Annotated in this window: 50 protein-coding genes and 2 pseudogenes (1 of these 52 cut by a window edge); 34 read left to right on the forward strand and 18 right to left on the reverse strand. The window is 57.6% G+C overall.

Annotated elements, in window-relative coordinates; genetic code table 11:
- The 7 genes from AFK24_RS25350 to AFK24_RS25380 form a co-directional block, all read left to right on the forward strand.
- Window positions 1–155: the 3' end of a bifunctional 3-(3-hydroxy-phenyl)propionate/3-hydroxycinnamic acid hydroxylase gene (locus AFK24_RS25350; RefSeq protein ID WP_065835837.1), read on the forward strand. The gene continues 1492 nt to the left of window position 1, outside the view; the window shows 155 of its 1647 coding nt (coding positions 1493–1647); its start codon lies beyond the left edge, outside the window; it ends in the stop codon at window positions 153–155.
- A 24-nt stretch (window positions 156–179) separates the two neighbouring features.
- Window positions 180–1028, forward strand: a complete 849-nt coding sequence (locus AFK24_RS25355; protein ID WP_065835838.1) for a VOC family protein — start codon at window positions 180–182, stop codon at window positions 1026–1028.
- Between the two features lie 74 nt (window positions 1029–1102).
- The gene (locus tag AFK24_RS25360; protein ID WP_065835839.1) at window positions 1103–2581 is read left to right on the forward strand and encodes an aldehyde dehydrogenase family protein; all 1479 of its coding nucleotides are present in this window, start codon (window positions 1103–1105) and stop codon (window positions 2579–2581) included.
- Between the two features lie 88 nt (window positions 2582–2669).
- On the forward strand, window positions 2670–3680 hold the full coding sequence (locus AFK24_RS25365) for a helix-turn-helix domain-containing protein (RefSeq protein WP_065835840.1): 1011 nt from the start codon (window positions 2670–2672) through the stop codon (window positions 3678–3680).
- Between the two features lie 144 nt (window positions 3681–3824).
- The gene (locus AFK24_RS25370) at window positions 3825–5705 is read left to right on the forward strand and encodes an ATP-binding protein (RefSeq protein ID WP_065835841.1); all 1881 of its coding nucleotides are present in this window, start codon (window positions 3825–3827) and stop codon (window positions 5703–5705) included.
- Window positions 5706–5928: 223 nt separating this feature from the next.
- Complete coding sequence (locus AFK24_RS25375) at window positions 5929–7083, forward strand: porin (RefSeq protein ID WP_240500445.1); 1155 nt, start codon at window positions 5929–5931, stop codon at window positions 7081–7083.
- Window positions 7084–7094: 11 nt separating this feature from the next.
- Window positions 7095–7532: a substrate-binding domain-containing protein gene (locus AFK24_RS25380; protein ID WP_065835843.1), complete on the forward strand. Its 438-nt coding sequence runs from the start codon at window positions 7095–7097 to the stop codon at window positions 7530–7532.
- Here the strand turns inward: AFK24_RS25380 and AFK24_RS25385 are convergent.
- Window positions 7512–8711 (reverse strand): XylR family transcriptional regulator, encoded by a 1200-nt coding sequence (locus tag AFK24_RS25385; protein ID WP_065835844.1) that lies wholly within the window; start codon window positions 8709–8711, stop codon window positions 7512–7514. The genes AFK24_RS25380 and AFK24_RS25385 overlap by 21 nt on opposite strands.
- A gap of 153 nt (window positions 8712–8864) precedes the next feature.
- Here AFK24_RS25385 and xylA point away from each other — a divergent pair, with 153 nt between their 5' ends.
- From xylA to AFK24_RS25405, 4 genes are all read left to right on the forward strand, one after another.
- Entirely contained in the window at window positions 8865–10181 is a 1317-nt protein-coding gene (gene xylA, locus AFK24_RS25390; RefSeq protein ID WP_065835845.1) for a xylose isomerase, read from the forward strand.
- A gap of 169 nt (window positions 10182–10350) precedes the next feature.
- A complete protein-coding gene (gene xylF / locus AFK24_RS25395; protein WP_065835846.1) occupies window positions 10351–11352 on the forward strand; it encodes a D-xylose ABC transporter substrate-binding protein in 1002 nt (333 codons plus the stop codon).
- Between the two features lie 100 nt (window positions 11353–11452).
- Window positions 11453–13009: a D-xylose ABC transporter ATP-binding protein gene (gene xylG, locus AFK24_RS25400; protein ID WP_065835847.1), complete on the forward strand. Its 1557-nt coding sequence runs from the start codon at window positions 11453–11455 to the stop codon at window positions 13007–13009.
- Window positions 13010–14146: a sugar ABC transporter permease gene (locus AFK24_RS25405; RefSeq protein WP_065835848.1), complete on the forward strand. Its 1137-nt coding sequence runs from the start codon at window positions 13010–13012 to the stop codon at window positions 14144–14146. It abuts the gene before it with no gap.
- A 113-nt stretch (window positions 14147–14259) separates the two neighbouring features.
- Here the strand turns inward: AFK24_RS25405 and AFK24_RS25410 are convergent, their stop codons facing one another.
- Entirely contained in the window at window positions 14260–15162 is a 903-nt protein-coding gene (locus tag AFK24_RS25410; RefSeq protein WP_065835849.1) for a glycine betaine ABC transporter substrate-binding protein, read from the reverse strand.
- 434 nt (window positions 15163–15596) lie between these two features.
- Between AFK24_RS25410 and AFK24_RS25415 the strand changes: the two genes are divergently transcribed.
- Window positions 15597–17633, forward strand: coding sequence for an NADH:flavin oxidoreductase (locus tag AFK24_RS25415; protein ID WP_065835850.1), 2037 nt, complete (start codon window positions 15597–15599; stop codon window positions 17631–17633).
- Between the two features lie 66 nt (window positions 17634–17699).
- Here the strand turns inward: AFK24_RS25415 and AFK24_RS25420 are convergent, their stop codons facing one another.
- Window positions 17700–18485 carry a pyrroline-5-carboxylate reductase family protein gene (locus tag AFK24_RS25420; RefSeq protein WP_065835851.1) on the reverse strand — a complete coding sequence of 262 codons (786 nt, stop codon included), beginning with the start codon at window positions 18483–18485 and terminating at the stop codon, window positions 17700–17702.
- Complete coding sequence (locus AFK24_RS25425) at window positions 18475–19182, reverse strand: TetR/AcrR family transcriptional regulator (protein WP_065835999.1); 708 nt, start codon at window positions 19180–19182, stop codon at window positions 18475–18477. Before AFK24_RS25425 ends, AFK24_RS25420 begins: the two co-directional genes overlap by 11 nt.
- A gap of 115 nt (window positions 19183–19297) precedes the next feature.
- Here AFK24_RS25425 and AFK24_RS25430 point away from each other — a divergent pair, with 115 nt between their 5' ends.
- The 3 genes from AFK24_RS25430 (at window position 19298) to AFK24_RS25440 (ending at window position 22935) form a co-directional block, all read left to right on the forward strand.
- On the forward strand, window positions 19298–20218 hold the full coding sequence (locus AFK24_RS25430) for a LysR substrate-binding domain-containing protein (protein ID WP_065835852.1): 921 nt from the start codon (window positions 19298–19300) through the stop codon (window positions 20216–20218).
- Between the two features lie 308 nt (window positions 20219–20526).
- A complete protein-coding gene (locus AFK24_RS25435; RefSeq protein ID WP_065835853.1) occupies window positions 20527–21783 on the forward strand; it encodes an aromatic ring-hydroxylating oxygenase subunit alpha in 1257 nt (418 codons plus the stop codon).
- Window positions 21784–21792: 9 nt separating this feature from the next.
- The gene (locus AFK24_RS25440) at window positions 21793–22935 is read left to right on the forward strand and encodes a hybrid-cluster NAD(P)-dependent oxidoreductase (protein WP_065836000.1); all 1143 of its coding nucleotides are present in this window, start codon (window positions 21793–21795) and stop codon (window positions 22933–22935) included.
- 36 nt (window positions 22936–22971) lie between these two features.
- Here AFK24_RS25440 and AFK24_RS32140 read toward each other — a convergent pair whose 3' ends face one another.
- From AFK24_RS32140 to kdgD, 7 genes and pseudogenes are all read right to left on the reverse strand, one after another.
- Window positions 22972–23835: a methyl-accepting chemotaxis protein gene (locus tag AFK24_RS32140; RefSeq protein ID WP_430962180.1), complete on the reverse strand. Its 864-nt coding sequence runs from the start codon at window positions 23833–23835 to the stop codon at window positions 22972–22974.
- Window positions 23830–24585 (reverse strand): annotated as a pseudogene (locus AFK24_RS32145) (MCP four helix bundle domain-containing protein); the annotation flags it as partial. The pseudogene AFK24_RS32145 and the gene AFK24_RS32140, both read right to left, overlap by 6 nt.
- A gap of 279 nt (window positions 24586–24864) precedes the next feature.
- Window positions 24865–25704 (reverse strand): alpha/beta hydrolase, encoded by an 840-nt coding sequence (locus AFK24_RS25450; protein WP_065835855.1) that lies wholly within the window; start codon window positions 25702–25704, stop codon window positions 24865–24867.
- 11 nt (window positions 25705–25715) lie between these two features.
- Window positions 25716–28100 (reverse strand): TonB-dependent siderophore receptor, encoded by a 2385-nt coding sequence (locus AFK24_RS25455; RefSeq protein ID WP_240500446.1) that lies wholly within the window; start codon window positions 28098–28100, stop codon window positions 25716–25718.
- A gap of 64 nt (window positions 28101–28164) precedes the next feature.
- Entirely contained in the window at window positions 28165–29091 is a 927-nt protein-coding gene (locus tag AFK24_RS25460) for a DUF4880 domain-containing protein (RefSeq protein WP_065835857.1), read from the reverse strand.
- The gene (locus AFK24_RS25465) at window positions 29088–29606 is read right to left on the reverse strand and encodes a sigma-70 family RNA polymerase sigma factor (RefSeq protein WP_065835858.1); all 519 of its coding nucleotides are present in this window, start codon (window positions 29604–29606) and stop codon (window positions 29088–29090) included. The genes AFK24_RS25460 and AFK24_RS25465 overlap by 4 nt, the downstream gene beginning before the upstream one ends.
- A gap of 303 nt (window positions 29607–29909) precedes the next feature.
- Entirely contained in the window at window positions 29910–30821 is a 912-nt protein-coding gene (kdgD, locus tag AFK24_RS25470; protein WP_065835859.1) for a 5-dehydro-4-deoxyglucarate dehydratase, read from the reverse strand.
- Between the two features lie 380 nt (window positions 30822–31201).
- On the opposite strand from kdgD, the gene AFK24_RS25475 reads away from it, so the two are divergent.
- From AFK24_RS25475 to AFK24_RS25495, 5 genes are all read left to right on the forward strand, one after another.
- Window positions 31202–31708, forward strand: a complete 507-nt coding sequence (locus tag AFK24_RS25475) for a TRAP transporter small permease (protein WP_065835860.1) — start codon at window positions 31202–31204, stop codon at window positions 31706–31708.
- A complete protein-coding gene (locus tag AFK24_RS25480) occupies window positions 31708–32991 on the forward strand; it encodes a TRAP transporter large permease subunit (RefSeq protein WP_065835861.1) in 1284 nt (427 codons plus the stop codon). The genes AFK24_RS25475 and AFK24_RS25480 overlap by 1 nt, the downstream gene beginning before the upstream one ends.
- Before the next feature lie 26 nt (window positions 32992–33017).
- Window positions 33018–34016: a TRAP transporter substrate-binding protein gene (locus AFK24_RS25485; RefSeq protein ID WP_065835862.1), complete on the forward strand. Its 999-nt coding sequence runs from the start codon at window positions 33018–33020 to the stop codon at window positions 34014–34016.
- 81 nt (window positions 34017–34097) lie between these two features.
- Window positions 34098–34901 (forward strand): carbon-nitrogen hydrolase family protein, encoded by an 804-nt coding sequence (locus AFK24_RS25490; protein WP_065835863.1) that lies wholly within the window; start codon window positions 34098–34100, stop codon window positions 34899–34901.
- Between the two features lie 38 nt (window positions 34902–34939).
- A complete protein-coding gene (locus AFK24_RS25495) occupies window positions 34940–35737 on the forward strand; it encodes an HpcH/HpaI aldolase family protein (RefSeq protein WP_065835864.1) in 798 nt (265 codons plus the stop codon).
- Window positions 35738–35817: 80 nt separating this feature from the next.
- On the opposite strand, the gene AFK24_RS25500 is transcribed toward AFK24_RS25495, so the two are convergent.
- Window positions 35818–36717 (reverse strand): LysR family transcriptional regulator, encoded by a 900-nt coding sequence (locus tag AFK24_RS25500; RefSeq protein ID WP_065835865.1) that lies wholly within the window; start codon window positions 36715–36717, stop codon window positions 35818–35820.
- Between the two features lie 112 nt (window positions 36718–36829).
- Between AFK24_RS25500 and AFK24_RS25505 the strand changes: the two genes are divergently transcribed.
- The 4 genes from AFK24_RS25505 to AFK24_RS25520 all read left to right on the forward strand — a co-directional run bounded on the left by AFK24_RS25505 (window position 36830) and on the right by AFK24_RS25520 (window position 40615).
- Window positions 36830–37498 (forward strand): RraA family protein, encoded by a 669-nt coding sequence (locus AFK24_RS25505; protein WP_065835866.1) that lies wholly within the window; start codon window positions 36830–36832, stop codon window positions 37496–37498.
- Window positions 37499–37571: 73 nt separating this feature from the next.
- Window positions 37572–38627 (forward strand): TRAP transporter substrate-binding protein, encoded by a 1056-nt coding sequence (locus tag AFK24_RS25510; RefSeq protein ID WP_065835867.1) that lies wholly within the window; start codon window positions 37572–37574, stop codon window positions 38625–38627.
- Window positions 38628–38716: 89 nt separating this feature from the next.
- Window positions 38717–39334 carry a TRAP transporter small permease subunit gene (locus AFK24_RS25515; protein ID WP_065835868.1) on the forward strand — a complete coding sequence of 206 codons (618 nt, stop codon included), beginning with the start codon at window positions 38717–38719 and terminating at the stop codon, window positions 39332–39334.
- Window positions 39335–40615, forward strand: a complete 1281-nt coding sequence (locus tag AFK24_RS25520) for a TRAP transporter large permease (protein ID WP_065835869.1) — start codon at window positions 39335–39337, stop codon at window positions 40613–40615.
- Between the two features lie 106 nt (window positions 40616–40721).
- Here AFK24_RS25520 and AFK24_RS25525 read toward each other — a convergent pair whose 3' ends face one another.
- A complete protein-coding gene (locus AFK24_RS25525; RefSeq protein WP_065835870.1) occupies window positions 40722–41339 on the reverse strand; it encodes a substrate binding domain-containing protein in 618 nt (205 codons plus the stop codon).
- Between AFK24_RS25525 and AFK24_RS25530 the strand changes: the two genes are divergently transcribed.
- A complete protein-coding gene (locus AFK24_RS25530; protein WP_240500457.1) occupies window positions 41265–42035 on the forward strand; it encodes an NmrA family NAD(P)-binding protein in 771 nt (256 codons plus the stop codon). The two genes, AFK24_RS25525 and AFK24_RS25530, sit on opposite strands and share 75 nt — an antisense overlap.
- Before the next feature lie 38 nt (window positions 42036–42073).
- Here the strand turns inward: AFK24_RS25530 and AFK24_RS25535 are convergent, their stop codons facing one another.
- Window positions 42074–42853 carry a FadR/GntR family transcriptional regulator gene (locus AFK24_RS25535; RefSeq protein WP_240500447.1) on the reverse strand — a complete coding sequence of 260 codons (780 nt, stop codon included), beginning with the start codon at window positions 42851–42853 and terminating at the stop codon, window positions 42074–42076.
- Between the two features lie 163 nt (window positions 42854–43016).
- On the opposite strand from AFK24_RS25535, the gene AFK24_RS25540 reads away from it, so the two are divergent.
- The 5 genes and pseudogenes from AFK24_RS25540 to AFK24_RS31700 form a co-directional block, all read left to right on the forward strand.
- Window positions 43017–44327: an MFS transporter gene (locus tag AFK24_RS25540; RefSeq protein WP_065835873.1), complete on the forward strand. Its 1311-nt coding sequence runs from the start codon at window positions 43017–43019 to the stop codon at window positions 44325–44327.
- A 15-nt stretch (window positions 44328–44342) separates the two neighbouring features.
- On the forward strand, window positions 44343–45317 hold the full coding sequence (denD, locus tag AFK24_RS25545; RefSeq protein ID WP_065835874.1) for a D-erythronate dehydrogenase: 975 nt from the start codon (window positions 44343–44345) through the stop codon (window positions 45315–45317).
- Between the two features lie 19 nt (window positions 45318–45336).
- On the forward strand, window positions 45337–46623 hold the full coding sequence (gene otnK, locus AFK24_RS25550; protein WP_065835875.1) for a 3-oxo-tetronate kinase: 1287 nt from the start codon (window positions 45337–45339) through the stop codon (window positions 46621–46623).
- Window positions 46624–46625: 2 nt separating this feature from the next.
- Window positions 46626–47264 (forward strand): aldolase, encoded by a 639-nt coding sequence (locus tag AFK24_RS25555; RefSeq protein WP_065835876.1) that lies wholly within the window; start codon window positions 46626–46628, stop codon window positions 47262–47264.
- A gap of 50 nt (window positions 47265–47314) precedes the next feature.
- Window positions 47315–47392 (forward strand): annotated as a pseudogene (locus AFK24_RS31700) (hypothetical protein); the annotation flags it as partial.
- 72 nt (window positions 47393–47464) lie between these two features.
- Here the strand turns inward: AFK24_RS31700 and AFK24_RS25560 are convergent.
- Together AFK24_RS25560 and AFK24_RS25565 are read right to left on the reverse strand one after the other, a co-directional pair.
- On the reverse strand, window positions 47465–48373 hold the full coding sequence (locus tag AFK24_RS25560; RefSeq protein WP_240500448.1) for a histidine phosphatase family protein: 909 nt from the start codon (window positions 48371–48373) through the stop codon (window positions 47465–47467).
- Window positions 48374–48733: 360 nt separating this feature from the next.
- Complete coding sequence (locus AFK24_RS25565; RefSeq protein WP_065835877.1) at window positions 48734–49126, reverse strand: VOC family protein; 393 nt, start codon at window positions 49124–49126, stop codon at window positions 48734–48736.
- Between the two features lie 400 nt (window positions 49127–49526).
- On the opposite strand from AFK24_RS25565, the gene AFK24_RS25570 reads away from it, so the two are divergent.
- The 3 genes from AFK24_RS25570 (at window position 49527) to AFK24_RS25580 (ending at window position 53153) form a co-directional block, all read left to right on the forward strand.
- Complete coding sequence (locus AFK24_RS25570) at window positions 49527–49871, forward strand: helix-turn-helix domain-containing protein (RefSeq protein ID WP_065835878.1); 345 nt, start codon at window positions 49527–49529, stop codon at window positions 49869–49871.
- An 858-nt stretch (window positions 49872–50729) separates the two neighbouring features.
- Window positions 50730–51626 carry a TauD/TfdA dioxygenase family protein gene (locus AFK24_RS25575; RefSeq protein ID WP_065835879.1) on the forward strand — a complete coding sequence of 299 codons (897 nt, stop codon included), beginning with the start codon at window positions 50730–50732 and terminating at the stop codon, window positions 51624–51626.
- Between the two features lie 300 nt (window positions 51627–51926).
- Window positions 51927–53153, forward strand: coding sequence for an MFS transporter (locus AFK24_RS25580; RefSeq protein ID WP_065835880.1), 1227 nt, complete (start codon window positions 51927–51929; stop codon window positions 53151–53153).
- 264 nt (window positions 53154–53417) lie between these two features.
- Here AFK24_RS25580 and AFK24_RS25585 read toward each other — a convergent pair whose 3' ends face one another.
- A complete protein-coding gene (locus AFK24_RS25585) occupies window positions 53418–54143 on the reverse strand; it encodes an ABC transporter substrate-binding protein (RefSeq protein ID WP_065835881.1) in 726 nt (241 codons plus the stop codon).
- Window positions 54144–54440: 297 nt separating this feature from the next.
- Window positions 54441–55733 (reverse strand): two-component system response regulator, encoded by a 1293-nt coding sequence (locus tag AFK24_RS25590; RefSeq protein ID WP_240500458.1) that lies wholly within the window; start codon window positions 55731–55733, stop codon window positions 54441–54443.
- Between the two features lie 729 nt (window positions 55734–56462).
- Here AFK24_RS25590 and ssuD point away from each other — a divergent pair.
- Window positions 56463–57599 carry an FMNH2-dependent alkanesulfonate monooxygenase gene (gene ssuD / locus AFK24_RS25595; RefSeq protein ID WP_065835883.1) on the forward strand — a complete coding sequence of 379 codons (1137 nt, stop codon included), beginning with the start codon at window positions 56463–56465 and terminating at the stop codon, window positions 57597–57599.
- The last annotated feature ends 72 nt before the right edge of the window (window positions 57600–57671 follow it).

Raw genomic sequence — 57671 nt, forward strand, 5'->3', positions numbered from 1 at the left:
ACAAGTTTTTGCTGCTGCGCCCTGATCGTTACATCGCCGCCATCTTCGACAAGGCCGCAGAAGCCAAGGCAGCTGAATCCTTGCAGTTGCTGTTCGGCATCGCCATGGCGAAAAACAGCGAAATCGAGTCAGGCATCGCTCCCGTCTTTCACTGAACCTTTCAAGCCACCGAGGTGTTTATGCAAGCACTCCAGAGCTCCACACCCGCACGCCTGTGCTACCTGCACCTGGCGAGCAAAGAACCGCAACGGCAAATCGATTTCTATCGGCGGATGCTGGATATGGACGGCCTCGCGCAGGCCGATGACAGCTGGATGCTCAGAGGCCCGCAACGCGCGATGCTCATCTCTCCTGCCGACCATAATGGTCTGCTCGCAGCGGCCTTTGACCTGGGTAATCAGGCTCGACTGGCAGAGCTGCGCCTGCGCCTGCTGGAGAACAGCTGTGCCGTCGAAGATGTCGACTCGCCGTTGCTCGAACCGGGTGCCTTTCTGATTCGTGACCCTCAGGGCCGGCAAACGATATTTGGTGTATCTCGCGCCGATGACCGTGCAGACCGGCCAGGCATGCCCGGTCGCCTGCAGCACGTGGTATTCCAAACCACTGAACTGGAAGCCATGATCGATTTCTACGTCAACACGGTGGGTTTTTCCATCTCGGACAATGTCGTCGATCACCAGAACGGCCAGCTCATGACGTGTTTTCTTCGCTCGGACGATGAGCACCATACCCTGGCGTTTTTTCGCGGTTCGAAAAACGAATGGGATCACCATTGTTACGAAACCAACGAATGGAACGACATCCGTGACTGGGGTGATCGCTTCGCCAAGGAACGTATCACCATTTTCTTCGGCCCCGGACGACATGGGCCAGGCAACAATCTTTTCTTCATGGTGGTCGATGCCGATCGCAACCGCCTCGAACTCTCGGCTGAACTGGAAGTGACCGATGCCTCCCGCCAACCCGGTGTCTGGCCGCAGGAGGAACACACGCTCAATTCCTGGGGGCGAGCCTGGATCAGGACGTGAACGTATCTAAATACAGGGCTTCGCATCTTCAACTTCCTTAACCGACGCGGCCACCGGCCTCCCAAGGTAAGACTATGACGACTCAACATTTTGCCCCCTACGTCATCAATGGCGACCAATACATCAATGGCGCCTGGCGTACAGGTCGCTCGGCACGACGTCTGGATGACCGCAACCCCTTCAATGGCGAACAACTGCTGGAAATGCCCCTGGCCTCGATTGCCGATCTCGATGACGCCTACCAGGCTGCACATCGTGCACAAGCGGCGTGGGCGCAACTGCATCCAACACAGCGCAGCGCACAACTGGAAAAACTGGCGCACGTCATCCAGAACCGCAGTGACGAAATCATCGACTGGCTGATTCGTGAGTCCGGCAGCACCCGTATCAAGGCGAACATGGAATGGCAATTCACGCTGAACCTTGTTCGTGAATGCGCAACATTGCCGATGCAGGTTGAAGGTCGAATCCTGACGAGCTACAAGCCCGGCGAACAAAGTTTTGTCTTCCGTGAACCTTTGGGTGTGGTGGGCGTTATCAGCCCGTGGAACTTCCCTCTGTATCTGAGTATGCGTTCGGTGGTACCGGCGCTCGCTCTTGGCAACACGATCGTGCTCAAGCCCGCCAGCGATACGGCGGTGACCGGTGGTCTTCTGATTGCCCACTTGTTCGAAGAAGCCGGTTTTCCGAAGGGTTCGCTCAATGTCGTGGTAGGTGCAGGTTCGGAGATTGGCGATGCCTTCGTCGAACACCCGGTACCGAGCCTGATTTCATTCACCGGTTCAACCGATGTGGGACGTAATGTCGGGCGGATCGCCACGGGCGGCAAACACATCAAACGTGTCGCTCTGGAGCTGGGCGGCAACGCTCCGCTGGTCGTCCTGGATGACGCGGATGTTGAAATAGCGGCACACGCTGCGGTGGTCGGGCGCTTCCTGCATCAAGGCCAGATCTGCATGAGCGTCAACCGGGTGATCGTCGACCGCTCGCTTTATGCCGACTTCGCGGCGCTGGTCGTGGAACGAGTACGCAATCTCAAGACCGGCGACCCAGCCAATGCAGATACTGTGATTGGACCGGTGGTCAATCAGAGCCAGCTCGACGGTCTGCTGCGTAAAATCGAAGCAGCCGGGGCCGCCGGCCTCAAGCGCCTTTGTGGGGGGGCCGCTTCCGGGCTCGTATTGCCTGCCCATGTATTTGGTGAAGTGGGGGCCGATCAGGAACTCGCGCGGGATGAGACGTTCGGCCCCCTGTTGCCGCTGCTGATCGCAGAAAACGAAGCTCATGCCCTGGAATTGGCTAACGCCAGCGAGTATGGCCTGTCCAGCGCGGTGTTTACCCGGGACATGGCCCGCGGCCTGAACTTTGCTCGTGGCATAGTGGCCGGAATGACTCATATCAATGACATCACCGTCGATGATCAGCCCAATGCGCCCTTCGGTGGCGAAAAGAATTCTGGACTGGGGCGCTTCAACGGCCACTATGCTCTGGATGAGTTCACCCGTGCCCATTGGGTCACCTGGCAGCCCGGTGGTCATAACTACCCATTCTGATTATCCGCCAGTACTGATCCGACCAGGATTGGGCATGTGTTGACACCCTTCGCCCAATCACCAAAAAAATAAGAAAGAGAGGCGAAAAATGAATAATTTAGCCTGTGTGTCTACCGATCAGGTTGTTTACTCCGATCGGCTGATGAAGTGGAAAGAGTTCATGAGTGACCATCTGGGGCGCACGCCGGACTATATAAAGCGCCTGGAGTCGACCCTTATCGAGCCATTGCATAACAGCAAATTTCAGGGGCGACTGGAGTATGGAGACCTGGGTCAGCTGCGTTTCTGTCGAATGACCGCCACTGCCCATCGTTATTCACGCCATCTGAGCAAAGCCATCGACTCGCTCGACACCCCACGCATGTTGATACTGCAGATTGCTGGCGTCAGTCATTTCGAGCAGGATCAACAAAGCAGCGCATTGGCGCCTGACGAAATGCTGATGGTCGACTGCGGCAAACCGTTCAGCGTTACCAGCACCCAAGGCTGCGAGCATTTCATCCTCCTGCTCCAGGGAACGCCCGAACCGTCTTCGCAAACAGGCGATATGCATATCAATGGTCGCAACGGGCTGGGCCGCATGCTGATGCATCTGATCAGTGATGCCTACAACCAGTATCCCTTGCTCAACAACAACTCGGCCGGATTGATCGGCGGCAGCATCTCGGCGCTTCTGGATAACGCGCTGAGGAATAAACAGGAAGAAAAACAACTCGAACACGACTTCCGTTTCTTCAAGCAGAACCGCCTCAAGGCCTATATCGAGCGCCACCTGGCCGACCGCGACCTGACCATCGACCGCATCGCCAACGCCGAACAGTGCTCGGTGCGCAGCTTGCACCGAGCGTTCCAGGATGAGTTGGGTTGCAGCGTCAGCGAATACATCTGGCAGCGACGGTTGTCGCGGTGTGCCGAAGACCTGCGCAGCCGGGAACATGCCCATCGCTCGCTCACCGAGATCGCTTATGCCTGGGGCTATGGCAGCAGTTCTCACTTCAGCAGGCATTTCAAATCGACGTACGGCATGTCGCCTCGACTGTTCCGTGATACCGCGAGCGACATCAGAGTGAAATCGCCCGGAACCACGCTCACCCATTAGCCGAACAGGCGCGGTTTGTCGTGTATAGTCCTTGTCAGGTCTGAAATTATTTCCTACGAGTGATCAGGATCAACAAGGATCTCAAATCGTAACCGCGTCGATACCCGCAAGCCTTCAGTAGTGGGACAATGCAGGGAGCACGCCATGCCGATCCAGCGGCCCGATACACTGAGATCGGCCCCCGGCATAGCCAATTCCGCAAATCCCATTTCCGGTATTCCGAACAGCCTGTTTCGGCGCAGCTTCGATCAGATCAAAGAAGCCTACATTCTATTCCCGCTGTTAGCTGCTCTCCTGTTGCTGGCCATCTGGACGGCCACCTTGTACCTGATCAAGGTTGAACATGTTCGCGCGCAGCAGAGCATCGCTGCGGCAAGCCTGGAAATCGGCGCCACCTACGAAGCGCAAATGTTGCGCGCCATCCACGAGATTGACCAAACCCTCAAGCTGGTCAAATACACCGTTGAAGCTGAAGGTGAGCCCAATCCGCTTCCCCGACTCAAAGAGCGTGCTCTGTTGCCGCCGCCCCTGGTGTTTGACGTCAGTGTGGTCAATCCGGACGGAGGGCTCGTGGCGAGCACGCGGGTCCACGACTGGGAATATATCGCTGACCCGGATGAACAGCAGACATTGCGGCACAGCGATTCACTGTCAATCAGTCGCCCCTGGAAAAGCCCTGTCACCGGAGAATGGCGATTGCGCTTCAGCCGTCGGCTTGATGCAGCAGGTGGTGTGTTCTCCGGGATTGCGATGGTCGAGGTCGATGCGGCCTATTTTGTCAGCAGCTACGACGCCTCGAAACTGGGTGATCACGGCCTGCTCGGCTTGCTGGGTATCGACGGCATCTTCCGCGTCAGGCGCACCGGGGAAGAGGTGGTGGCCGGCGATGCGGTCGATTATGCCGCGGTGGTGATGCCGGACACTGAAAACACCAACGCTGTGCTTTCGGACAACGGGTGGGATGGAGTGCGGCGCTACACCAGCGCCCGCCAACTCTACGATTTCCCGCTGGCGGTGATTGTCGGTTTGTCCGAGGAGGAACAACTGACAGCGGTGACCCAGCAAGCGCACACCTATATCTGGCGCGCTGCGGGCGGCAGTTTAGTGCTGGCGTTATTGATGGGGCTGCTCGCCAGGATGAGTTGGCAACTGGGGCAAAGCCGTTTGCGCGCCGCCGAAACCCAGGCTCAGCTCGCCGCCGCCGCCCGCCAGGCCGGCATGGCGGAAATTGCCACCAACGTCCTGCATAACGTGGGCAACGTTCTCAACAGCGTGAATATTTCCGCTGAACTCGTCACCCAGAAGCTGCGCACCAGCAAGGCCCTGGGGCTCGGCAAGGCAGTGCAACTGATGAACCAGCATGCCGAAGACCTGGGTGACTTCATCTCCCGCGACGCGAAAGGCAAGCTTCTGCCCGGCTACCTGAACCAACTGGTGGATGCGCTGGCGATCGAACAGCAAAGCATGACCGACGAACTCGAACAATTGACCAAAAGCATTGACCACATCAAAGAGATCGTTGCTGCCCAGCAATCTTATGCTGGCGCATCCAGTATCTCCGAGACCGTTCAGATAAAGGAGCTGATAGAAGATGCTCTGCGCATGAACGCCGGAATACTCGCAGCGCGCCAGATAATCGTGGTGCGAGATTTTGGAGAAACACCCTCACTACAGCTGGACAAGCACCGAGTGCTGCTGATCCTGGTCAACCTGATAAAAAATGCCAGCGGAGCAATGGATGACCGGACGCTGCCATGCCCGCAGATCACGCTGCATAGCGAGCTGAAGCAAGGGCATACCTTGATTATTAAAGTCATTGACAATGGCGAAGGCATTGCACCAGAAAACCTGACTCGGATTTTTGCCCATGGGTTCACTACTCGCCAGGATGGTCATGGTTTTGGTCTACACAGCTGCGTTCTGGCGGCCATGGAGATGGGCGGCTCGCTGGAAGCACATAGCGACGGCCCGGGTAAAGGTGCGATTTTTACGCTCAAACTGGCGATTAAAGCCTCCGAACAATAGTGCGCAGTATGAGCCGACGTTAAAAGGAATAAACGAATGGCAGCAGCCCCCATGTCACCTCATTAGTAACGCCGACGCTTGCGGCTATGGAATCGTGCCTGAACCACACGTTGCTTTTTTCTGATGAGGTAGCAGTGATCCTATGGACTCCAGACTCAATTTAGTGGCCTTGGTGGCGACGCTGTATGCCTGCGCGGCCAGTGCCGACGCTGAAGAAACCTCGATGTTTTCACTGAGCAGTTTTGGCACCGTGGGGATAGTCCATTCCAGCGAGAAAAAAGCCGACTTCACCTCCAGTGTCTTCAAGCCCAACGGTGCCGGTCACTCGCGCAGCTGGAGCGCCGACGTCGACAGCCTGATTGGTGCTCAGGTGATCGCCAATTTCACACCGCAGCTCTCGGCCGTGGTGCAGGTCATCTCGGAGCAGCGTTACGACAACAGCTACCGGCCCTTCGTCGAATGGGCCAACATCAAGTATCAATTCACGCCGGATTTCAGCGCACGCATCGGGCGCACCGTGTTGCCGACTTTTTTGCTCTCCGACACCCGAAAAGTGGGATACACCCTGCCCTGGGTGCGTCCGCCGATGGAGGTTTATTCGCTGATGCCGGTCACCAACAGCGACGGTCTGGACCTGAGCTACCGATTTCACGTCGGTGAGTTCACCAATACCGTGCGGGGCAATTACGGCCAGAGCGATAGCCGAGAGGCAGACAACGCTGGCAAGGCGCTTGCGCGTGATTTGTGGGAAATCACCAATACGACCGAATACGAGGCCCTCACCACACGCATCACCTACCTGAAAGCTGATCTGACCGTGGAGTCATTCAATTCATTCTTCGATGCTTTCAGGGATTTCGATGCAGAAGGCAACGCTATTGCGGCGCGCTACGATCCCAATAACTCAGTATTCGAATTTTTCGGGATCGGAGCCAGCTATGATCCGGGCAAGTGGTTCGTGATGAGCGAATGGGGTCATTTCGATAGCCATTCGGCGATCGGCGCGAGAAGCGCCTGGTATGTCAGCGGCGGGTACCGGCTTGACGCGTTCACACCCTATGTCACTTACGCGCGAGAAAAGTCGGAATCCGCGACCTCTACCTCGGGTTTGACGGCGGCTGGTCTGCCACCGGACCTCGCCGGGACCGCCGTCGGTCTCAACAGCTCCCTCAACGGAATCCTGGGTACGAATGAAGGTCAGCAAACGCTTTCACTTGGGATGCGCTGGGATTTCACGAAAAACATGGACGCCAAATTGCAATACGACTACACGCGGCTAAAAGGCAACGCTACCGGTCCGCTGATCAATACCCAGCCGGACTTTGAGTCGGGGGGCTCGTTCAGCGTGATCAGCCTGGCTGTCGATTTCGTATTCTGATGGAGCAGGCCATGCGGTTTGTGAAATTCATCGGATTCGCTGTAGCGGGGTTCGTCATGTGCGTAGCCAGCGCTATCGTCAGGGCCGATGTGGTAGTGGTAGTCGCCACCTCCAGCCCGGTGAAAGTACTGGCGCGTAATCAGGTGGCGGATATCTTCCTGGGCAAGACCAGTCGTTTCCCGGACGGTGGGCAGGCCGTGCCGATTGATCAGACCGAAGATTCGCCGACCCGCGATGAGTTCTACTCGAAGTTCACGGGCAAGTCCGCGGCCCAGCTCAAGGCGCACTGGTCGAAAATTATCTTTACCGGCAGAGGGCAGCCTCCGCTGGCGCTTTCAAACAGCGCAGAGGTCAAGAAACGTATTGCCGCAAATCCCGATAGCATTGGCTATATCGAGGCGCGTGATGTGGACGGCAGCGTCAGAGCCCTACCGCCCTCCGCCCAATGAGTGTTCATCATTGACCTGCTGATACTCGCGTGGTGTGCAGCCGAATTCACGACGGAACACCGTGTGCAGGTATTGCGCCGATTTGAAGCCGCAATTCTGGGCGATATCGGCAATCGCCGAATCAGTGTTTTCCAATCCGCTAGCGGCCGCTGCCAGTTTGAAGCGCAGGATCTCGTCATGCACGCTACAGCCCCGCACCTTGCGAAAGTGCGACTCCAGCGATGAGCGCGACACGCCGACGTACCCCGCCACCTGTGCGGTCTTGATGCCTTGACAGGCATATTGGCGAATGAAAAGCAGCGCCTGCATGACATAGGGATTACCCAGTGGTTGATGCAGACTTGAGGTCTGCACGTTGATTGCCTCAGGCGGTATCAGAACCTGCGTGCCCGTGGACGGCATGCCGTGCAGCATCTGATGGAGCAGGTGCGCAGCGGTCCGGCCCATGGTTTCGGTGCCTTGAATCACTGAACTCAGCGGCACTCTCGTCAGGCTGCGGGTCAATGGGTCGTTGTCGATGCCGATCAACGCCACCTGCTCCGGCACCACGATCCCGGCGGTCAGGCAGGCCTGCAGCAGCTGCCGGGCACGGGCGTCACTGACGGCGATGATGCCGATGGGTTTGGGCAGACTTTGCAGCCAGGCAATCTGCTGTTCGACGGCGCTGTCCCAGAGCGGTGCGCTGGTGCCCATGCCGCGATAGACCTCGACGGGCAAGCCATCGCGCTGCAGCAGCCGGCGAAAGGCTTTTTCCCGTTCCTGCGCCCAGCGATTGGCTTGTGCTTCAGGCAGGCTGAAGCAGGCAAAACGCGTCAAGCCGGCCTGGATAAGGTGCTCGTACGCCAACTTCATCAGCGCGTAATTGTCGGTGGCGACGTAGGGAATACCTTTTGGATAGGCGCGCTCATCCTGATACGACCCGCCGACCGCAACGACTGGCAACTTGATCCCGGCCAGCGCCTCGCCGATCAGCGGGTCGTCGAAGTCGGCAATGATCCCGTCGCCCTGCCAGCGCTCGATCCCTTTCAACCGGCAGAGAAAATCCTCCTCAAGAAACAAGTCCCAGGACGCGCGGGTGCTGCTCAGGTAGTTGCCGATGCCGCTGATGATGCCGCGGTCGTAGATCTTGCTGCCGTTGAACAACAGCGCAATGCGGTGAACGGGAGGTACGGTTTTCATTGTTTTAACCTGGGCCGATCAACACAGACTAGGCGCGCAAACGACGAATCTCAATACGCAAAATCGAACTGCGCATTGGTGATTTTCATAATCAACGCCCCCAGAGCCGGCGTTAGTATCGGGACACCGCCAAGAACAACAAGGAAATTGCAAATGCCTTACTTCCCCGCTGTCGACAAGATCCGCTACGAAGGCCCCGCCAGCGACTCGCCCCTTGCCTTCCGCCATTACGACGCCAACAAGCTTGTCCTCGGCAAACCCATGCGCGAGCACCTGCGCATGGCTGCCTGCTATTGGCATACCTTCGTCTGGCCGGGGGCTGACATGTTCGGCGTCGGCGCCTTCAAGCGCCCGTGGCAACACGCCGGGGAACCGATGGAGCTGGCCATCGGCAAGGCCGACGCGGCTTTCGAGTTCTTCTCCAAACTGGGCATTAACTACTACAGCTTCCACGACACCGATGTCGCACCCGAAGGCACGTCGCTGAAAGAGTATCGCAACCACTTTGCACAGATGATCGACCACCTGGAGCGCCATCAGGAACAAACCGGGATCAAGCTGCTGTGGGGCACCGCCAACTGCTTCAGCAACCCGCGCTTTGCCGCAGGCGCCGCCAGCAATCCGGACCCGGAAGTGTTCGCCTGCGCTGCCGCCCAGGTATTCAGCGCCATGAACGCCACCCAGCGCCTCAAAGGTGCCAACTACGTGCTGTGGGGCGGACGTGAAGGCTACGAAACCCTGCTCAATACCGATCTGAAACATGAACGCGAACAATTGGGCCGCTTCATGCGCATGGTGGTCGAGCACAAGCACAAGATCGGTTTCAAAGGCGACCTGTTGATCGAACCCAAGCCGCAGGAGCCGACCAAGCACCAATATGACTACGACAGCGCCACGGTTTTCGGTTTCCTGCAACAGTTCGGTCTGGAAAACGAGATCAAGGTCAACATCGAGGCCAACCACGCAACCCTGGCCGGGCACAGCTTCCATCACGAGATCGCTACGGCCGTCTCGCTGGGGATCTTCGGCAGCATCGACGCCAACCGTGGCGATCCGCAGAACGGCTGGGACACCGACCAGTTCCCCAACAGCGTCGAGGAGATGACCCTCGCCACCTACGAAATCCTTAAAGCCGGTGGCTTCACCAATGGCGGCTTCAACTTCGATTCCAAGGTCCGGCGCCAGAGCGTAGACGAGGTCGATCTGTTCTATGGCCACGTCGCCGCCATGGACGTCCTCGCCCTGGCGCTGGAGCGCGCAGCGTCCATGGTGGAGAACGATCAGCTCCAGCAATTCAAGGATCAACGCTACGCCGGCTGGCAGCAGCCGTTTGGTCAGGCGGTGCTGGCGGGTGAGTTCAGCCTTGAATCACTGGCCGAACATGCCTTCGCCAACGAGCTGAACCCCCAGGCCGTCAGTGGTCGGCAGGAGATGCTCGAAGGTGTGGTCAACCGGTTTATCTACCCCTGACAGTAGACAAACCTTACCGCCGACGGCCGTGAGTCTGCGGCCGCAACCGAGCGGTTACATTCTCGCGACAAATCTGTGCTCGCGGCGGCCTGCGACTCTCTACAGTTCTACCGGCACCGTGTTCATCGTCAGGAAGTGTCTTCAAACAACAATAAAAGGACGCACCACAATGAAAAAAGTAAAACTCACGTTACTCGCTGGCGCCCTCGCCCTGCTTTCGCTTCCGGTCATGGCCGATCCTGCTCACCCGAAAATCGGTTTTTCCATTGATGACCTGCGTCTGGAGCGTTGGTCACGAGACCGTGACTACTTTGTCGCGGCGGCGGAAAAAATGGATGCCAAGGTCTTCGTCCAGTCAGCTGATGCCAACGAGCAAAAACAAATTTCCCAGATCGAAAACCTCATCTCCCGTGGCGTCGATGTGATCGTCATCGTGCCGTTCAACGCCACCGTGCTGACCAACGCCGTCGCCGAGGCCAAGAAGGCCGGGATCAAGGTGGTGTCCTACGATCGACTGATCCTGAACGCCGATATCGACGCCTATATTTCCTTCGACAATGAAAAAGTCGGCGAGATGCAGGCCGCCGGGGTGCTGAAAGCAGCGCCCAAAGGTAACTACTTCCTGCTCGGCGGCGCCCCCACGGACAACAACGCCAAGGTCCTGCGCGAAGGGCAAATGAAAGTGCTGCAACCGGCCATCGACAAGGGTGATATCAAGATTGTCGGCCAACAGTGGGTGAAGGAATGGAACGCCACTGAAGCGTTGAGCATTGTTGAAAATGCCCTGACTCGGAACAACAACAAGATCGACGGTATCGTCGCCTCCAACGACGCCACCGCAGGCGGTGCCATTCAGGCTCTGGCCGCGCAGAAACTGGCCGGAAAGGTGCCGATCTCAGGCCAGGACGCAGACCTGGCGGCAGTCAAGCGGGTCATCGATGGCACCCAGACAATGACCGTCTACAAGCCGCTGAAACTGATCGCGTCGGAAGCCGCCAAGCTCTCGGTGCAACTGGCGCGTAACGAGAAACCCACCTACGGCTCGCAATACGACAATGGCAGCAAGAAAGTCGACACCATCCTGCTCACCCCGATCCCGTTGACCAAGGACAACATCGATCTGCTGGAAAAAGACGGGTTCTATACCAAGGCACAGATTGCCGGGCAGTGACCTGAGCGCAACCCCGAGGGCCAGGTGAACCTGGTCCTGTCGGGCTCTCGGCAGGCCAGCCCTGCCGCCCCGCCTGTTGCTTTTCTGTGAGTGCTTCGCCATGTCTGACTACCTGCTGCAAATGAACGGTATCGTCAAAACCTTCGGCGGTGTCAAAGCCTTGAATGGCATCGACATCAAGGTCAAGCCGGGTGAATGCGTCGGCCTGTGCGGCGAGAACGGCGCCGGCAAATCCACGTTGATGAAAGTCCTGTCGGCGGTCTACCCCTACGGCACCTGGGAGGGAGACATTCTCTGGAACGGTCAACCGCTCAAGGCGCAATCCATCAGCGAAACCGAGGCCGCCGGGATCGTTATCATTCACCAGGAGCTGACGCTGGTACCGGATTTGTCAGTGGCTGAAAACATCTTCATGGGTCACGAGCTGACGCTGCCCGGCGGGCGCATGAACTACCCGGCGATGATCCACCGGGCCGAAGCCCTGATGCGTGAACTCAAAGTGCCGGACATGAACGTGTCGCTGCCGGTTTCACAGTACGGCGGTGGCTACCAGCAACTGGTGGAGATCGCCAAGGCACTGAATAAGCAAGCGCGCCTGCTGATCCTCGATGAGCCTTCATCGGCCCTGACCCGTTCGGAAATCGAGGTGCTGCTGGACATCATTCGCGACCTCAAGGCCAAGGGCGTTGCCTGCGTCTATATCTCCCACAAGCTCGATGAGGTGGCAGCCGTGTGCGACACCATTTCGGTCATCCGCGACGGCAAACACATCGCGACTACCGCCATGGCGGACATGGACATCCCGAAGATCATCACGCAGATGGTCGGACGGGAAATGAGCAATCTCTACCCCACCGAACCCCATGAGATCGGCGAGGTGATTTTCGAGGCGCGCCATGTCACCTGTTACGACGTCGACAACCCCAAGCGCAAACGGGTTGACGACATTTCATTCGTGCTCAAGCGCGGGGAAATCCTCGGTATCGCGGGGCTGGTCGGCGCCGGTCGCACGGAACTGGTGTCGGCACTGTTCGGCGCCTACCCCGGGCGTTACGAAGGTGAAGTCTGGCTGGAGGGCCAACGGATCGACACGCGCACGCCCCTCAAGTCAATTCGCGCCGGGCTGGGCATGGTCCCTGAGGATCGCAAGCGCCAGGGCATCATTCCGGACCTGGGCGTCGGCCAGAACATCACCCTGGCCATCCTGGACACCTACGCGAAAATGACCCGCATCGACGCCGAAGCCGAACTGGGCAGCATTGACAGGGAAATCTCGCGCATGCACCTCAAGACCGCGAGCCCGTTCCTGCCGATCACCAGTCTCTCCGGCGGCAACCAGCAGAAAGCCGTGTTGGCTAAGATGCTCCTGACCAAACCCCGCGTGCTGATTCTCGATGAACCCACCCGAGGCGTGGATGTCGGCGCCAAGTACGAGATCTACAAGCTGATGGGCGCGCTGGCGGCCGAAGGGGTGTCGATCATCATGGTGTCCTCGGAGCTCGCCGAAGTATTGGGGGTTTCCGACCGCGTGCTGGTGATCGGCGAAGGTCAGCTGCGTGGCGACTTCATCAACCACGAACTCAGCCAGGAACAGGTGCTCGCCGCCGCGCTCAGCCATTCCGATGAACCTGACAGCAATGATCGGAAGTCCGCGTAGATGAATCAGGTCAAACAACTTTTCAGCCGTTACAAAATGCTCGCTCTGGTGATTGCCGTGGCGGTTATCTGGCTGTTCTTCAGCTGGCAGACCGACGGCGGATTCCTGACCCCGCGCAACCTCTCCAACCTGCTGCGGCAAATGTCCATTACCGGGATCCTCGCCTGCGGCATGGTGCTGGTGATCATCAGCGGTGAAATCGATCTGTCGGTGGGCTCATTGCTTGGCCTGCTGGGCGGCCTGGCGGCGATTCTCGATGTGGTCTATCACATTCCGCTGCTGGCGAACCTGAGCCTGGTTGCCTTGTGCGGCCTGGTAATTGGTTTGGGTAACGGCTACATGACAGCCTATCTGCGCATCCCGTCATTCATTGTCGGCCTGGGAGGCATGCTGGCATTTCGCGGAATTCTACTGGGGGTTACCGGCGGCACCACCATTGCGCCTGTGTCGCCGCAGCTGGTCTATATCGGCCAGGGTTATCTGCCGCACACGGTTGGGGCCGGGCTCGGCGTACTGCTGTTCGCCTTCACGCTGTTCCTGACCTGGAAACAGCGCCGCAATCGTGCCCTCCATGGCCTGACGGCATACTCATTGGTGCGGGACGTGTTGCGCGTGGCGTTGATTGGCGTGGTGCTGGCGGGTTTCGTCTACACCCTCAACAGCTACGACGGTATCCCGGTTCCGGTGCTGCTTCTGCTGATTCTGCTTGGCGTGTTCAGCTACGTGACCAGCCAGACGGTGTTCGGCCGACGCGTCTACTCGGTGGGCAGCAACATGGAAGCCACGCGCCTGTCCGGCATCAACGTGCAGGCCGTAAAGCTGTGGATCTTCGGCATCATGGGCGTGATGTGCGCCCTCGCTGGAGTGGTCAACACCGCACGCCTGGCCGCAGGCTCGCCCTCGGCCGGCAACATGGGCGAACTCGACGCCATCGCGGCCTGCTTCATCGGCGGCACCTCCATGCGCGGCGGCTCTGGCACCGTTTACGGCGCCCTCCTCGGCGCGCTGGTCATCACCAGCCTGGACAACGGCATGTCCATGCTCGACGTGGACAGCTACTGGCAGATGATCGTCAAAGGCAGCATTCTGGTGCTGGCAGTGTGGGTGGATGTGAGCACCCGGACCGGGCGCCGCTGAGCCGAACTGGATTCAGATGGATATGCACATCGCTATCCATGGCCTGAAGCAGCGGCTGCCCTTCACCCTCAGTGAAGGACATCGCCCTGAAAATAACTACATGGATGCGATGATCACGGCTGCCCCGCCGTGGTAGCTGCAGTTTGACCGTCAAACATGGCCGCAAAACGAGGCTTGTTGGCCGCGTAATACTCTGCAACGACCTTGTCTGCCGAGCTGTCACGCGCTGCGGCCATCAACTTCTCAAGATCAGCTTGAGGAAGCTTGAAGTTGGCAAAGAACCGCGCAACGTCGGGGTGCTCGGCACTGAAGCCTTTGCGGGCGACCGCGTGGATTTGCTCGGCCCCACCGAAAACATGTTTCGGGTCATCCAGATAGCGCAGGGGCCACTTGGAGAACATCCAGTGCGGGCTCCACGCGTTAATCAACGACCATTTGTCACGTTTTAGATTGCGATCCAGTTCGCTCAGCATTCCAGACTCTGATGAAGCAACCATCTTATAGCCGTCGAGGTTGTATTCCTGAATGGCCTTTTCCGTAAGTTTGTATTGGCCGTTACCCACTTCGGAAGTCAGGATCTTGCCGCCCAGTTTCTCCCGCACCGCTGGCTTGTTGAGGTCTTCGATACTGGCAATCTCACTGACAGGAATAGAAGTGGGCACCGCCATGCCGATCCGGCCTTCATACAGCACACCGAGATCTTCAAGTTTGTCGCGGTATTTGTCATAGAACGCCTTGTGGGTACTCGGTAACCAGACCATCGGGATCAGGTCGATATTGCCGTTGGCCACCGCCTGAAACTGAATACCAATGTCCGCAAGAACCAATTTGACGGGTTGCTTGAGGCGGTCTTCCAGGGCGGCATTTGCCAGCTTTACCGCGATTTCGGTGTCCGACCAGTTTACCCAGCCGATACGGATAGGTGCCGGGTCGGCAGCATGAGCGACCAGACTGCATGAGGCCATAGTCCAGGCCGCAAACCAGCCAATAAGAGTTTTACTGGATAACGTAATCATGGTGCATCTCCGCGTACTGTATGAATAGTTATTGGCAGGGCAGTAGATGAATCAAGTTATCTCATGAACGCAAAACGACATCGCGATCACAAGGGCATTCAGGTTAGAGCTGGATGAATTATTGTTAGGCGAAATCACTGTCCATTCCGGTAGTTCGGCCCTCCTCCGCCCATGGGCGCGATCTGACGTTGCGTAGCTGACCCATGAATTCCCATGAGTTGTGGGCGTTGATCTGCATCGCACCGATCAGCCTTCCCCCACAGCGCGTTTTTGCTCGAATGAGCCAGATCAGCCCGTGTTTGCTGGATATTAATCCTGGATTTTTGCTGGCGCAAGCAAAATGTACATGTGTGTCCTACTCGTTGACACATACGTACATTCGACATACCGTTATGTCAAACCAAGCCTGATGTTCTGTTCCAGGAGCGCAATACATGTCCAGCGATCCCTTGCTGCAACCCTATAAAATCAAAAACCTGACGCTCAGAAATCGCATCATGACCACCTCGCATGAACCGGCTTATCCGGTCGATGGCATGCCCAAGGAGCTGTATCGGGCCTATCACGTCGAGCGTGCCAAGGCTGGCGTGGCATTGACCATGACTGCAGGTTCCGCCGCGGTGTCGCGCGACAGCCCGCCGGTGTTCAACAACATCCTGGCTTACAAGGACGAAGTGGTCGGCTGGATGAAGGACTTGACGGACGAGTGCCACGAGCACGGCGCGGCCGTGATGATTCAGCTGACCCACCTGGGGCGTCGCACTCGTTGGGACAAAGCCGATTGGCTGCCTGTTGTTTCGCCGTCGCACCGCCGCGAAGCGTCGCACCGCTCCTTCCCCAAGAAGATGGAAGAGTGGGATATCGATCGGATCATCAAGGATTACGTCGATGCCGCCGAGCGCATGAAAGCGGCGGGCCTCGACGGCCTTGAGCTGCAGGCCTACGGGCATTTGATGGATCAGTTCTGGTCTCCGCTGACCAACGACCTCGACGGCCCTTACGGCGGTTCCCTGGAAAATCGTTTACGTTTTACCTTCGATATCTTGCGAGGCATCCGCAAGCAATGCGGTGAGGATTTTCTGCTGGGTGTGCGTTACACCGGTGATGAGGATCTGGCTGGTGGCTTCGGGGCGCGGGAAGGCATCGCTATTTCGCACATGCTCAAGGACAGCGGCCTGGTTGATTTTCTCAACGTGGTGCGCGGGCACATCGACACCGATGCCGGCCTGACCGATGTGATTCCAATTCAGGGAATGCGCAACTCTCCGCACCTGGATTTCGCCGGCGAAATTCGCGCGGCGACCGGTTTCCCGACATTCCACGCCGCCAAGATCCCCGACGTCGCCACCGCCCGGCATGCCATCGCCTCCGGCAAAATCGACATGGTGGGCATGACCCGCGCGCACATGACCGATCCGCACATTGTGCGCAAGATCATCGAAAAGCGTGAGGAAGAGATCCGCCCCTGTGTGGGGGCGAACTATTGCCTGGATCGCATCTATCAAGGTGGCGCGGCGTATTGCATCCACAACGCCGCGACCGGCCGCGAAACCACCATGCCCCACGAGATCCCCAAAGCACCTGCCAGACGCAAGGTGGTAGTGATTGGAACCGGCCCGGCCGGTCTGGAAGCCGCCCGCGTGGCCGGCGAGCGTGGCCACGACGTCACGGTGTTCGAAGCCGCCGATCAGCCGGGCGGGCAGATTCGCCTGACCTCGCTCAGCGAGCGGCGTCGCGAGATGATCAGCATCATCGACTGGCGCATGGCGCAATGCGAACGCCTCGGTGTGAGATTCCACTTCAATACCTGGGCCGAAGCCGACACGGTGCTGGCTGAAGAGCCAGACGTAGTGATTGTCGCCACTGGCGGCATGCCGGATACCGAGGTGCTGAAACAGGGCAATGAACTGGTAGTGTCCACCTGGGACATCATTTCCGGTGACGTCAAGCCCGGCAAGAACGTGCTGATCTTCGACGACGCTGGCGACCATGCGGCGTTGCAGGCTGCGGAAGTCATCGCCAACAGTGGCGCAACGCTGGAGATCGTCACACCGGACCGGTCGTTCGCGCCGGAAGTAATGGCGATGAACCTGGTGCCTTACATGCGCAGCCTGCAAGACCTGGACGTGACTTTTACGGTGACCTATCGGGTTGAATCCGTAGAGAAGCAGGACGGCAAATTGTTAGCCCGCTTTGGCAGCGATTATGGCCAGGTACACAAGCAGCGAGTGGTCGATCAGGTGGTAATCAATCACGGCACCCTTCCTCTGGACGATTTGTACTTCGATCTGCGCCCCCTTTCGAGCAACGGCGGCGCGGTCGAACAGCACAATCTGATCGCGGGGAAAACCCAGAACATCATCACCAACCCGGAAGGCCGCTTCCAACTGTTCCGAATCGGCGATGCGGTCTCGGCGCGTAATACCCATGCCGCCATCTACGATGCTTTGCGGCTGGTTAAAGACATCTGACGGCATGCCCTTGACTTCAACCATCAGGGGCAATTCAATGCCCAGACCGGGATGAGGCTTGATTGATCAGGATTGAAGCCCTTTGCGGGCCACCGCAGCCCCTTCCTGCAACGCTCTGCCGATTAGCGCCTCAAAATGACCGTGAGTCATTGCCTGCAAAGCGGCGGCCGTCACGCCTCGGTAAGCCACCAAGGCATCAATCATCTCCTGTGCATCACGACAGGCCAGCAGCTGACTGCTATTGATCACGACATTTTTCGCCGCAAGTAGCGCTATATCAGCAGGTATACCGGCAACAATTGCCTGGGTGCTCAGTGCCGTCATCAGCAAGGCGGGAAAGGCAGGCCCCGTACCCGAGAGCGCTGTAAGGTAATCAATGAAGCCCTCCTCCTGAACTTCAGCCGCAGTGCCGACGCATTCGAACAGGCGCTGCACGAGGTTTTTCGTCGAAGCATCGATCGCCCCAAAACAATACCAGGGCGTAAAAGACTGCTCGATTTCTACCGCTGCGTTGGGCATCGCCCGCACGACTGCCGAAGCCGATGTCTGCGCGGCTATAGTCCGCGCGCTAATTCCAGCCATCAAAGAGATGATTACTTTGCCAGCCGCGTTGATGTTCAGGCTGGCGAAATGTTCAGGACGAACGGCAATGATCACCAGATCGCTGCGAATCACCAGCTCCTGGTTATCGGTAGCCAGACTGGCGCCCTGATGTGCCAACTGGTGGGTTCCCGATCGGTTTGAAACGACCAGCTTGCCAGCCGGGAACACTGCCTTTGCCAGCACTGCCTTTGCGATTGATCCACCCAACCAGCCCGTTCCGCCAATGATACCCAGCGTCTCATTGGTCATCGGCAGCCGTCTCCTCGAAGGTGTCTGCTAATGGGACGAAGATCCCGGGTTCCTTTTCGGCATAGCCGAATTTGCCGTAGAAACGATCCAGCTCGCGCTGCTTGGGTACCTTCCCGGTGAAAATGCTCACGTAATGGGGAATACGCTGGAAACGCACGGTAATCAGCTCATTGGTGTTCATGGTGATATAGCCGATTTGCGTCAGATAAATCGTGCGAGCCCGCGCGTCAGCACCCTGGCTGTCGTAGCCGAAGCGCTTGAACATGCTCGCCAGCGCGTTTATTCGTTGCTCGTCTATGGTTGCGACTTCTGCGGCAACTTCATTTGATTGCAGCGCCCAGCTACGGACCGCAAACTCGAACTGCGAGTCGAATAACTGGGGATTGAGCCAGCATTCGAAGACATTCAGGATTGCTTCGGAAATGCTTTCTGCATAGCTTTCGCACTGCCGGATCAACCCACCGGTATTGGTGTCGCGCCAGCGCGTGAGCAAGGCGGCCAATAACTGCTCGCGGTCCTCAAAAAACCAATAGAAGCTGGTTCGAGACAAACCGAGACGCTTGGCCAGCGGCATGACCCGAACGGCATCGATGCCCGACTCTTTGAGCGCATCATAGGCGGCTTCAAGCCATCCCTCCGGCGACCCGCGCCACCCGGTATCCTGGGCCTTGCCACGTGCCTTCCCTAACTGGGACATCTGAGCAACCTTCTTCAAAAACGTGTAATTTAAATGTACTCCGATGCCCTTTGAATGTACACCTGAGTACATTTGATTGACTTTCACTCCCTTCGGCACTTTGAGAACACGCATCATGAAAATCCAGCCGCTGCCGCCGCTCAATAGCCTGGTAGCTTTCGAAGCTGCCGCACGCCATCTGAGCTTCACCGGCGCCGCAAGGGAACTCAACGTCACGCAAGGAGCAATCAGTCGGCAGATACGGCTATTAGAGGACTACCTTGGCGAAAGCCTGTTCGAACGTAACACCCGCGAAGTAAGCCTGAGTCCGGTCGGTAGCCGTTATTACAAGACTGTCGATCAGATGCTGCGCGAGGTTGCCAAGGCCACTGAAGAGATCCGCCGCTGGCAGGGTGGCCGCCAGATTACGGTCATGACCAGCTCAGCCATGGCCTCATTCTGGTTGCTGCCAAAAGTCGGCGACTTTCAACGCCTGAACGAAGACATCGACCTGCGAATCATCGCCTATGACCGGGCCAAGGATTACTCGCGGCTCGATTGCGATCTTGCCCTGTATTACTGCCGCACCCCGCCTGCACACATGACCGCTACCTCACTGTTTTCAGAGGAGGTCTTTCCGGTCTGCAGCAAAGAGTACCTGGACCGCCATCCTCATATACGCAACATCGATCAGTTCGGTGCGGCAACCTGGTTATGGATGGACGATTCCCAAAGGGACTGGATCGGTTGGCCAGAATGGTTTGATCGACTGGGCTACAAAGCTCGCGCACCTCGTCATCGGGTGAACATCAACAACTACTCGATGTTGATTCAGTCCGCCCTTACCAGCCAGGGTATCGCGTTGGCCTGGTCACACCTGCTAGGCAACCATCTGGAAACAGGCAACCTGGTCAAGCCAGTCGATGACGTGCTGCAGACCGATGCACAATTCTGTCTTCTGGAGCACGCGGGTCGTGGCGGCAACCAACATGTCGTGGGTAGATTTCGAGAATGGCTGATGCAACAAGCCGGAGTCATTAATGATAAAAACTCATGAGCTGGTGACATAAAATCGTTTGTCAGCAATGTGCTGCTTATATAAATATCTCCTACAGGCAAAGACTCCAGATAAAACAACAACGAGCCGCCATGATGATGAGTATAAACCAGACCCTTTTCGATATACATCGACATCCGGCCACAGAATGCCGGGGCCAGTTCTTTTATCAACACTTCAGTCTGCTGCTCATCCACTGCCCAAACTTTGATTACTGCTATTGCACAGTTATCGCGTGCACTTTGTACAGCCAGCAGCGTTTTCATAACTGCCATTCAGATACTCATATCGCGCCCATGAGGTTAGTAATGACAACTATTGCCGTGAAATCTCAACGAGAACTTGTTGCCGCACGCACACCTGGTCATGGCATGCAGGGGGCGTTGTTTGGCCGCCCGGATATTTTCGAAACCGACGTCGACATCTTTTTCAGCAAACACTGGATCCTGGTGGGCGTCACGGCTGATATTCCCGAGCCAGGGGATATTTCGACCCTGGACATCGGCAAGTCCTCGATCATCGTCGTACGCGACGACGATGAGCAGGTACAGGCATTTCGCAACGTGTGCCGCCACCGCGGAGCGCGGCTGAAGTCGGCAGGCAAGTCGACCGTGGGCATGCTGGTGTGCCCTTACCACCAATGGACCTACGATCTTGATGGCAGCCTCAAACACGCTGCCCACATGGGCAAGGATTTCGATCCGACCTGTAAAAGCCTGATGCCTGTGCATACAAAAGTGCTCGGTACGCATGTATTCGTTTGCCTCGGGGACCAGCCGCCGGAAGATATCGCCTATCTGGAACAGACAATGGTTCCGCGATTCGCCCCGTACAACATGACGCACTCGAAGATTGCCCATGAAGCGGAAATCATCGAAAACGGCAATTGGAAACTGGTCATCGAAAACAATCGCGAGTGTTATCACTGTTCAGCGACACATCCGGAGTTGACTGCATCTTTCCTGCCCCAGGATTTCGGTTTCTGTACGGATGGATTGAGCGAAGAGTCGCTGCAAGCCCTGGATGAGTACGAACAACGCAATGCTGCGGCAAAGAAAAGCTGGGAAGACGACGGGTTCACGTGCGATCAGGTCGAACACCTGGGCGAGGACGCCGTGACGCAATTTCGCACCCAGCGGCTGGCTATCGCCGGCAATGGCGAATCGCAAACCCTGGATACCCGCGTGGCATGTACACGTCTTTTTGGTGACCTTGCCCGCCGCGATCTGGGCGATGTGCATCTATGGACTCATAACTCCTGGACGCACGTGATGAGTGATCACGCGGTTATTTCGTACATCATTCCCCTCGCGCCGGACAAAACCCTGGTGCGCACCAAATGGCTGGTGAACGCCGACGCCAGAGAAGGTGTGGATTACGAGGTAGACAAGCTGATCGAGGTGTGGAAAGCGACCAATCAGCAGGACGCCGACCTTGTTGCGATCACTCACAGCGGTACGCAGGATCCCGGCTACACACCGGGGCCATTCTCGGCGTTCACCGAGTCCTACGTTGATCAGTTTTCTCGCTGGTATGCCGCGCGGCTTGCCGCACATGGCGTGTGAGCAATGACCATGACCCTCTATGCCAAGCCGCTGACCATCGCCAGTACCGGATCCGCGCAATCGATATTCACGGATACTGAAACCTGGAGCGCTTACGGCGCCCAATGGAACAGCGGCGAACAGAAGTCGCTGCAATGCTGCGCTGTGCACGACGAAACCCACGACGTAAAAACCTTCATCTTTCGGTGTGCGGATTTCAGCGCAATCAGTTTTGAGCCAGGGCAGTTCATCACGGTATCGCCGGTCATCGCCGGGCAAAGCGTGTCGCGCTGCTATACGGCCTCATCCTCGCCCACGCGGCCCTTTGCGCTGTCGATCACGGTCAAGCGCGTTCCCGGCGGGACAGTCTCGAACTGGCTGCACGACAACTTAAGCGCAGGCGATACGCTGCTCGCATCCGGCCCCGCTGGCAGCTTCACACCGGTCGGCCGTCCAGCGGCCAAGCTGCTTTATCTGTCGGCGGGTTCCGGCGTGACGCCGCTGATGTCCATGACTCGGGCAAGTTTCGATCTGGCGACCGGCCTGGATATCGTCTTCGTGCACAGCGCGCGGACCCCATACGATATTATTTTCCATGACGAACTAAGCCGAATGCAGGCCCGTATGCCTGGGCTGCGCGTCCTGAATATCTGCGAAGGACGCGGCGTCGATCCTGATTGGGCTGGGCCGTTCGGCCGCCTGGATCTGGCCCTGCTCAGCGAACGGGTGCCGGATTTCAAGGAGCGCGAGGTGTTCACTTGTGGTCCGCAAGGCTACATGAATGCGATCAAATCCCTGCTCAAACAGGGAGGCTTTGATTTTCAGCACTATCACCAGGAAAGCTTCGATATCGCAGCGCTGAACGAAGAACCGCTCATCGAGCAGGCTCGCACCCTCGATCAACAGGAGGGCCTGTTTACCGTCACGCTGTCCCGCTCAGGTAAAACCTTCAGCATGCCGGGCAACCAGACGATACTCACGGCGGCGAAAAAGGCTGGCGCGATCGTGCCCTCCTCCTGCAGCCAAGGGGTGTGTGGCACATGCAAGACCACAGTGCTGCAAGGCACGGTCGAAATGAACCACAACGGCGGTATCCGCCAGCGTGAAATCGACAAAGGGCTGCGTCTGCTTTGCTGCAGCAAACCGACGTCAGACCTGATCCTGGATTTGTAAGTCTGGCACCGTACGAGAACAGCACCCGCCACTCCATCAGAGGCGAAACCGATCCACCGATTGCGAGAGTTTGCCCGCTAAGGTCGACAGTTCATCGGTAGTAGCCGCCGTCTGGCCAATGACCCGGCTGTTGTCTTCGGACATGCTGGCAATCATTTCCACTTGATGGGCGATTTCGTTGCTGGCCAGGCTTTGCTCGCCGATGGTCCGGGTGATGTCATTGACCAGCTGAGTCGTTTTCAGAGTGGCGTCGAGGATTTCGCGGATGGCGCGCTCGACGTCGGCGGTCACTGCCATGCCTTTGTCGACCTGCGCAACGCCAGCCTCCATGCTGGTGACAGCCTCGCGGGTGCTTTGCTGGATGCGTGAGACCATGCTGGCAATTTCCTGGGTCGATGCACTGGTTCTTCCGGCCAGGCTGCGCACCTCGTCGGCAACCACAGCAAAACCACGTCCCTGCTCACCGGCGCGGGCGGCCTCGATAGCAGCGTTGAGCGCGAGCAGGTTGGTCTGGTCAGCGATGCCCTTGATCACCTGAATGATGCTGAAAATACCCTCGGACTCCTTGTCCAGAGTGCGGATCACCTGTGCCGACTGCTGCGCGGAGCGCGCAATACCGTCCATGTCGTTGACCACCTGATGGATCACGCGACCGCCATCCTTGGCCAATTCCTCGGCCTGATTGGCCATCTGCAGCGCCCGCTCGGCGTGTCGGGTGATTTCCTCAATGCTTGCGGTCATTTCGCTGGCCGCAGCGGCCATGGTGCTGGCCGCTACGCTTTGCTGTTGACTGCTGCCGGTTACCTGATGGCAGCCACTGCTCAATTGCTGGCTCATGCCACTCACGCCCTGGGCATTGCTGCGAACCACCTCGATCATGCCGCGCAGGTCACGCTGCATGGTCGCCAGACTGCGAATCAGCGTGCTGGCTTCGTCCCGTTGCACAGGCTCGACAATAGATTCGCTCAGGTTGCCATGGGCAATGCTGTCGGCAATCCGGCTGGCGGACTGCAGCGGACCCATGATGCTGCGAATCACCCAGCGTCCCTGGATCAACAGCAACAGCAGGCTGGCGAGCAGCACGCCGCCGAGGGTCATGTTGGCATTGCTGATGGTTTGCTGGGTACCTTTGCCGGTCAGCTGAGTGTCGGTTTCGATCAACTCGCTAAGGGCGGCCAACTCGGCTTCCAGCTGGCTGAAGGCTTTATTGAACGTACCCAGTTGCAGCTGCGCAGCATTCGGATCATCCAGGGCCAGTCCGACGATGCGCTCGCCGGCACTGATGTAGGTGTCGAGGCTTGGCCGCATTTTGCTCAAGGCGGTCTTGATGGTGTCGTTGACCGGCAGCTTGAGGTTGTCACCGAGCATCTGACGAAAGTGTTCCGCGTGTTCAGCGATGGAGCTACGTACCTCATCCTTGGTACTGGTGCTTTTCCCAAGCCCCACCAGGATTGCGGAGAACACGTCGCCGCGCAGCGCATCGTGCATCATGTCCGCTTCGAGATGATTACGTAGCGCGGTCATACTGACTTCATTGTCATTCACTGCATCGCGCATCTGGAGATTGCCCAGATAGCTGACCAGGCTGACGATCACGGCGGTGAGCAAGCTGGTGCCAATCAGCAAAAGTAAGCGTAATTTTATCGACATCCAGTGGTTTCCCTTTTGGCATGTGCGTCGTCAGCTGGGCAAAACCAGCCACGGATTGCTGTGCTCGAAAGGGTTATCGACTGTTGCAACCCGTTACTTAAACTTATTCCCCACCGTTAAGATTTTTACGACATGCGGTAAGCCGCTCTGGCGACCGCAAGTGACATCGCAGCTTTGCAGCATCAAAAAAAAGGCGGTTCAACCCCCAGTGCAAACCGTATTTGGCGAACTGGTCGTCAATAGATGCACTTGCTCAAATCTCGAGGCATGCGCGGCCATTCAAAAACGCCTGGTGCTGATCAACTCATCAAGCACCCGCGTAGGAACACGAAACGGCACCGACATGTGGTCCTCGCCCGGTTCGATCTGGAAGTCGCTACGCAGCCCATACTGCGACAAGTCCTGCAGCCGCCCTTGCAAGGCACGGGCATCCTGGATCGCCTGGACCATGTCGCGCTCACCCATCAATAGCGTCAGGCTGCTGTGGGTCAGGTTCAACTGCCCGGCATGCGCGCGTTTGCTGAAGGCACGCTCGGGCTCCAGCAGGTAGCGATCCTGCCACCACAGGCTCGGGCTCACCGCTACCACATGCTGGAACAATGTCGGCCGAGTGAACAGCGTATAAACGCCGAACATGCCACCAAAGGAATGTCCCACCAGACTGCGCTGATCCTGATCGACCTTGAAATGCTCGGCCACCTTCGGCATCAGGCGCTTTTCAATGAAGTCGAGGAACAGTTCCTGCCCACCTTGCGGCGGATCGTTGCGCGCAGGCGGCGCAGGCGGTGACAAGTCGAACGCCCGACGCACGAAGTCCAGCGGCGTATCGCTCGGGTAACCAATAGCCACCAGAATCGAACCACGCAGCCGTTTCTGCGCCCGTTTGGCGGCATGGAAGGCCGGGAAATAGGCGTTGCCGTCAAGCAGGTAGATCACCGGATAACCGCCGGTGTAAGGCACATCACCCTCAGGCAGGCTGATCATGATGCGATACTCGCGGCCCTCCGCGCTGTGCATCGTCCACTGTTCGGTACCGTCCAGGGTCACCGGCTCTGCGTGGGCGACCGACAAACCAACCTGCAGCATGGCGCCCAACACCATCAATAAAGTGCGAATCATCGTCTCTCTCCTTACCAGCGATAGCTCAGACTGGTGACGACACTGCGCGCCTCACCCCGGTAGCAATAACCTTCCTGGCAATTGATGTAGCGCTTGTCAGACAGGTTGCGACCATTGAGGGCCAGACGTACACCGTCCATACCGCCACCGAAGTCGTAATGCACGCCGGCATCGATCAGGGTGTAGTCCTCGTTCTTCACGGTATTTGCCGCATTACCGTAGTTACTGCCGGTGTAGCGCGCGCCGCCGGACAGCCCGAGGCCCATGGGCAGGCGGTAATTCAGCCAGAGCGAGGCCAGATGACGCGGCACATTCATCGGTGCCTTGCCTTCATTGCCGTCGTTGCTGCGGGTGACTTCCGGATCGTTGAAGCTGTAGCTCGCCGTCATCCGCAGGCGTTCACTCAGGTCGGAAACAGCCTCCAGTTCCAGGCCACGGGATACCTGCTCGCCCGTTTGTATGCTGTTGAGGGGATTGGCCAGATCACGAGTGCGCACATTGGTTTGCGTGAGGTGATAGAGCGAGCCCGTCAGCATCGTGCTGGTGCCCGGCGGCTGGTACTTGAGGCCCACTTCGTACTGCTCGCCCTTGGTCGGCTTGTAGGGTTCACCACTGGCGTCGGTACCACTTTCGGGCCGGAACGACGTGGCGTAGCTGACGTACGGCGCCAAGCCATTGTCGAACAGGTAAAGCACGCCAACCTGGCCGGTGGTCGCCGAATCACTCGTCTTGCTGTTATCGCCACTCAGGTTGTTCGAGCGATGCACCTTGACCCAATCACGACGCAGCCCTGCCGACAGGCGCCATTGGTCGAGTTCGATCTGATCCTGCAGATACAGGCCGCTGCGATGCTCCAGCCCGTCCTCGTCAGCCAGGGAAGTCGTGGGTCGATCAACGGACTGGTGATAGTTCGGCGCGTAACGATCGATCGAGGGTGCGTCGCCCATGGCATACAACAGCGACGTATCGATCCACGCGTAGTCCATGCCGGTGACCAGCGTGTGTTGCAGATTTCCGGTCGCGAAGCGACTCACCAGACGTGTATCGGTGGACAGCGATGACATGTCTTCGTAGACACCAATCGCCGAGCGGTTGAGGGTATGGCCATCGCCGGCGTCGCTGGGCTGGAGGTACTGGTTGGTGGTGTCCACCTGACCGTAACGCAGGTTCTGCTGCACGCTGAAAGTATCGTTGAACGCGTGTTCGAACTCATAACCAAGCGTCCACTGACGTTGTTCGAGCTTGTCAAAGTACTCGTCACCCTGCCAGAAATTGGAGAGATGATCGCCGTCCTGATAAAGCATCGGCGAAGCGCCGGTCTCGCGTTCCTGATACTGCGCCAGCACTGTCAGGCGGGTGTCGGGGTCGATCTGCCAGCTCAGCGAAGGTGCCAGCAGGCGGGTATCGTTGTTCAACTGTTCGATATAGTTCTCTGCATCGCGGTACACACCGACCGTACGGAACAGCACATCCCCCGCTTCATCCAGGCGCCCGCCCACATCGAACTGCGCCTGTTGGTGGTTGTAGTTGCCGGACTGCACCTGCACTTCGTTTTTCGCCAGCAGGCTCGGCCGCTTGCTCACCCTATTGACCATGCCGCCGGGGCTGATCTGCCCGTAGAGCACCGATGCCGGCCCCTTGAGCACTTCAATGCGCTCCAGGTTGTAGGCCTCGGTGGAGTACAAGGACAGCCAGCCAGAGCCTGGCTGGCGCAGGCCATCGAGAAAGTCGGCGCCGATGGTGGTCTCGAAACCACGGACACTGATCATGTCGAAGCGCGGGTCCAACCCTGAGCTGCCGACCCGCACACCCGCGCTGTAAGCCACGGCATCTTCGACCCGGTCGACCTTGCGATCCGCGATCTGCTCGGCCGTAACCACACTGATGCTCTGCGCAGTTTCCAGGAGCGGCTTGTCGCTCTTGGTGGCGCTGCTGGCATTGCTGGCGAAATAGCCTTCCACTGGCGCGAACGCACTCTGAACCGTCGCCGCATCAATGTTGGTGGGTTCAAGTTGATAGCTGGCGTCGGTCTTGGCGGGCAGCACCACATAGCCGGACGAGGTTTTTTGCGCGACCAGGCCGCTACCGGCAAGCAGTTTCGCCAAGCCTTCGTCCAACGATCCGCCGCCAGGCAGGCCCGGGGTGCTCATGCCGCGCACCGCTTGTGGGGAATACGACAAGGTAATACCGGCCCGCTCGGCGAAGGTGCTGAGCGCCTGCTGCAACGACCCGGCAGGAATGCTCGGAGCCGCGGCTTGCCCAGTGTTCGACGATGCCGCCTGAGCCGACAGGTTCGTCGCGCCCCCGAGCAAGGCCAACGCCAGGCATACAGCCTTTGGCAGAGTACGGGACGGGAACGGGGCAATGGCACGCAGAGGAAGTCTGGCAAGGAACATGACGGTATCCATTCAGGAAGTGATCATCCCTAACCGGACGAACCGCAGAAGTCCGACACCTTATTTACGCCAGCGGCATGATGCGCACCCACCACCGGGTGCGCTCAACGATGTGTACCGGCAGCAGATGAGTGAGGTTGCGCAGCATGACCTCAGGTTCATCGAGGCGGAAAACCCCGGACAGGCGCAAGTCGGCCACCGTGCTATCGCAGCCCAACCAGCCATGACGATAACGTCCAGCCTCGGCCAGGAAGTCGACCAGGCGGATATCGTTGACCAGCAACAGGCCACGGGTCCAGGCGAAGGGATCGAGCGGCCCCTTGCCCAACACCTTCATCTGCGTTGCATGAATGCCCAGCCCATTACCCGCTTGCAGACGGCGCTGCCCGAATGGGGTGGAAACCAACACTTCGCCGCGCTCGACGTGGATTTCGCTGTAGCCATCACGCTCACGCAGCACCGCCCTCGCCTTTCTGCCTTCACACTCAGCGAAACGGCAGCGCACACGCCAGTCGGCACCGTCCACGAGCACCTCACCAGTACGCAGCAGCCACTCGCGCCCCCGTACATCCACTGCACTGCCTGTATTGAGCGTCAGCTCAGTACCGCCCAGATCGACCCGACGACGTTCGCCAGTGGTCGTGGCAATGTCGCTGCGCCAGGCGGGCGGTGCTGTCGTGACCAGCAGCGTTGCACCACCCGCAACCAAACCGAGGCCGAGCAACTTCAGTGTGCGTCGACGGCTCAGATCAGCCTCGGCCCGTCGCAACAGCGGAATGGTGCGTGCGGCATCGGGCAACTGGCTGGCCTGAAACAAGTCACCCATTTGCTGCAAGCGTTGCCAGGCCAGCTCATGCCGGGCGTCGTGACGCCGCCAGTCAAGCAACTGCTTATGCAACTCGGCACTGCTGGCATTGGCCCGCAAGCGCATCTGCCACTCAATGGCCGTGCGGATGATGCCCTCCGGCAGGCGCTCGGCCGCCGCACTCACTGTGGCGCCTCAAAGCACACTCGATAGCAATGCATCAAGGCGCTCGCCACATGCCGTTCAACGGTGCGACTGGAAACGCCCAGCGCCTGAGCCACTTGGGCATGGCTCAGGTCACCGAGCTGATACAGCAAAAACGCTTCGCGTACCGCCGGTTTAAGCCCCTCAAGCAACCGCGCGATGCGCTCCAGGCATTGCAGCGCCTCATGACGGACCTCAGGTGATGGATGGCTGGCCTCGGGCAACTGCGCCAGCGCCTCAAGATAGGCTCGCTCCAATGCATCGCGACGCCAATGGTCGATCACCAGACCACGGGCGATACGTACCAACAGCGCACGTGGTGCACGAGCGCTGATCGGCTGACCGCGCACCAGCAAACGCAAAAAGGTGTCCTGGACCAGATCCGCCGCTTGCTGCGAGCACCCCAACGAGCGCCGCAACCAACCCTGCAGCCAGCCGCGGTGCGTGCCATACAAAATATCGAGAGAAACGATCGAATCCGTTTCATGGAGCGACATGGAACGCCTCAGACAGACAAACACGAAAAACGTCATGAATGGGCATGACGGACGCGCGCACCTTAAACGCGAATTGTTCTTATTACAACCTTTTCTGCCGGACCGTTCGACTATTCATTCAGGCTTTGTGCTAAGGGCGACAGCGTTGCGCAGGCGCTTTCTCGGTGAGACTCGCCTGCGCGCATCGTTCCAGCATAGGTATCGCATCTGCAGAACAAAACACCCCGCAAGCGCTATGCACTTGCAGGGTGTTGTTTAACTAACTCAGCATTGTCGATGTTTCAGTCACATAAACCCTGCTTGTTATTGTTTGCCTTGCTTTTCTATCAGCGCGGCGAGCATCTCGTACTCTTCTGAAGACAGGTCGGTGAGCGGAGTACGCACCGGACCTGCGTCATGACCGACAATTCTTGCACCGGCCTTGACGATACTTACCGCGTAACCGGCCTTGCGGTTACGGATGTCCAGATAGGGCAGGAAGAAGTCGTCGATCATTTTGCCAACGGCAATATGATCTTCCCTGGCTATCGCGTGATAGAAATTCATCGCCAGTTTGGGGACGAAGTTGAATACCGCCGAAGAGTAAACCGGAACGCCAAGCGCCTTGTAGGCCGCGGCGTAGACCTCAGCAGTCGGCAGACCACCCAGGTACGAGAAACGGTCACCGAGGCGGCGACGGATCGAGACCATCAATTCAATATCGCCCAGACCATCCTTGTAGCCGATCAGGTTCGGACAGCGATCGGCCAATCGTTCCAGAAGCGGCGCGGTAAGACGACACACATTGCGGTTGTAGACAACGACACCGATCTTGACGGATTTGCACACGGCTTCAACATGCGCAGCCACACCCTCCTGACTCGCCTCGGTCAAATAATGAGGGAGCAACAACAACCCTTTGGCTCCCAATCGCTCGGCTTGTTGCGCATATTGAATCGCTTGGCATGTGGACCCGCCCACACCCGCCAGGATCGGCACACTGCTGTCGCAGGTATCGACAGCAGTCTTGATGACCGCGCTGTATTCGTCAGCTGCCAGGGAAAAGAACTCCCCAGTTCCACCCGCCGCAAAAAGCGCACTGGTGCCATACGGAGCCAACCACTCCAAACGTCGCGCATACCCGGAGGCATTGAATTCACCGTGGCTGTCGAAATCAGTCAGCGGGAACGAAAGAAGCCCCGAGGAAAGAACGGATTGAAGCTCAGATGGAGTCATCTTTTTATCACCTGTTTTATTGTCATTGGGAAAGCAATTGAAGTCATACGACATCATATAACAACAAATAAAACAACCCTGCCGTTATTTAAAAACGAATAATCGAAAACTTGAGCAGCCAGTTTCCTACTGCTGATTACTTTCCTTTATCTGACTAATAAGAATATTGACTCAGTAAATACCGTTATTGCGATTGACATAACTTCGCTAGAAAGAAAGACTCACCACAGGTCATACGACGACTTACAACTAATAATAAAAGGTGATTCACTTATGCTCCGTTTGCATTGTCCTGCATCGCGCTACAACCGGCTCAGCGGCTCTCTCATTGCAAAATCTCGGTTGCGCAGCCCCCACACAATCAACATGGTGCAAGCACCATGAAAGAACTCCTGAAACTCTACTTTCTAGTGCTGAAGGTGGTGATCATTGCGTGCCTGGTTTGTATCACTGCGCTGATCTTCACCAACGTAGTGTTGCGCTACGGCTTCAATTCCGGCTTGTTCTTCACTGAAGAAATTTCCAGGCTGGCATTCGTCTGGCTCGTATTCGCCGGCTCCCAACTCATGCTTCATGAAAAAGGCCATATCGGCGTCGATATCCTGACCAGCCGTGTCTCGCCCCGAACAGCCAAACACTTATTGACGTTGACCTATCTGCTGATGCTGTTCACAACCTCGCTGTTTCTCCAGGGCAGCTGGAAGCAGACACTGATCAACCTGCATGTGGGTGCCCCTTCCACCGGCGTTTCCATGGGGTTGTTCTATGGCGCCGGGTTGGTGTTTTGCGTCTTGAGCACCATTCTGCTCTGCGCTCAATTGGTGAAGCACCTGGCCACACCGGCTGGCGTGCCACTGTCCTCAACCGCACACGGGGTGCTCAAATAATGGCCCTGGGCGTTTTTGTCGGCGTGCTGATGGCCGCCTTGCTCATAGGCGCGCCAATCGCCTATGCACTGATCCTCTGCGGCGTAGCCCTGATGTGGCTGCTCGGGCTGTTCGACGGCCAGATCATCGCGCAGAACATCATCAACTCGGCGGGCAGCTTTCCGTTGCTGGCCATTCCTCTGTTCATCATCGCCGGTGAGGTCATGAACAGCGGCGGCCTGTCCAAGCGCATCATCAACCTGGCCATTTCCCTGGTCGGCCATATGCGCGGCGGCCTTGGTTACGTCACCATCTTCGCCGGGGTACTGCTCTCCAGCCTGTCCGGGTCGGCACTGGCCGACGCGGCGTCGCTGACGGCGTTGTTACTGCCGATGATGGTCATTGCAGGTTACAACCGCAATCGATCCGGCGGCCTGATCGCCTCGGTCTCGGTGCTTGGCTCGATCATCCCGCCCAGCATCGGCTTTGTCGTGCTGGGGGTCGCCTCCGGCTTGTCGATCACCAAATTGTTCCTGGCGGGTATCGCCCCAGGGCTGATGATCGCCGTTGCACTGGTCATCGCCTGGTGGCTGGTGTCGCGTCGTGACAACGAAGTCGAACTGAGTCCGAAGGCCTCTGGCAAGGAACGTCTCAAGGCCCTGGCCGACAGCACCTGGGCGCTCTTGTTGCCCGTGATCATCGTGGCCGGCCTGCGCTTCGGCGTAGTGACGCCTACCGAGGCGGGCGCAGTGGCGAGTGTCTATGCGCTGCTCGTGTCATCGCTGATCTACCGTGAACTCAGCCTGAAATCGTTCAGCGAGCTGCTGATGCGCGCAGGAAAGACCACTGCGGCTGTCATGTTCCTGGTCGCCGCCGCCTCGATCCCGGCCTGGATGATTACCATCGCGGACATCCCAGGACAGATCATCGAGCTCATTCAACCCTTCATGGACAACCCGAAACTGCTGATCGTGGTGTTGATGCTGTTGATTCTGGTGATCTCCATGGTGATGGACCTGACACCGACGGTTTTGCTGCTGGCGCCGATCCTCGTACCGGTAGTGACCGCTGCGAACATCGACCCGATCTACTTCGGCGTGCTGTTCATGATCAATTGCTCCATCGGCCTGATCACACCGCCCGTGGGTACGGTGCTCAACGTCGTCTGTGGAATCGGCAACATGCGCTACGAAGCGCTGCTCAAAGGCACCGTCCCGTTCCTGATCGCCGAAGTCATCGTTCTCTTCCTTCTGGTGATCTTCCCCGACCTGGTGACTGTTCCGGCGCAATGGTTCGCCCACTAAAACAACTGACAAGAAAAGGAAAAACCATGAACAAGCAACTAACCGTTCTTGCTGCCCTATTGCTGGCCAGCAGTTTGAGCTTCGCCGCCGAATACAACGCTCGCACGATCAAGTTTGCCGCAACCAGCCCGAAGGGAACGCCGCCGGCAATCGGCATGGAGCTGTTTGCCAAGAAGGTCAACGAACGCAGTGGAGGCAAGATCAAGATACGAACCTTCCCCAATGGAGTGCTGGGTGGCGACGTACAGGTGCTCTCCTCGTTGCAGGGTAACGTGGTGGAAATGATGACCTGGAACGCCGGCCTGATGCTCAATCATGTGACCGACTTCGGCATTCTCGATTTCCCCTTTATCTACAACGATATGGCCAAGGTCGACGCCATGCTGGATGGCGAAGTCGGCAAGATGCTGATCGACCAGTTACCGGCGAAAAACCTGGTCGGCTTGGCGTTCTGGGAGTTGGGCGTGCGCAACCTGACCAACAACGTCCGGCCAGTGCAGAAAATGGAAGACATCGCTGGCCTGAAGATTCGCGCGCAACAATCGCCCTTGTTCCTGGACGCGTGGACCGCACTCGGCGCGAATCCAACACCCCTGCCCTTCACCGAAGTTCACACCGCACTCGAGACCCACACCGTGGACGGTCAGGAAAACCCGGCGGCACTGATCCTCGCCTCAAGGTTCAATGAAGTTCAGAAATACCTGAGTCTGACTCAGCACAATTACAACCCGCAGATTGTTCTGATCAGCAAGCCCTTCTGGGACACGTTGAATGTGGATGAGAAGGCGCTGCTGACGGAGGTCGCCATGGAAGTGCGCCTTGAGCAACGCGAGATTTCCCGCCAGGCCGACAGCACAACGATTGCCGAACTGCGCAGTTCCGGCATGCAAGTCAACGAACTGGCTCCCGAAGAGATCGCGCGCATTCAGCAAAAGGTTCGTCCTGTGATCGAAAAATACGCCGCGCAGATCAATCCCGAACTGGTGAGCAAAGTCTACAAGGCCATGGATTACCAGCCGCAATAACGATGCCGGACATACGGCCGGCCCTGCGCTGGCCGTCCCACTCAGCGCACGCTTTTTAAACAATAAAGAGGAAGCAACACCATGAAAATTTCGGTCGCACAGATCCACCCGGTGGCTGGTAATCCGCTGCAAACCATCGACAGAGTTGCCCAACTGTCGCGTCAAGCCGCAGAAGAAGGATCGCGTCTGATCGCATTTGCCGAATGCCTGTTGACCGGAGGCTCCTTCGACAGCCGCGAAGAACTGGAAGAAGGTGCCATCAGTCTCGATGCACTCGACCCCTTGCTCACGGCCACGGCTGAAACCGGCATCCACATTGTCGTCGGTTTCTATGAAAAATACGCCGAGTCGATCTTCAATACAGCCGCACTGATCGGCCCCAAAGGAATCATAGGCCTGCATCGCAAGCGTCATCTGCCGTTCATGATCGGTGACCGCTTCACTGATCGCCCAGCAGAATGGACGCCGCCGGTATTCGACACTGAGATCGGCCGTATCGGCCTGGCCATCTGCTACGAAATCCGCTTCCCCGAAGTCATTCGCACCCTGGCACTGGAGGGCGCTGACATCGTTATCCTGCCTGCGGCCTGGCCCGAACAGGCGCGCCTGCTGCCGGACGTTTTCAGTACCGTGCGCGCGGCCGAAAACATCGTCTACTTCGTGGCTCCGAATCGTAACGACCTGGACGGCGGCATGCAGTTCATCGGCATGAGTCACATCATCGAACCTTCCGGCAGGACCTTGATCCGCGCAGGACAGGAAGATGGCGTCTTCAGCGTCGACATCGACCTGGACAAGGCGCGTAACAAGTCATTGATACGCGACCCGGGCGTGTTCGAGATACACCCCTTCCGCGACCGACTGCCAGAGACCTATCGCCTCTGACGCAGCAGTCACCGATTACGCATTCTCAGGTACTTGCAATGCACAAGAAGCTCACCTCACTGAAAGATCGAATGGCTGAAGGCCCGACGTTCGGGATGAACATCTACAGTACGTCCTGCATGGCCATCGAAGTGGCTGGCAACTGGGGGCTGGATTTTGTCTTCGTTGATGCCGAACACACTGCGCTTGGCGTCGACAAAGACATGGAAAAATTGATTCTGGCGGCCAACCACGCCTCCATCCATAGCCTGGTACGCGTTCGCGGCACCCTCGAATGGGACATCCGTAAAGCCTTGGAAATGGGTGCTTCAGGGGTCATCGTTCCCCAAGTCCACAGCGCCACACAGATGCGGGAAATCATCCGCTACAGCAAATTCCCACCATTCGGGCGTCGCGGTGGTGACAGTTCGGTTCGCTCCGCGAATTATGCTGGCCCCGGATTTGACTGGGCCAGTTACACGCAAAAGGAAAACGCCCGTAGCGTCATCGTGCCCATGGCCGAAAGCTTTGAGTTCTTCGACAACATCGATGAAATTCTCGACGTCGAAGGTATTGATGCAGTGCACTTCGGCCCGGCGGATTACTCGCTGTCGCGTCAGTTGCCGGTCGACTATCGCCTCGGCAACTCCGAAGTCCAGGCGCGGCTGGCATTGCTGATCGATAAATGCCATGGCCGCTCGATTCAAGTCATGGTGCCCTGCTTTCCCGCAGACACGGAAACTTCCCGCCGCCTTTTGGATATGGGCTGCGACATGTTACTGATGGGCAGTGATCTGTCCTGGCTGAACCAGGCTGGACAACAGATCTCGGCCATTCAGAAGACACTTCAGGGGTAAAGGAAATCCTTCAATAAGAACAGCTAAAAAAAGCCGAATCAATAAACTTGATTCGGCTTTAACAGTATCCCGGGAAAGCGTTAGCTGACTAAAAAGTTTTGACGCAACAGTGTCGCCTGAGTAAGTGCGACCAACTCATCGAGCTGAACATCAGGCCTTTCCGTTACATAAGACAAACAGAACCTGGCCGGTTCTATAGCGGGATTGCAGGGCAGCACCTTCAACAAATCAACGGCCAGCATATCTCGAATTAACGGAACCGGAAGAATCCCGATAGCATATCCGGCAGAGATCATTTTCGCGATGAACGCCAGGGAATTACTGGAGTGGAAAGCCTCGGACACACTCCCCCCTTCTTTCAGCCACCGCTCAACGACTGAGTACAATGTCGAGGGTGCGGAATGCGTCACTATGGGATGGGCACAAGCGTGTTCCGGTAGAAATTCCCCTCCTTCGATTTCCAGTTGTGCGGCAGCCACCCACTGAAAAGTCATCCATCCTAAAAAGATGTCAGTGACATCGTCTCGCGTAATCGGATTGGTCAGGAGCGCCAGGTCAAGCTCGTGATCATTCAGCTTCTGGTTAAGCACCGCCCCCACATCAATGGTGATTTCAAGGGTGATCTCTGGAAAATGCGTCTTGATCTCGGCAATGACCGCAGTCAACCCGACCATTGCCGAACATTCGTCAGCACCGACGCGCAATCTGCGATTCTGCTTTTGCTTGGCGGCAAACTGTTCAAGCTTCACGCTGTTGTTAAGCGCCAGCTCCGCATGCTGCAGAGCGATCAGGCCATCGGCGGTGATGATCATGCGCTGCTTGCTGCGGTCAAAAAGTTTCACACTCAGCAAAGACTCCATCTCGCGAATTCGAGAGGAAATTGCCGGTTGTGTCAGATGAAGATGTCGAGAGGCCGCATGAACACCACCTAATCGGGCAGTCCAATAGAAAGCCTCGATCTGCATCAGGGTAATTCTCATGATAAAAATCGTCCCACAGTTGACTCGTTGTTTTTTATTATCGCATTAAAATCATGCTTGTTAGGATGGACGGACTGTATCAGACATTCATCAAAAACAAGTAAATTACAGCATGTATATTATTGAAGAACTGCCACGACAGATCGACAAGGAAGAACTTTCGGTTCTCCTCGCAGCGGAGCCGGCAACGATCGGCCACTTCACCACTAAAGGTATTTTAAGTCCCCGGATAAAAGCACACTTCCAGGACATTAGAACCGTTGGAACCGCAGTCACAGTAAGAATGCCTGGGGCTGATGGGGGAATTCTGCATTACGCGATGGGCTGCGCAAGGCCAGGCGATTTCCTGATCGTGGATCGCTGCGGTGAGCGCGTCACGGCGGCCATGGGCGGAGCCATGGCTTACGCAGCCAGGCAGGCTGGAATCGCCGGGATTGTCATTGATGGGTTCGTCACCGACCTGGGTGAGTTGCGCCAGCATGGTGTTCCCATCTGGTCCTGGGGCGCCAGTGCCGTCACCACCCGGCTCAAGGGCAACGAAGGTGAGTTTTGTACGCCGGTCCAATGTGGCGGTGTGGTTGTTCATCCCGGTGATGCCGTGGTCGCCGATGAGAACGGCATCGTCATCATCAAGCCAGACCAGGTCCTCAGACTGGCCCGACGCGCAATCGAGTTTCAGGACAACGAAAAAATCACCTTGGCAAGACTGGCAAACGGCGAGAAATTCCCGGATGTCGTAGGTTCCAGATCGATCATCAACGCTGCAATCGGGGACCTCTGAACAGGCGAACACAGACCCGCTTTGCTGCCCCGTTTCTGCCATGTAGCTCCCTCAAAAAAACAAAAGGACTACCATGCAACCGTTCAAGATTCCGCCCCTGATCATTGCCCTGCTCAGCGGTCTTATCGGTCCCGCAACCTTTGCGGACACCCCGGCAACCACCCACTTCAATGTCATTGGCGGTGGCAGCCACAATTACACGTTTCGCGCGGTGGAAAAGCCGTTCTGGAACACGACCCTGCCGGCGAGTTCTGGAGGGACCGTCACGGCTCGCCTCAGAGGGCTATCGGAAAGCGGCCTCAAAGGCCCGGAGATGGTGCGCCTGATACGTCTTGGCGCGGTTGATGTCGGCATGGGGGTTTTCGCTTTTGTTGCCGGTGATGATCCATTCTTCGAAGGGATTGATCTGCCCGGCATGGCTGCCGATATCGAAACCTCACATCGGGTTTCGACTGCGTTCAAACCGGTATTGGCGCAACGCATGGCCGAGCGACATGGCGTCAAGTTGCTGGCAACGGTGCCCTATACGGCGCAAGTGTTCTTCTGTCGCACCCCCATCACCTCGATAGAGGACCTCAAGGCACGCAAGATTCGCGTTCGCGGGCGCAATATGTCCGAGATGATCAAAGCGCTCGGCGGATCGCCCATGACCTTGCCTTTCGCCGAGGTCGTGACGGCCATGCAGACCGGCGTCATTGATTGTGCGGTGACAGGCATTGGCTCAGGCAACGCGGCCAGATGGTACGACGTCGCCAACCACATCTATAACCTGCCGGTGGACTGGTCGATTGGTTTCTACGCCATTGGCCTGAAGCGCTGGCAGTCATTACCCGAACCTGTACAGCGCCTGCTGCAGGAACAGTCCGACGTACTCGAAGCCAGGTGGTGGGAAGAAACCGCCAAAGAAAATCACTCTGCATTGGCCTGCAATATCGGCGCGCCTGACTGCCAGATTCACCACCCCGCCAATATGCAGGTCAGCACACCGACAAACGCCGAGAAACAGGTTGTGCGGGACGCCGTTCTCAACATCGCCAACAACTGGGGCAAACGCTGCGGGGCGCAATGTGTCGAGCGCTGGAATGCCACGGCCGGCGTTGCCCTTGGCGTAAGTCTGCAAAAACCCTGACCCGCGCCAAATCCGTTGAGTATCTGTGAATCTGCGCAACAACAGTTTGTTGCGCGTTCTGAACGCCCCGTTTCCGGAGAACCCCAGCCATGAAACACACTGAATCTTCTGGTATCAGGCTCGTAACCACCATCGCCAGGTTGAGCGCCTGGCTCGGCGGCATTGCGCTGATGGGCACCGCATTGATGATCGGCACCGACCTGATCCTGCGCAAGACCATCGGCCTGTCCATGGGCGGAGCCGACGAAATTGCCGGTTATGTCCTGGCCATTGTCAGCACCTGGGCGTTTCCCATCGCCCTGTTAAAGCGCTCCCATATCCGGGTGGACATTATCTACTCACGGCTGAAGCCCAAAACCAGAACATCGCTGGACCTGCTGGCCCTGAGCTGCATGGCGACTTTCGTCGGTACCATGCTGTTCCACTCATGGGGTGTGCTGTGGGACTCCATCCAGTACCGCTCAGTTTCCACCACGCCGCTGCAAATCCCGCAGTGGGTGCCTCAATCAGTCTGGTTCGCAGGTTACGTTTTTTTTGCCCTGACCATTGTAGTACTGGCCTGCGCGAGCCTGTCGCATCTGCGTCAACAAAGATGGGCGTCGATCACTGCGCTGATCGGTATCAACTCCGTCGAGGAGGACATTCAAGAAGAAATCCACAGTCCCGCACCGGGGCTCACAACTTCCCCATCGAATGGAGCGCACTAGATGCTGGCCTTTACTCTCTTCACCCTGCTCGCCTTGCTTGGCTTGAGCGTGGCCGCAGCGGTCAGCGTCGGCCTGCTGGGCATTTCGTTGTCAGAACTGTTTTCGACTTTGCCACTGAGCAACGCCATGGGCGAAATAGCCTGGAGCACCAGCGCCGAATTCCTGCTGGTGGCGATTCCGCTTTATATACTCATGGGCGAGTTACTGGTGTGTTCAGGTGTCGCAGGACGCATGTATGGCGCCGTCGCCAAATGGCTTTCGTGGCTGCCCGGCGGCTTGATGAACTCCAACATTGGCGCCTCTGCATTGTTTTCGGCAACCAGCGGCTCCAGCGTGGCGACCGCCGCAACGATCTCGACCATAGCCCTGCCGGAGCAGGAGCGAAAAGGCTATCCGGCTCCGCTGTTCCTCGGGTCTATCGCCGCTGGCGGTACCCTTGGCATATTGATCCCACCCTCGATCAACATGATTCTGTTCGCGCTGATCGCCAATCTGTCGGTGCCCAAACTCTATCTGGCAGCGACGATTCCCGGCATTCTGCTCAGCTTCATGTTCGTCGCAATAATCGTCCTGGCTTGCATTATCCGCCCCGAACTGGGGGGTAAAAAAGAACACTCAACCTGGGCAGAACGACTGGACAGCATCCCCGACCTGCTGCCGCCGCTGGCCATCTTCGCTCTGGTGGTCGGAGCCATCTACAGCGGCTTCGCAACTGCCAGTGAGTCAGCCGCCCTGGGGGTCATTGCAGCGTTTTCCCTTGGCCTGTGGCGACGCGCGTTTACCTGGCAAAATCTGGCGCAGGCCTTCGAATCCACTATGCGCACGACCGGAATGATCATATTCATTACCTTGTCGGCGTTTTTTCTCAATTTCGTGCTGTCTTCCATAGGGCTGACATCCACCCTGGTCAGTTTCGTGACGGACCTCGACATGTCCCCGATGGGAACGCTGCTGGCCATCATTGTGTTCTACATCATCCTCGGCTGCTTCATGGATACGCTGGCCATGCTGATCACCACCGCACCGCTGGTGGTGCCAGTCATTGTCGCCCTGGGTTTCGATCCACTGTGGTTTGGCGTGATACTTATCATTCTGTGCGAAATGGGACAAATCACGCCCCCATTCGGGATGAACCTATTCGTGGTGCAAAGTATTCGCAATAAAGGCAAGTTCCTGGATGTGGTCTACGGCGCCTTACCTTTCTGTTTTGTATTACTTATGTTGATCGCGCTCTTGATCATGTTTCCGCAGATCGCGCTTTGGCTCCCACAATTTGCTTGATGGACATTGTCCCTGCGGGGTCCGGGCTGCGTGAAAACGTATTTCCCGTTCCAGGGCCCCGAGTTCCGCGCGCTCAGAGCTGAGAGCCGTTTGATCCCACCCGACCCTACGGCGCTATCTGCGCCGTCGCGAGATGCGACACCAGCGCATCAATGAAAACTCTCACCTTCGCTGACAGACTCCGGTGGCTCGGATAGAGCGCATGAGCATCCAGCAAACGTCCCTTCAACTCCGGGAACAGGCGCACCGACCTGCCCTCCGCAACCGCGCTCGCCGCGTGGAAGTCCGGCAGGAGTCCGATGCCGCAACCGGCGATCAACATCGTTTTCATCACGTCCGGCTCCGGAATGACATCACCGGCGTCGACCTCGATATCCCGTACAGCGCCGCTTTCCGTTCGGAACTGCCAGGTCTCGCGCCGTTCGGCGTGCGCGAGCAGCCTGTGACTCAAGAGGTCTTCAGGCGACCTCAGGGGCGGATGCTTGCTCAGGTAGTCCGGGCTCGCACAGGTCCAGATCTCGAATGTGGCCAATCGACGCGCGATCAGCTCTGAATCCTGCAGTGGTCCGATGCGGATCGCCAGATCAACCCCCTCGATCTGCAAGTCAACGACCCGGTTGTCCACCGTGAGGATGACGCGCCCGTCTGGATAGCGCGACAGAAATCCGGGAAGCATGGATGCAAGCGCGGTGCTGAGCTGGCCGAGGGTGACCTCTCGGACCACGCTTCACTCGACCGCGTCACGCAAGGCATCGACGTGATTATGTCCGCCGTCCTGGGCGGCCCCGACGTCATCGTCGACGGTCAGGTCGCGCTCGCCGAGGCGGCGAAGCGCAATAGTGTGCGGCGGATACTGCCGTCGGATTTTGGTCTGGACCTTTTCAAGGCAACCCCAGGCGGACACCCGGCCTTCAACTGGCGCGCAGCGGCAGACGAGCAGATCGCCGCAATGGGTCTTGAGCGCATCCACATGCTCCAGGGCGCATTCATGCACATGATGGCGCCGGGTTCTCCGCTTATCGACTACACGACTTATACGGCCCAATTCTGGGGGGACGGTACGCGACCGATCGAGATCACGAGCGTCGACGACACGGCACGCATGACGGCCCGCGTCGCCCTGGACCGCAGCGTCGAGAGCGGCAAATTCGCCTTCTGCGGCGACAGGCTCTCGTTCCAGGAGGCTGCAGACCTTGCGGAGAAACGCACAGGCAAGCCTTTTTCAAGGCGCTCGCTCGGGTCTGAGGCTGATCTGCGAAAAGCGCTCGACGCGGCCAGGGCGTCCGATCCGCAGCAGGCCGTGATGCTTGCCTATCAGCTCTACATGCTCAACGGCCAGACTGCGCTTGAGAACCTGAAGTCCCAGCGCTATCCCGATATCCAGCTACAAAGGCTGAGGGACTTTCTCGCTCAGCAGTAGCCTTGCCTGCCTGAATGCTCTGGCAAACGCGCACGATGCTATGACGTCCTGGCCCCAGGATTCTGCCAGAACGATGGATCGGCGCTCTTGAGGCGCTCAACAGCATTATTGATATGGTTGAGCGCCGCATGGCGCGCGCCCTCAGGATCACGTGCGGCAATGGCCGCGTACACGGCAAAGTGCTCGACCCGCACCGTCTTTGCCAGATCCCTACGGCGCTCCTCGTTGGAGCGTGTAATGCGGATCGCCTCTTTGATAAATTGCGCGATAAATTCGTGCAGTGACGGGTACAGCGGATTGCCCGTAGCTTTGGAAATGGAGTGATGGAACGCCAGGTCTTCTTCGACGCCATCGCGCCCCTCCTGCTCGGCGGCATCAATGGCCTTCAGCGCCTGGTGAATGGCCTCCAGTTGCACCGGCGAATGCCGCTGCGCCGCCAGTGCAGCCGCTTCCCCTTCGATTCCGCGGCGTAACTCGGTGACCCGCAATACCGCCTCGATCGACCCGCAGACATCCAGATCGATGGTGAACGCCTTGATATGCGCACCTTCGCAGACCACGGTGCCGCTGCCCTGGCGCACCTCCACCAGACCAGCTGACTTCAGGCGCGAAATGGCCTCGCGGATCACGGTCCTGCTGACACCGAAACGCTCGGCCAGTACCGGTTCCGTTGGCAGGCGCGCGCCCGGCAACGCTTCGCCTTTGGCGATGTAGGCCTTGAGGGCAGCGGTCACCTGATCAGACAGTGTGCCCTTGGCAGAATCCTTCAGAACCGCCAACGCGTCGGCGGAACGGGAGGAGTTATCAGAATTGGGCATAGGCATCTCTGGGCTCAAAACGGTGAAGGTACTGCATTTCAGACACGACGTCCTCTTTGGCGTCGGGCCTTGAATTCGTATGACGTATTATGATATCAACGCCACTTCATGTAATCCGAAAAAAACAAAACGACCCAATACAACAATAAGGATGGGGAAACACATGACTGAATCGTTGACTCAAACCGAAACGCGGGCGGCCTCTGATCGCTTCGAGGACATGGCCTACCGCAAAGTCGCTTGGCGTATCTTGCCGCTGCTATTGCTGTGCTACCTCGTCGCCTATCTGGACCGAGTGAACGTCGGCTTCGCTAAATTGCAGATGTCCGACGATCTGCATTTTTCCGAAGCCGTTTATGGTCTCGGTGCGGGGATTTTCTTCATCGCCTACTTCCTGGTGGAGATTCCCAGTAACCTGATCCTGCATCGCGTCGGAGCCCGGTTGTGGATCGCACGCATCATGATCAGTTGGGGGATCATCTCGTCCGGCATGGCACTGGTGAATACGCCGATGTCCTTCTACATCATGCGCTTCCTGCTCGGGCTCGCCGAAGCCGGGTTTTATCCGGGTGTCATTCTCTATCTGTCGTACTGGTTCCCGACCCATCGTCGCGGCAAAATGTTCGCGCTGTTCGCAACGGCGGTCCCCCTGTCCGGGCTGATTGGTGCGCCCTTGTCCGGCTGGATCATGTCGGCGTTCGACGGTCAGCATGGGTTCGCGGGCTGGCAGTGGCTGTTTTTCCTTGAAGGGCTGCCCTCGATCGCTGTCGGAATATTGGTCATCTTCTGCCTTAGCGACCGAATTTCCGAAGCTGGCTGGCTCTCCCGCGAGCAGAAAACCCTGCTGCAATCGCGCATCGACGCAGAAACCGATGCTCATCAGATCCACAGCGTGAGGCAGGTCTTCAGCCAACCACGTATCTGGCTGCTGACGGCCATCTATTTCTGCATGATCGCGGGCTTCTACACCGTGGGCTTCTGGTTACCGACGCTTATCCGGCAAGCCGGAGTCAGCGATGTCCTACAGGTCGGATTGCTGACCGCCATTCCTTATGCCGCAGCGGCGCTGACCATGATTCTGGTTTCGCGCAGCGCTGACCGGCTTCGCGAGCGGCGCTGGCACCTGGCGTTGACCGCAGTGCTCGGTGGTGTCGGTCTGTTCATCTCCGCCACCTGGAGCGGCAACTTCACTGTTTCGATGATCGGCCTGACGCTCGGCGCCATGGGAGCCTTGAGCACCCTGCCATTGTTCTGGAGCCTGCCGACCGCCTTTCTCGGAGGCACCGCAGCCGCCGCGGGTATTGCGCTGATCAATTCCTGGGGCAACCTGGCGGGCTTCGTTTCTCCGTACCTGATGGGCTTTCTCAAGGACATGACTCAGAGCACCACAATTGGCATGTACGTGATGGCCAGCGCCTTGTTCCTGGGCGCACTGCTGGTCTTCAGAATTCCCGGAAAACTCGTCAATCACTGACGTTTGGAGTAACTCATGAATATTCTCGTGACCGGCGCAGCCGGTTTCCTGGGCCGACGCCTGATTGAAGCCCTGCTGTTGCGTGGTTCGTTGACCGACCACGCCGGCCTGAAACAACCTATTACGCGGATCACTGCGTTCGACATGGTGGCGCTCGAAGGCATCGACGATCCTCGGGTAAAGGTGGTGTGTGGTGATATCGCCGACCGCGAAGTACTCGACAGCCTGATCGATGCAGACACTGGGAGCGTTTTCCATCTCGCGGCAGTGGTTTCCAGCCAGGCCGAAGGCGACTTCGAACTGGGTATGCGCATCAATTTCACCGCCACGCAAAATCTGCTTGAACGCATTCGTCTGCTTGGTACGTGCCCGAAATGGGTGATGACCAGCTCCGTTGCCGTATTCGGCGGCCAACTGCCGGAACGCGTCGGGGATGATCACGTCTGGTCGCCGCAGAGTTCGTATGGCACGCAAAAAGCCATGAACGATCTGCTGCTCGCCGATTACAGCCGGCGAGGATTCGTCGATGGCCGCAGCCTGCGCATGCCGACCATCGTGGTGCGACCGGGTAAACCGAACCTGGCCGCTTCCAGCTTTGCCAGCGGCATCATCCGTGAGCCACTCAACGGTCAGGACAGCGTTTGCCCGGTGCCGCTGGATACACGGCTCTGGCTGATGTCGCCAGCAACCGCCATTCGAAACCTGATCCATGGGCATGAACTGTCCAGCGAGCAATTGAGCCACGGCCGGGTGATCAACATGCCGGGTCTGTCCATTACGGTCGAACAGATGATCGATGCGCTGCGCCAGACTGCGGGCGATGGGGTTGCCGGGCGGATTCGCATGGAGCGCAATCCCGCGATTGAGCGCATCGTCGGCTCCTGGCCCGGAGCGTTTACCGCGACTTACGCCCGGGATCTGGGGTTCGCCGCAGATGATGATTTTGCCGGTGTGATCAAGCAGTTCATCAGCGAGTATCCGCCCCGATAACCGGCTTGAGGAGCACCCTATGACTACCCACCCTTCCCGGCCGCTATTGGGCTGCATCGCTGACGATTTCACCGGCGCCACCGACCTGGCCAACATGCTGGTGCGCGGCGGCATGCGTACCGTGCAAAGTATCGGTGTACCCGCCGCTGACATCGCCGACTTGCTGGATGCCGACGCTATCGTCATTGCCCTGAAGTCCCGAACCGTGCCAGCCGCGGAGGCCGTGGCGGAATCGCTCGAAGCGTTGCGCTGGCTAAGCGAACGGGGCTGCGAACAGATTTTCTTCAAGTACTGCTCGACTTTCGACTCGACCGCCGCCGGCAATATCGGGCAGGTCAGCGAAGCCCTGCTTGCCGCGCTGGACAGCGACTTCACCGTCGCCTGCCCGGCATTCCCGGAAAACGGTCGCACGATCTTTCGTGGGCATCTGTTCGTACAGGACCAACTGCTCAACGAGTCTGGCATGCAGCATCACCCGCTGACACCGATGAACGACGCGAATCTGGTTCGCGTCCTGCAATCGCAGACTCAGGACAAAGTCGGCCTGCTGCGCTACGACACCGTGTCCAAAGGCGTCGAAAGCGTTCGCAAGCGCATGGCAGAACTACGCGCCGACGGCGTGCGCATGGCGGTTGCCGATGCCTTGTCCGATGCTGATCTGCATGTATTGGGCGAAGCCTGCGCTGACCTTGCGTTGCTGACAGGCGGCTCGGGGCTGGCGCTCGGTTTGCCGGATAACTTTCGTCGTGCCGGAAAATTGCGTGACCTGGACGCCGCACACGTGCCCAAAGTTGAAGGCGGCGAAGTCGTGCTGGCAGGCAGTGCTTCGCAAGCTACCAATGGGCAAGTCGCCGTCTGGCTTGAGGCGGGCCGCCCTGCTTTTCGACTCGATCCATTGGCGCTAGCGTCGGGCGATCCAGTCATCGAGCAGGCGCTGGTCTTCGCCCGTGGCAGTGCAGAAACGGTACTGATCTACGCCACCAGCACGCCGGATGAGGTCAAAGCGATACAACGCGAACTGGGTGTCGAACGAGCCGGAACCCTGGTCGAGCAGGCTATGGGGGAGATCGCTCGCGGGCTGCACCAGGCTGGCGTTCGCCGTTTTGTCGTGGCTGGAGGGGAAACCTCAGGGGCCGTGGTTCAGGCATTGAATATCCAGTTATTGCAGATTGGCGCACAAATTGATCCCGGGGTTCCCGCCTGCGTAAGTATCCCTGGAGAACCGCTGGCATTGGCGCTCAAGTCGGGCAATTTCGGCGGGCCTGACTTCTTCGCCAAGGCACTCAATCAACTGGCAGGAGGCTGATGATGAGCAACGAAAATACGCTGCGCGAGGAGATTTGTGACGTCGGCCGTCTTTTGTACAGCCGTGGTTACACGGTTGGCAGCGCGGGCAACATCAGCGCCCGACTCGATGACGGCTGGCTGATCACGCCCACGGACGCCTGCCTGGGTCGTCTCAATCCCGGATCAATTGCCAAGGTCAACCTGGCTGGCGAGTGGGTTTCTGGAGACAAACCGTCAAAAACCCTGGCACTGCATCGTCAAGTCTACGATCGCAATCCCGATGTCGGCGGCGTCGTACACACCCACTCGACCCATCTCGTAGCGTTGACGCTGGCCGGTGTCTGGCACGAGCATGACATCCTGCCGCCACTGACCCCCTATCAAGTGATGAAGGTCGGGCACATTCCGCTGATCCCCTATGCACGTCCCGGTTCACCGAAGGTGGCCGAGCGTGTGGCGCGGCTGGCTAACAGTGTGCGTGGCGTGATGCTGGAGCGGCTGGGTCCGGTGGTCTGGGAAAGTTCGGTATCCAAGGCAAGTTTTGCGCTGGAAGAACTTGAAGAAACGGCGCGCCTTTGGTTAATGAGCAATCCCAAACCGGCACTGCTCGACCGCGCGGCGCTGGATGAGTTACACGAGGTCTTTGGCGTCCAGTGGTAACACTGCACGTAGCGCCTTGGTCATTCGCTTGACTTTTTGCTTTCAGGAATCATATCCAGATCGCGGGCGTACCGGACCACCACGAACCGGACATGCTCAATGAAGTGAATTATCTCTACCTGTTCGAGTAGATCGATCAGTTGGCAAACGCGCTTCCAGCTCGCGGATCCGCGCCTGTATCTCCATACTCATGCTCTCCGTTATTCAGAAAGTGTGCTGATCGTTCCCGATATCGGGAGCGGATTTTGGGATGGAACAATGTAATTCAGCACCGTTTCGATGTTATCCAGCATCAGTAACTGTCCGTTATTCAATTGCCAGTCATAGAAATCCGAATAATCCTTACGAACCAGTGCACGCAGGGTTTTGGCGATAAAGCCATGAGCGACCAGCAACAGACTTTCGGACGCAGAAGTTTCAATCAACTGCAGAAGTCCGCTGTGCGTGCGGGTGAAGATTGCGGCGATTGACTCGCCATCAGGTGGGCTCAGATGCCAGTGCCGAGTAATGTTTTGTGCCCATAGCTCCGGATGGCTCTGCCGGGCCTCAACCTGGGTCAAGCCCTCAAAAACACCGACGTTTCGCTCCCGAAAGCACTCGATGGTGTGCACTGGCAAATTCAAATGTTCATTGATAATCTCGGCCGTTTGTCTCGCTCGGAGTAACGGCGATACCACAATGCCATCGATTGATGATGGTAACTCCAGCCGCAGGGCCAAAGCCTGGGCCCTGCCTACCTCGTTCAATCCGGGATTGAGTGAGCCAAGGTAGCGGTGCTCTGCATTGGCATCAGTTTGCCCATGTCGCGCGATATACAGCCGCATGATAGTCCTCTGAGAAATAACTGCAGGAGCATAGGAGCTGTCGAGTCGTTCCATCGCGCGCGTCAGCGACCGGGCATGCCGCAGCAGCGCCTGCCCCGCTGGCGTGGGTTCAACTCCGCGTTTACTGCGTTTGAGCAACGCCGTACCGAAGCGCACCTCGACGTCGGAGATCCGTTTGCTGACCGCGGATGGCGCAATGAATGCCCGTTCGCTGGCCCGTGCGATGGTGCCTTCCTCGCAGACCAGAATGAACAGGTGCAAGGAGAAGTAATCCAGATGCGGCACTACGTTTTCCCCTCAAGTCGCGGCGTGGCTCAAGCCAGGTATGCCCGTCAGATCGAATCGGTCGAAGCTAACATTTGCGACCTGATCAGCCAAGGCAAAACCTTTGAATAAACCCGGACTGCACTGGGTTACCACAGCCTGCAGAGGAAAGTCTGATGAGGCGCATGCGTAACACATCCTTGCCGAAAGTGAAGCTCGTACAACCAAGGAAGCGCAGTTGATGCAGGCGCTGCTGAACGAAACCCCAGGCCTCGAATTCGTCAGTCCAGCCGGGGCGTTCTACGCATTCGCTTACTGTGCCGGATTAATCGGCCGTACCTCAGCGGGTGGCCGACCCTGCGTTAATTTTCAGGCGGTTTGTCAACCCATGAAGAATACGGCGACCTTGTTTCCTAATGGGTCACGAAGGTAGGCGACGTAGAAATCATCTTCGTAGGCATCTCGGTAACCCGGAGCGCCCTCATCCGTTCCTCCGTTTGCCAGACCGCCCTTATAAGCCGCTTCTACCTGCGCCTTGGAGTCGGCCCGAAACGCCAGCATGACGCCGTTCCCAGCCGTCGCCGGTTGGCCATCAAAGGGTTGAGCGACATGGATGGTTCCCGGCCCATTCGACTTGTCAGCAACATCCGGCAGCGAGAAACAATATTGCTCCTCCGCCAGCTCTTTCTCATAACCTAACGGTGAAAGAACAGCTTCGTAGAATCGTCCGGAAGCCTCGACGTCGTTAGCGCCTATGTACAAATAACTGAGCATGATCGCCTCCTGACAGGGCGTGGGTGCACTCGGCTGGCTGATCCCGGAAGCGGCTAAAACGGTGCCGCAGAGACCGAAGTACCCAGGATTCTAGACAGCGATTCCGGGGTGCGCTTAGCGTCACCCGCCGAGTATCGAAAAATCTGATCGCCTGCAAGACTAACGGCACGCATGAGCTGCAGCATTCTTCGCGACACCTCGGGACCTGCACAAAAAAGGGACACAAACCCATTCGGCGGGAGGCTGGATAAGTGCTTTTAGGCCGCATATTTGGTACTGCACGCGAAAGGCCAAAAAAAACATCCGAATGGATTGTTTTTTAATGCTTTTTGAGTTCATTCGAGCCTTCATTTGAACTTGCCAGTCCGGCATTATCCCGTCCAGGAAAGGAGGGAAAATAATGACACTGGCAAAACGTTTACGAAGTGAGCGCGAAGCCCAGGGCCTGTCGCAGCGAGAGGTGGCGACGATGGGTAACATCCAGGCTAACGCTCAGGGACATTACGAAAATGGACAGCGCTGGCCACGTGCCGACTACCTGTCGCTGATACATTCCGCAGGATTTGATGTGCAGTACATCATTACCGGCGTGCGCAGGCCGTTGGCCGATACGAAGTTGTCCGATCATGAGTACGTCGTCATCAAGAGCTTTCGGTTGATCGATCCCGATGATCGCGATGCCATAGAGCGGATCATGACGTCATTGGCGGTGAGCGTTCGAAACGGGACCGACGACAGTGCTTAGGTTCGGACTGCTGCTCGCTGTATTTGGCGGGTTCTGGCTGGCTGCGGTCGAAATGATCATGTTTGGCTGATCTCAACCAGCGCCTAAGTGTGAGTAATCGCTGGGTGTCACGGCGACTTCTCTGCGTAACTGACTTCTTAAAGTCACAACGCGCAATAGCGAAACGAGAGTCGAATGACTTGAACCCGGCAAGCTTCCTGATCAGGAGTTTCAAGGATCTGGCGAATAAGTCAAAAACGCATGGATTGCATCAACGATCGCGCCCTCGATAGTAGTCGCGGGTACGAGGCGCATTGCGACTGGTCGCCAGGACGTGTCTGCTGACCTTGGCCTTGTTGTCAGTCGATCCACTCTCCGATGTTTGCGTCATAACTGAAATACCCACTTTTGGCTGGATAGAATCAATAAGCCGAGAGTGTCAGGCGCCACGGATTGCATCTGTCATTAGCTAGGGAATTGCTCAGTCTCGCTAAGGTAACGCCGTCAAAAAGCATCGATAAAATGCCAAATTTCTGTTGCCCCATAGACGGCGCGCGTTCAAGCGCGCTGGCGTTGAGTGGCAGACATAATCATGGATGAAGGTTTATGCGGCTTGAATCGTCACTCCTGGGGCGCAAAGCCTGGTCTGGATCTGTTGACGGCTACCAAGCAAATAGTTCAGAAAGCCCAGGCGTGGCACGATGCCGCACATTCATCTATTTGCTTCGAACAATATTGACCACACTTTTAATGCGCCTTTAAGATCACTCCATGCGTACATGTCGGCCAACCGGCGCGCCGCACGATCCAATCAAGCGATCTGTTTCGCTGATTGTCAATAAGACGCTACTTAGGCGTCGAACGTGTGGAGTGACCGTCATGCCCGCTGCATCCCTGAGTACTGATTTCAGCCCTGCCCCCTCCCAGGATTTTGATGTCCGCCCCCTGGCCGCGCCGCTGGGGGCTGAAGTCCTCGGACTGGACCTTGGCCGATCGCTAAACAAGACCGACCTCAAGCGCATCCACCGCGCATGGCTTGACTATGGTCTGCTGATCTTTCGCGACCAACGGATCACGGCCGAGCAGCAGATTGATTTCAGCCGTCGCTTTGGTCCGTTACAGGTGCACGTGCTTAAGCAGTTCTTGCTACCCAACCATCCTGAAGTGTTCATCATTTCCAATATCGTCGAAAATGGCCAGCCCATAGGTCTCGGCGATGCCGGAAAATTCTGGCACTCCGATCTTTCCTACGTTGAGCTCCCGAGCCTGGGTGCCATGCTGCTGGCGCAAGAACTTCCGGACGAAGGTGGCGATACGCTGTTCGCCAACCAGCAATCAGCCTACGACACCCTTCCTGTCGAGTTGCGCCGGATCATTGATGGCAAACGCGCCGCGCACTCCTATACCGCCCGTTACGCCGACGAAGTATTCAGAGGCATCCGTCGACCCACGCTGACGCAATCACAGTTGGCGGAGGTCAAGCCCGTGGTACATCCGGTGGTGCGGACTCATCCGGAAACCGGACGCAAGGGTTTGTTCGTCAATGAAAACTTCACCACACACATTCTTGATCTTCCCGAGTCTGAAAGCAGACAGGTCCTTGCCGAGCTGTACGCTCATAGCATTAAGCCCGAACTCATCTACCGCCATCAGTGGCAAGCTCATGACATGCTGTTCTGGGATAACCGCGCGCTGATCCACCTGGCAACCGGCTGCCCCAGCCATTTGCGCCGACGCATGCATCGCACGACGATTCAGGGTGACGTACCGTTTTGATCCACCCTTGAATGCCAGCCCTCCCCTAGACGATCAGTCTGAACTGCCACTGATGCTGCATGCTGCGTGCAGGTCTAGAGCGCCAAGGCTTTTGGATCAGGGATTAGCGACGGGGTAGTCACTCCGTCGCTTTCGGCCAACAGCGGGCGCTCTGTTCAGGGCGTCTCATCGATTGCGCTGATGATTACTATCGAAAGGCTCGCCTGTCTGGTTGCCAAAACTGACTCCTATAATCGCCTCCAGTTTCTCCCCGCCCCCACGCCTGCCTGCAGGCGACATTCCCCCCTGGAACCCAGCCCCATGCCAAGCGCCAGCCCGGCCCCTCGCGGTCTACCCGAACATAATCAGCAGAGTGTCAAACAGCAGTGGCTGGCAATTCTTTCGGTCGCAGTGGGTGCCTTCGCGTTGGTCACCAGTGAGTTTCTCCCGGTGGGCGTACTCAACGATGTCGCCAGCGACCTCGGCATCAGTGCAGGCCACGCCGGTCTGATGGTTACCCTGCCCGGCATAACGGCCGCCCTCGCCGCGCCCTTGCTGTCTGTGGGCATTGGCGCCTTGGACCGTCGCTATCTGCTTATCGGCCTGACGCTGATAATGATCATCGCCAACTCGGTCGTGGCCTACGCCAGCGACTTCAGCCTACTGCTGTTCGGCCGCGTACTACTGGGCATCAGTATCGGCGGTTTCTGGGCTACTGCCATTGCCCTCAGCGGCCGCCTGGCCCCCAAGGGAGTGGGCGTCGCCCAGGCCACCTCGATCATCATGGTCGGTGTGACCTTGGCCACCGTGCTGGGCGTGCCCGTAGGCACCTGGCTGAGTGGCCTGATGGGCTGGCGCATGACCTTCCTGGTAACCGCGCTAGTGGGCATACCGGTGCTACTGGCGCAGATCTTCCTGCTACCGCGGCTCAATCCGGACAAGGCCATTCGCATTAGTGACCTGCCGGCCTTGTTTATCAATCCACAATCTCGGGTTGGATTGATCGCTGTATTGCTGATTGGCCTGGCGCACTTTGCCGCGTACACCTATGTCGCACCCTTTTTCAAACAAAGTGCCGGCTTCGATGGGCCAACTATTGGCTCTCTGCTGTTGCTCTATGGCGCGGCCGGGGTAATGGGTAATATTTTTGCCGGTTTCGCCGCCAACCGTAGCGTGCGTCATACCCTGTTGCTGGTCGCACTGATGATCGGTATCAGCACCGCCCTGTTCCCCTACTTCGCCACCGGCATGACCGGCGCAGCGATGCTGATCGCGCTCTGGGGCTTCGCCTTCGGCGCGTTCCCGGCCTGCGCCAGTATTTGGATGTTTGTCGTCGCGCCCCAAGACGTCGAGCGCGGCATGCCTCTATTCGTCGCCTTGTTCCAGGTGATTATTGCGTTGGGCTCGTTCTTCGGCGGACAGATCGTCGACCAACTGGGCAGCTCGGTGCTGTTGAGTCTTGCCACGGCGCTGGTGGGCTGCGGGTTTGTTACGGTACTTGTGCTGGGGCGTAACGTCACTAATAACCTGGCGGCCCAACCCTGCTAACCAGACCGAGGTAAATAGCTAAGATTAATTTGGGGCATTCCTGAGTTTTCCAAAGTAGCTTTTACACAGGGAGGATTAATCAGGGCCTGACCTGCATACATGGATATAGGACAGGTAGCGGCGCTATGCGCTGAAATCAGACGCACGAATGCCGCAACCTTTTGAGATTACCTGCTTCTCGGTTGCGGCATCTAAGGGCAAGTTATCGGGCACGAAAGGGCCAGAAATAACGCCTGCGATGACATCCAGATCGCTCGCCGGGGTTTATTTCGGAACGTTAACGTCGGCCTGCCCGGTTTCATCCAGTGCCTTGCGCACCAGGCCATTGCCCTTCTGCCGTTTCACAAAATCTTTGATGTATTCAGCACCTGCCGAGTGCTGCCGCGGCACGGCCATGGCCTGGCGAATGGATGTGAATTGCCCCTCGATAACCCGATAACCCGCATGGGTCGCGGCGAATTTCTCCAAAGGCTGGCGCACACCGGCCGCGGCATCCAACCCCAGGTCCAAGAAGAGCTTGACTGCACCGGCCGAAGTTTCAGCCCGATGCAACTCGGCGTGCTTCAACGTCCTGGACAGATAGAGATCGTATGCCGCGCCTTTACCTACAGCGAGCTTCAAGCCAGCACTGTCCAGATCCTCAACCCTGGTGAACTTTGAATCAGCCCGCACCAGATAGGTCCCTTCAATGGCGACATACGGATCACTGAAGGCGACCTGCGCAGCACGAACGGGCTCAATAGCCATGAACGCAACGTTCCAGCTGCCTTGATCAAGCGCTGCAAAGACTTTCCCGGCAGCGTCGAAAATCACCATCTCCAGCGGGACGTCCAACTCTTTCGACAAGGCCTTGGCAAGCTGGACCGAGACGCCTTGGGGGCTGCCATCGGCGGCTTGTTGCGCAAGCACGGGATTGCCGAAATTGATTGCTGCACGAAGGGTTCCATTGGGTGCAAGATCAGCCAATACGGCCGGGGATACTGCGCTCATTATTTTCTCCGAATCCAGAGCCTGAACAGGCATTGAAAGGGCTATCGCCGCAATCGCGGGGACAGCGGACATATAGCAGCTGCTGTAACGCGACGGGTAAAAATATGACTGTTCCTGATGGGACGTTATTAGCGCTTGCTGACCGGCAACAGCGATCGCGTCCGCTGACTCTTTATTGATTACCCGTAGGAATAGGGTCCTCAGGAAGCCGCCATCAACAATACGCTAGGGAACAGCAATCCAGCTGTCCATACAGTTAGGCCTGACGGACGAATAAGTGTCTGCTGCTTGCTGCACTTAGCCATTCGGTTTATGGAAGCGGTACTGACCTTTCCCGAGATGCTTGGCTTCGTACATCGCTGAATCTGCAGCACGCATTATGTCTTCGACGCTGCTTCCGCTTTCAGGGAGGCAAGCAATCCTTATGCTTGCCCCCAATGGAAAACTATCCTGATCAGCGGCCACCTGCTGCACCAACTTCTCAGCCACCGCGGTGGCATCATTTCGCCCTTGAACACCTTCAATGATCACCGTGAACTCATCACCGCCAATCCTCGCCAATCGGTCGTAGGGTCTTAAACAAGCCTGTAATTGAGCGCTGACCCAACGCAGAGCCTCATCCCCACGATCATGGCCGAACTTGTCGTTGATCTGTTTGAAGCCATCGAGATCAAGAAACAGAAGTGCGCTCAAGCGCCCGGTACGCTGATTGCGCGAGATTGCGGCCTCTAGCGCCTGTGTGAATCCACGGCGGTTGAGCAGACCAGTAAGCGTATCAGTGATCGTCATGTCTTCGAGTTTGCGGTACAGCTCGCGCGCCGCTGACATGTCCAGCGCCACTATAGTCATGGCTTGCTGACAGTTAGGCAGTGCCGCGCATGACAACGCAACAGGGACAGTTTGCCCATCCCGGCTGCGCAAGCTGGCATCATGCAAACGAAGACTTTCGCCCCGCTGCAGATGATCCAGCCACAGCGAGGTTTGCCAACTATCTTCACGGGGCGTATCAATCCAAGTGATCAATTCCGTCCCCTGCAGCTCGCCTCCCGAGCAACCCAGCATGCGAGTGATCGCAGGATTGGCGTAATCGATGCGACCGTCGCCGCCGACCACCAGAATTCCTTCGGCGATATTGTCCAGAATTGAAGCATTGAAAGAACGCTCGCGTTCCAGTTGCTCGCTCGTGCGCAACAGGCCACGCCGATAATGATCATGCTCCAGAAGCACCCGTGCCTTGTGTAGCAGCATGGCGGGGTGTACAGGCTTGGTCATGAAGTCCACCGCGCCGGCAGAATATCCTTGATCCAGCACAGCGTCGGTCTGACGCATTCCAGAGATGAAGATGATCGGGGTGAAATGGGTTTGTGAATTTTCACGCATCCGTCGGGCGACTTCAAAGCCATCCATTCCTGGCATCTGGACATCCAACAGCACCAAGCCAAATTGCCCCGTGGTCATGCATTCCAGAGCCTTGGCACCGGAGTCTACGCAACGAACCGTTCTACCGAGCTCCTCCAGCAATTCCTGCATTTCAGCCAGGTTTTCCTCTTGGTCATCCACTATAAGGATTTCCAATACCTCGTCTTGCACTTGCAACGCTCACCTCCACGCCTGTAACACTCACGGCCCATCAAACTATTCGCCAGACCAAATTGCGCGAGGTACTGCAATCCAAGTGCTGAGCATGTCTTCTTAATTGAAGTTCACTTATGGCTGTTTGAAAATGCAGCCATAAAAAAACCCGCTCAGGGCGGGTCGTTTCTTTCATCAATACCATTCCAACATCCTGTCGGAGCCATCCAGGCAATGGTGACCATCCTTGACCTCCAGGTCGCTTCCTACGTCCCGGTTGATGCCTCTAGATTGCGCTTGAACCATCAAGTCGTATAGGGCGGATACACTCGATTGCGTGTAAGCCTTTCGCCATACGCGGCCTTGTATGCAAGGTAACGAAGTATGGCTAGTCAAGGCCGAATCGTCTGCTTGCCGTCGAGCCCACGGAACGGCGTTACTGCTACCTGGTCATCAGATAAGCCCAACGAGATCAAGCACGCTATTGGGACCAACCACTGACTCGCCAGCAACTGTTGCTGCAGACACACTTATTCAACATTCCGCTAATTAAACAACAGCCCGTTTGTTGTTTGTCCTGCCTCCGATCCGCCAAACAGGCGGATAACCGAAGTGGTACATCTCTTGCTCTGTTGCTGGTCTCGTATTTCAGGATCGGTGATGCACGCCAAGCGGTTTATTACGGCATGCGTTGTATTCCAGAAATGCATTTTCCAACCTGCGCTTTCAAAGCTTGAAGGATTTGTCATGGATGTTTTCTGGTTTCTTCCAACCCACGGCGACGGCCACTACCTAGGCACCACCAAAGGCGCGCGACCGGTCACGTTGAATTACCTGAAACAGGTGGCCCAGGCCGCTGACGACCTCGGTTACCACGGCGTCTTGATTCCCACCGGGCGTTCCTGCGAAGACTCATGGGTGATCGCGTCGGCACTGGTGCCGCTGACCGAACGCCTGAAATACCTGGTGGCGATCCGTCCGGGCATCATTTCCCCAACGGTGTCGGCGCGCATGGCAGCGACCCTGGATCGCTTGTCGGGCGGACGCCTGTTGATCAATGTCGTGACCGGCGGCGACCCGGACGAAAACCGTGGCGACGGCAGCTTCCTCGATCACAGCGAGCGCTACGAAGTCACTGACGAGTTTCTGCAAATCTGGCGTCGGGTGCTGCAAGGCGAAGCCGTGGATTTCGAAGGCAAGCACTTGCGTGTACAGAACGCCAAGGCGCTGTATCCGCCGATCCAGAAACCCTACCCGCCGTTGTATTTCGGCGGATCTTCCGAAGCCGCCCACGATCTGGCCGCCGAGCAAGTGGACGTTTACCTGACCTGGGGCGAACCGCCTGCTGCGGTTGCGGAAAAACTTGCCGATGTCCGTGAGCGGGCAGCGCGCAAGGGTCGCACCGTGAAGTTCGGCATTCGCCTGCACGTGATCGTACGGGAAACCAGCGCAGAAGCCTGGCAAGCCGCCAGCAAACTGATCGAACACATCAGCGACGAAACCATCACCGCCGCGCAGAAGTCCTTTTCGCGCTTTGATTCCGAGGGCCAACGGCGTATGGCGGCCTTGCACGACGGCCGTCGTGACAACCTGGAAATCGCCCCCAACCTGTGGGCTGGCGTCGGCCTGGTGCGTGGCGGTGCCGGCACGGCGTTGGTGGGCAACCCTCAGGAAGTCGCTGAGCGCATCAAGGAATACGCCGACCTGGGCATCGAGAGTTTCATCTTCTCCGGTTACCCGCATCTGGAAGAAGCCTATCGCTTCGCCGAACTGGTCTTCCCGCTGCTACCGGAACCGTATCGCAGCCTGGCCGGACGCGGCATCACTAACCTGACCGGACCGTTCGGCGAAATGATCGCCAACGATCTGCCGCCGCAGAAGTAGAACCCGAGACACGCTCACCCGCCGGCGCTGACAAAGGCTGCGATTGAACAATGACATCGCAGCCTGTGTACC

Origin of the sequence: Pseudomonas syringae (genome assembly GCF_001698815.1) — a bacterium.
GTDB classification, from domain to species: Bacteria; Pseudomonadota; Gammaproteobacteria; order Pseudomonadales; family Pseudomonadaceae; genus Aquipseudomonas; species Aquipseudomonas syringae_A.

What these genes read in the sequence shown, in the direction of transcription:
- AFK24_RS25355 (WP_065835838.1), top strand. Translation starts at nt 180, where the DNA reads ATGCAAGCACTCCAGAGCTCCACACCCGCACGCCTGTGCTACCTGCAC.
- denD (WP_065835874.1), top strand. Translation starts at nt 44,343, where the DNA reads ATGAATATTCTCGTGACCGGCGCAGCCGGTTTCCTGGGCCGACGCCTG.
- AFK24_RS25510 (WP_065835867.1), top strand. Translation starts at nt 37,572, where the DNA reads ATGCAACCGTTCAAGATTCCGCCCCTGATCATTGCCCTGCTCAGCGGT.
- AFK24_RS25405 (WP_065835848.1), top strand. Translation starts at nt 13,010, where the DNA reads ATGAATCAGGTCAAACAACTTTTCAGCCGTTACAAAATGCTCGCTCTG.
- AFK24_RS25555 (WP_065835876.1), top strand. Translation starts at nt 46,626, where the DNA reads ATGAGCAACGAAAATACGCTGCGCGAGGAGATTTGTGACGTCGGCCGT.
- kdgD (WP_065835859.1), bottom strand. Translation starts at nt 30,821, where the DNA reads ATGACTCCATCTGAGCTTCAATCCGTTCTTTCCTCGGGGCTTCTTTCG.
- AFK24_RS25480 (WP_065835861.1), top strand. Translation starts at nt 31,708, where the DNA reads ATGGCCCTGGGCGTTTTTGTCGGCGTGCTGATGGCCGCCTTGCTCATA.
- AFK24_RS25580 (WP_065835880.1), top strand. Translation starts at nt 51,927, where the DNA reads ATGCCAAGCGCCAGCCCGGCCCCTCGCGGTCTACCCGAACATAATCAG.
- AFK24_RS25375 (WP_240500445.1), top strand. Translation starts at nt 5,929, where the DNA reads ATGTTTTCACTGAGCAGTTTTGGCACCGTGGGGATAGTCCATTCCAGC.
- AFK24_RS25370 (WP_065835841.1), top strand. Translation starts at nt 3,825, where the DNA reads ATGCCGATCCAGCGGCCCGATACACTGAGATCGGCCCCCGGCATAGCC.
- AFK24_RS25435 (WP_065835853.1), top strand. Translation starts at nt 20,527, where the DNA reads ATGACAACTATTGCCGTGAAATCTCAACGAGAACTTGTTGCCGCACGC.
- otnK (WP_065835875.1), top strand. Translation starts at nt 45,337, where the DNA reads ATGACTACCCACCCTTCCCGGCCGCTATTGGGCTGCATCGCTGACGAT.
- AFK24_RS25485 (WP_065835862.1), top strand. Translation starts at nt 33,018, where the DNA reads ATGAACAAGCAACTAACCGTTCTTGCTGCCCTATTGCTGGCCAGCAGT.
- AFK24_RS25420 (WP_065835851.1), bottom strand. Translation starts at nt 18,485, where the DNA reads ATGACCAATGAGACGCTGGGTATCATTGGCGGAACGGGCTGGTTGGGT.
- AFK24_RS25415 (WP_065835850.1), top strand. Translation starts at nt 15,597, where the DNA reads ATGTCCAGCGATCCCTTGCTGCAACCCTATAAAATCAAAAACCTGACG.
- AFK24_RS25465 (WP_065835858.1), bottom strand. Translation starts at nt 29,606, where the DNA reads ATGTCGCTCCATGAAACGGATTCGATCGTTTCTCTCGATATTTTGTAT.
- AFK24_RS32140 (WP_430962180.1), bottom strand. Translation starts at nt 23,835, where the DNA reads ATGCAGCGTGACCTGCGCGGCATGATCGAGGTGGTTCGCAGCAATGCC.
- AFK24_RS25490 (WP_065835863.1), top strand. Translation starts at nt 34,098, where the DNA reads ATGAAAATTTCGGTCGCACAGATCCACCCGGTGGCTGGTAATCCGCTG.
- AFK24_RS25500 (WP_065835865.1), bottom strand. Translation starts at nt 36,717, where the DNA reads ATGAGAATTACCCTGATGCAGATCGAGGCTTTCTATTGGACTGCCCGA.
- AFK24_RS25520 (WP_065835869.1), top strand. Translation starts at nt 39,335, where the DNA reads ATGCTGGCCTTTACTCTCTTCACCCTGCTCGCCTTGCTTGGCTTGAGC.
- AFK24_RS25365 (WP_065835840.1), top strand. Translation starts at nt 2,670, where the DNA reads ATGAATAATTTAGCCTGTGTGTCTACCGATCAGGTTGTTTACTCCGAT.
- AFK24_RS25475 (WP_065835860.1), top strand. Translation starts at nt 31,202, where the DNA reads ATGAAAGAACTCCTGAAACTCTACTTTCTAGTGCTGAAGGTGGTGATC.
- AFK24_RS25515 (WP_065835868.1), top strand. Translation starts at nt 38,717, where the DNA reads ATGAAACACACTGAATCTTCTGGTATCAGGCTCGTAACCACCATCGCC.
- AFK24_RS25360 (WP_065835839.1), top strand. Translation starts at nt 1,103, where the DNA reads ATGACGACTCAACATTTTGCCCCCTACGTCATCAATGGCGACCAATAC.
- xylA (WP_065835845.1), top strand. Translation starts at nt 8,865, where the DNA reads ATGCCTTACTTCCCCGCTGTCGACAAGATCCGCTACGAAGGCCCCGCC.
- AFK24_RS25385 (WP_065835844.1), bottom strand. Translation starts at nt 8,711, where the DNA reads ATGAAAACCGTACCTCCCGTTCACCGCATTGCGCTGTTGTTCAACGGC.
- AFK24_RS25505 (WP_065835866.1), top strand. Translation starts at nt 36,830, where the DNA reads ATGTATATTATTGAAGAACTGCCACGACAGATCGACAAGGAAGAACTT.
- AFK24_RS25495 (WP_065835864.1), top strand. Translation starts at nt 34,940, where the DNA reads ATGCACAAGAAGCTCACCTCACTGAAAGATCGAATGGCTGAAGGCCCG.
- AFK24_RS25430 (WP_065835852.1), top strand. Translation starts at nt 19,298, where the DNA reads ATGAAAATCCAGCCGCTGCCGCCGCTCAATAGCCTGGTAGCTTTCGAA.
- AFK24_RS25540 (WP_065835873.1), top strand. Translation starts at nt 43,017, where the DNA reads ATGACTGAATCGTTGACTCAAACCGAAACGCGGGCGGCCTCTGATCGC.
- AFK24_RS25565 (WP_065835877.1), bottom strand. Translation starts at nt 49,126, where the DNA reads ATGCTCAGTTATTTGTACATAGGCGCTAACGACGTCGAGGCTTCCGGA.
- xylG (WP_065835847.1), top strand. Translation starts at nt 11,453, where the DNA reads ATGTCTGACTACCTGCTGCAAATGAACGGTATCGTCAAAACCTTCGGC.
- AFK24_RS25575 (WP_065835879.1), top strand. Translation starts at nt 50,730, where the DNA reads ATGCCCGCTGCATCCCTGAGTACTGATTTCAGCCCTGCCCCCTCCCAG.
- AFK24_RS25535 (WP_240500447.1), bottom strand. Translation starts at nt 42,853, where the DNA reads ATGCCCAATTCTGATAACTCCTCCCGTTCCGCCGACGCGTTGGCGGTT.
- AFK24_RS25585 (WP_065835881.1), bottom strand. Translation starts at nt 54,143, where the DNA reads ATGAGCGCAGTATCCCCGGCCGTATTGGCTGATCTTGCACCCAATGGA.
- AFK24_RS25440 (WP_065836000.1), top strand. Translation starts at nt 21,793, where the DNA reads ATGACCCTCTATGCCAAGCCGCTGACCATCGCCAGTACCGGATCCGCG.
- AFK24_RS25450 (WP_065835855.1), bottom strand. Translation starts at nt 25,704, where the DNA reads ATGATTCGCACTTTATTGATGGTGTTGGGCGCCATGCTGCAGGTTGGT.
- AFK24_RS25455 (WP_240500446.1), bottom strand. Translation starts at nt 28,100, where the DNA reads ATGTTCCTTGCCAGACTTCCTCTGCGTGCCATTGCCCCGTTCCCGTCC.
- AFK24_RS25380 (WP_065835843.1), top strand. Translation starts at nt 7,095, where the DNA reads ATGCGGTTTGTGAAATTCATCGGATTCGCTGTAGCGGGGTTCGTCATG.
- AFK24_RS25570 (WP_065835878.1), top strand. Translation starts at nt 49,527, where the DNA reads ATGACACTGGCAAAACGTTTACGAAGTGAGCGCGAAGCCCAGGGCCTG.
- ssuD (WP_065835883.1), top strand. Translation starts at nt 56,463, where the DNA reads ATGGATGTTTTCTGGTTTCTTCCAACCCACGGCGACGGCCACTACCTA.
- AFK24_RS25425 (WP_065835999.1), bottom strand. Translation starts at nt 19,182, where the DNA reads ATGTCCCAGTTAGGGAAGGCACGTGGCAAGGCCCAGGATACCGGGTGG.
- xylF (WP_065835846.1), top strand. Translation starts at nt 10,351, where the DNA reads ATGAAAAAAGTAAAACTCACGTTACTCGCTGGCGCCCTCGCCCTGCTT.
- AFK24_RS25410 (WP_065835849.1), bottom strand. Translation starts at nt 15,162, where the DNA reads ATGATTACGTTATCCAGTAAAACTCTTATTGGCTGGTTTGCGGCCTGG.